This window comes from Secundilactobacillus pentosiphilus, assembly GCF_002217985.1.
In the GTDB taxonomy this organism is placed as follows: domain Bacteria; phylum Bacillota; class Bacilli; order Lactobacillales; family Lactobacillaceae; genus Secundilactobacillus; species Secundilactobacillus pentosiphilus.
The window spans coordinates 1-57,671 of record NZ_BCMI01000017.1 but is presented as its reverse complement, the minus strand read 5'-3'; the positions used below and the strand labels follow the sequence as shown (position 1 = coordinate 57,671).

Sequence of the window (57,671 nt, the reverse complement as noted above, 5' to 3'; positions counted from 1 at the left end):
GGCGTGACCAGTACCGGACCGTGGCAGAGAATCTCAAATCAGTGGCCGAAGTTTGGCCGCCGATCATCGAGTACGCTAGAGATCGCGGTATTCGAATCGGCATCGAAAACTGTCCGATGCTGTTTACCGATGATGAGTGGCCGGGCGGTCAAAACATCATGACTTCGCCGGCAGTTTGGCGGCAGGTGTTTGACATCCTAGACTACGATAATTTTGGCCTGAATTATGACCCGTCGCACTTCGTCTGGCAGATGCTGGACTATCTGAAACCCATTTACGAGTTTCAAGATAAGTTATTCCTAGTGCACTTTAAGGATATTAAATTATTACCTGAACGCTTAGCTGATGTTGGCACGATGGCGACACCGCTGTCGTACATGGTCCCCAAGCTGCCCGGTTACGGCGATATTGACTGGGGCCGGTTTGTGTCAGCCCTGAGCGATGTTGGCTACGCGGGCAACACGAGCATTGAAATCGAAGACAAGGCCTTTGAGGCAGATGACACGCAGGTGGATGCAGCAATTCGGCATTCGGTAAGGTATATGCGCAACTTTGTGTAATGGTGATAATCTTTGTTGTCGCGGGTATATTAACTTTGAATAGACTGTAGATTAAAAAGGCGTTGCATGACGGAAATGTCATGCAACGCCTTTTATTTAAGAATGGAACTAATACGGATAATTAATGATAGTAAACAGTTTTAGCAGGGATGATTACTTTATCGAAGCCATTTTTTTGTCCTTGTAATAGTACGACTTCAACCCTAAACTTTTTGTTTTTATAATAATTCATGTCAGCCTTAAAACTATAAGTACTGTGTTTTGCGTGAAATTCAGCACTTTGATAGTCATATTTATTAAAGTAAATATTTATGGCATTAGCTTTTTTATATAATTTCATTTTGCCAGTTACTCTTACATTGTTTTTGGAGGTTCTCTTAGCTTTCAACCAAACAAAATGGCTTTTCTTAACTACCTTTTTCTTATGGCTCGTCTTTTTCTTATTAGTCTTTTTATGGCTGGTTTTCTTGTGACTCGTTTTCTTCTTATTGCTCTTTTTGTGACTGGTCTTTTTCTTAGTCACTTTCTTAGTTGTTTTTGACGACTTTGAATTCGAGTTAGCACCATTTGCGGGCACAACTGGAATGGTAGTCCCTGACTTCTTTGGCGAAGTCGTAGAACTGGTAACTTTCGTCAAGGTATTACCATAATTTGCAATTGCATCTGACAAATCATCAGAAAAATCTTCTGCTGCATTAGCTTTGTCAAACACGTTTTTAGTTGTATAACTTGAACTATTGAGCTTACTAATATCATTTGATAATGTCGCACGATCTGAACTTGAAAAACGACCACTAAAGTCATTATAGATACTCATTAAAACACTAACGTTCTCTTTGGTGTTTGCAAGAGCAGCATTGCGATTATCACTGAATTCCACTGGATTAGTATAGTTTAATACCGAACCAATATCATTAACAATTCCGGGAAATCCATCTTCATGACTACTATAAGCATCTAATGGATCAGCTTTACAATTTTGAATTTGATCTGAACCAAAATTATCAGCAACAAATCCGCCAACCGTATTACTAGCTTGAATCATCACATCCAAGTCATGGTTGAACGTGTCTTTAGAGACGGTTGCCGCCTGAGCAACCGTTGAAGGTGTTGCCGTTTGGGTGATGACAAATCCGGTTGAACCGGCTAAACATACCGATAACACTGATTTTAAAATCGTTTTGGTTATTTTTCGCATGAGATCCTCCCTAATGAGTAAAAAATAGATGGTGGTTATCAGTCACCGCGAACTACTTAATTGACACCTGTTTTGCGATGTTGTACTTATTTCAAGCAGTTGAATTAAATTCATACATACCCCAAATCCCCCTTCGTGTGTACCAAACTACTGAATTAAGTTTCCTAAACCTAAATCTAAAGGTATTATAACATCTAATGTATAAGAGGGGAATGACCTGTTAAAGTTAAGATGCGCTGCAAAATGCGACGGTATTCATGAATGGAAAAACATTGATGAATTTCGTTTGGAAGTAAAATGAGCTATAATTTCACTAATTTAAGGAAGGATGAAGGTTATGAACGAGATTCAAACAATGCAAGCCGCCTATTTTACAAATACAGGTGGTGCTGATCAAATTCAAGTGGGACAGCTGCACGTGCCGTCAATCGAACCGACTGACGTTCTAGTAAAAATCCGGGAAGCAGCGGTGGACCGCGTAGACGCTTATGTCCGCTCCGGTGCGTTTCAGACACCAATCAACCCGCAGCAAATTATTGGGCGGGACGCTTGGGGCACCGTTGTGAAAGTGGGTGCCGCAGTTCACGGCTTTCACGTGGGTGACCGCGTGTGGACCAACAGTATGGGTTACGATGGCCGGCAAGGGATTACGGCTCAGTTTGCAGCCATTCCCGAAGCGCGGCTATTTTCAATGCCAGCAGGCGACCCAAGCGGCTGGCTGGCACTGGTTCATCCTGGTGCGACCGCGGCCATCATCGTGACGCAACTTTTGAAACTGAAAGCTGATCAGACACTTCTGGTCGAAGGCGGTGCAGGCCACGTTGGCCGCTTGCTGATTCAGTGTGCAAAAATTGCTGGGCTCCACGTAATTACAACGGCTAACCCGCGTGATTTTTCAGCTTTGTCTGCTTTAGGTGCCGAAGTGATCGATTACGCTGAAGGCTGGGAGCAGCAGCTGTCCCAACCGGTTGATGCCATCATCGATACCTCAGGACGAGTGCCGCTTCAACTAAACCTTGACCAGCTGGCAGTGGGCGGTCGCACGATCCTAATTGCAGCCTCAAAAAATTTTGAAGCTACGTTTAATTTGCCCAAATTTTACATGAATGAACAGCAGCTTCGCGGCTTTGTCATCAGTCATGCGAGTTTAGAGAGCTTAACGCAGGCTGACGAATGGTTGCTGACCCACGCGGATGTCCTGCAGGCGCCGGCATTTGAACGTCTGCCTTTAGAGAAAGCAGCATCTGCTCACGAAATGGTGATGGATTCACGGGTGAAGAAGCGTTTGCTGATGTCTTTGCCATGAAAATGTCGCTGTGATAGCCGATTACCAATTGGAAGTTCCTAACCAGGAATTTGTTAAACGAAAAAAAGCCGATGGTCTGCCTTCCTAACAAGGAGGGATATACCTTCGGCTTACAAGAGTATCTCATTATTAAAATTATAACCATTATCCAACTGGTAAATTACGCTTGGTATCGGTCGCAAATTGCAGAAAGTGATTAAAACAGTCGTCCAAAAATGTTGCTGTCTGAGTGTCAATGAGGTTGTTTTGGTCATCAAACTTCTGCTGAGCGTTGTTTAATAAGAACTCACAACCGGGTAGTACAAATGCATTGACTCCAGGTGAATTTAGAATTTGATGTAAATTATCCTGGGCCCTGGCAGTTCCTTGAACACCTAGACTGGCGCCAACAATCATGACCGGCTTTTCATTAAACGGATGAGTAGCACTAGACAACCATTCAATGGCACTTTTTAAAACGGCTGGAATCGCATGATCATATTCCGGAGTTGCGATGATGACGCCATCAGATTGTTGAATTGCAGTAGTGAGATCTGTGACACATTGAGGCGCCGGTCCTCCAAGCAAATTTTCGCTAAAAAGGGGGAAGGCAGCTATTTCCTCAAGTTGGATGTTAACTTTATTTTTGTAGTGAACGGCCATATATTGTAACAGTTGTCGATTATATGAATGTTGAGCGTTATTACCAACAATACCGATAAAAGTTTGTCCCATGTAAAATCCTCCTATCACCTTAAGTCAAAAAATACGGAAACTTAGAGTGTACTTACTGATGTTAGAGTGTCCTTACTGATGATGGTTAAGCCTTTTTTGAGTGAGTGACCAAGTTTTTTTGGAACCGAGTAACTAAGGCCAATAGCCCTAAAATTAAGGCAAAAACACCGCTTACTGAAAAAACGTTCAGCCCCATGCCTTTAAGAACACTGGTTAGTGGATTGACAATGAATGGGCTAACAACACCGCCGATGGAATAGATGGCAACATAGATACCTAAAGCCATGGAGACGCTGCTTTTACCTACCGCGATGGAAATCAAGTATGGAAATTGGCCCATGGCAATACTCATGGCGGCACCCACGAAGAAGCTGCCTAGAAATGCAAGGATCAAGGAATGCCCGAAACCTACAATCAAGTAGGAAACACCATATAGAATAAAAGCTAAGGCGATAGTAGAAAACTTTAATCGTTTGCCGATGATGCCAACGACTAAGCCACAAAGCATACCACCAATCAAGGAAACGGTTGATGTCAAAGCTGCCTGAGAAGTTGCACCAAGTTTTTGTTCAGTGATAAAAATTGAAATATTGTTATTCAAGACGTTGTTTAACATCATAATGAAGAAAGCCCAAAAAGCACAATAGAAAACGTATTTATTGAGGTGAATTTTTCTCTTGTCGGCAGATTCTGAAGTTTCACCTAAATCTAATGGCCGCATGGGGACTAAGAGTAAGACGACAATGAGTGCCAAGACTGCGAAGATGTAGATCCAGTAGTTGTTTACCCAAGTGCTAGTAGCCGCTAACTGACCACCACCCATAATAAAGATGATCCCGCCAATATTGGTGAAAGTCGTGGTCAAACCCATGGTACCTTGGCGTTCTTTTTCGGGTAAAATGGTGGAGATCAGCACCTGCGCTAAGTTGGTGCAGGCCCCCTGACCCAGCCCGACCACGCAGGAACAAAGCAGCAAGAAAGCAAAACTCGTGTGTAGAACTAATGGTGCAAAACCACCGATGACAATCAGTACGATTGATCCAATGGTCAATGTTTTAAGTTTGATTTTGGTGGTAGTCAAGCGACCAATAATGAGACCAGCTAACATCATAAATAGATTGGGCAAAGACGTTAACATTTGAACACTAGTATTGCTTAACGAAAAGTTCTGCGCAATGGCTGCATAGGATGGGGTGATGGCTAATGCGGCCATTCCCATGCTGCTAACAAATAAGATGCCTAGTCGCGTTTTAGAAATATATGATTTGTTGGGTTTACTAAGTGGTGTATCCATAAAAAGTTCCCCCTTTAAAATGATTTTGACAGTGAGGCTGAAAATCAGTTGTTTGAATTGCCAGTAAGTTTTCGGTTAGGTCGCGTTTCTCTAAACAGCCAATTGGTTACGCTTACACAAAACTGCAAGCTTTAGTATTCCAGCAGTTTCATTAATCATTATTTTTCTTAACGTATTCAGCCGCAGACGTTCCAGCAATTCTGCCAGAGGTCCATGAAAAACCAGAAGCTAAGCCTTCGTAAGCGGGATAACTATGGCCCTCATAATAGCCGCCAGCATTTGCGCCGCCTGTATATAAACCTGGGATTGGCTTCATGTGACCATCTAAGACCTGCAAATGATCGTTTACCCGAACGCCACCAATGGTTCCCAGATAGTTAATTTGAGTTGTAAAGGCGTAATAAGGACCTTGTTTAACCGGATAAATTAATGACTTAGCGGATTTGCCAAATTCAGGGTCATTTTTGGCTTCAATAATTTGATTATATTGACTAATGGTTTGTTTGAAATCATTGGTATCGAAGTTGGTATTTTGAGCTAATTCAGCTAGCGTATTTCCCTTAAAGGCGCGGCCTTCTTGAACGGCTTTGTTTGCTAAATCAACAAAGTCAGCGGAGACATTGTCCGCACCCGGACCGGCTTTGGATACCTCAACGTGGCCACCGTTTGTACTGTAATCCTCCAGTGTAGCGGTATCGACAATGAAGTAATATTTGGCACCAACTGACCAGCCGGAATTTGCCCATTCAACGGTGTCATACACAACGTCTTCGTTAGTAAAACGTTTCCCAGACATTGTGACCCAAAGTAAGGGTGATAGCATTAACTGTGTGAGGGGATCTTGCTGAAAGCCGACAAGGTGTTTTTTAGCAATTTTATTGGTAACATTAACCTTAGGTAACGTTGCAGCGTGGATGAGTGGGGTAGCATCAATATTTTTACCGCCAACTTTGACCATCGCGTCAAGACCTTCTCCCATGTTGGGGGTACCAATCGTTCTCAAGTATGGGGTCTTCATGACGTCCGCAACTCGCTGCTTGTTGCCGCCAAATCCGCCAGTTGCCACGATGGTGGCGTCCGCTTGGATGGTAAGGTCTTCACCATGACTATTAACAGCTTTGATGCCCTTAACAACGCCATTTTCAAAAATTAAATCCTGCATCGTGACGTTGTAAATAAAATTAACGCCGATTTTTTTTAAATTGGCTAAAATACGTTCGTAAGATGCCGGCTTGTTCTGATACATATGGTAAGAACCACCTTGATAGTCATCATGACGATGAGCAAACTGGGTTGTCTCAAGCGTTGGATTAAGGTGAATTTCCATACCGATGCTTTCCAACCAGTCAAGTGTATCTGCGGCACTGTTAACGATTCGTTTGATTAGAGGACCATTTGCTAAGAAATGGTGATATTTCATTAATCGCTGTACGGCTTCATCTTTGGAGAGGTGTATACCGGCTGCTTGTTGTTCCTTTGAATCCACTGCGAAAAAGCCAGTCGAAATTTTAGTGTTACCGCCGATCTGGGCTTGTTTTTCTATGACGGTCACTTTAAGCCCCTGTGAGGCAGCTGCATAAGCTGCTGCCAAACCGGTTCCGCCAGAGCCGGCCACAACCACGTCAGTTTTAATCAAGTTATTTGTCATAATCATTGAATCTCCTTTACATGTCAGATTGTTTTACGAATAAAGTATAATGGAATTAACTAATTACAAACATCACATGAATAGCCCTTATTTTTCATAAAATCTATCTTTTTAAGAGGGGAAACTGCTGCTATGTTCAAACAAATCACTTTAAAATCGCCACAGAAAGAAAGCATCATCAATTTTGAAAAGCTGATTGATAGTACTCAAAATATTGGCGAATCACTTCACATATCGATTGTTGAATGTTTGGTAAATTGTATTTTGACAGTGGATGGTGATAGGATTTCTTTAGAGAAAGAAGACATCGTCTTAATTAAATCTGCAAGTCAGCTGATTTTATCTGGTTTTGAGGAACCGGTTACCATTCGTATCTTTTCGGAAGATATTTCAAAATCTTATTCCTATAATTTTGCAATAATGGGGAGTTCACCTATTTTACATGACCTTTTAGCGACCAAGCAAAACGAAAAGCCGTTGTATATTACTTTCCGGCATCTATCAAAAAGCATCACTAGGCACTATTGTGATCTACTTGAAATTTTCAATTCAGACCAACTTCAAAACGATGTGACGATCAATTTTGAAAAACAGACCATTTTTGGTTTGTTATTTTCGGAGTTGATTCGCAATTATCAGCAAACGGTTGCTTTAACCACCTCCCAATTTCCGACAAAGAAATTCAAACATGCATCCAATGAAACAATTGCAGGGGCAATTTTTCAGTATATAGTTGCCAATATTCGTGATATTTCACTGGAAAGAACAGCAGCATATTTTGGGTATTCACCGAACTATTTCTCCCGACTGTGCAAAAAAATCTTTAAGGCGACTTTTTCGCAGAAAGTTAATGAAGTTAGAATTGAGTTAGCCAAGCAAATGCTGTGTTTAAGTCCTAATAGCATTGCTGAAATAGCGTATGATATTGGTTATGAAAACGTGACCAGCTTTTATAAAATTTTTAAAGATTCAGAGGGAATGACACCCAAAGATTTTCGGGATAAATTTCTGGCAGACAATCATCTTAAAGAAATTCTAAAAAAATAAGGTTTACGACTGAAAAGAAGTTAGCCCCCAGTAATCACTAGGATTTACTGGGAGCTATCTTTTTTGGTTTATTTTCATTCAGACTTTTCCGCGAATTTCAGGCCTAATAAAAGTGATACCGTATTGATGACAACAAAGATGATCATGATTAAAAAAACATTTTGTGCGCCAGTTGCGGTTGAACTGGCGTAATAAGCTTTATTTTGGGCAATCGCCATGACCAAAGAAGCAATTGATGTTCCAAAAGCGCCCGCAAACTGTTGTAGGGTGTTAAAAACGGCATTGCCATCAGCGTTTTCCTTTTGCGAAATTTGCGCCAGGCCGTTAGTCATGGTGTTGCCCATGGTAAAACCGGGTCCCAGCATGACTAGCACATATCCGAGTAGGATCATCCAGATATTGGCGGTAGCTGCCAAAGCGAAGAGTAAGACAACACCGAGAAATTGGCAGCTTAAGCCAATGTATGCGGGCTTTCTAATCCCAAATGCATCGTACATCCGTCCGCCAAATGGTGCCAGGATGGCGCCGACAGCAGCACCTGGCAGAAGCAGCAGACCAGCATTGACGGGTGAAACATGATTGACGATTTGAAGGTAGCTGGGCAGTACAAAGGCGGCACCAACGTTGATGACCTGAAAGAGTAAAAAACTGATCAAGTGCAAGGTGAAGGCTTTGTTTTTGAATACCGAAATGTTGATCAGTGGGTGAGTAATTTTTAATGAGCGTGAGATGAAGATGATTAAACTGATTACCGCAATGACCAGGTATACCAAGGAGAGTGAAAGCGAAGTTGATAAACTGTTGAGTCCTAAAATCAAGCCCACAAAAACCAGCGCAATTGAGAACCACGATGGAAAATCTAGGTGATCTTTTTTTGTTGGTGTGACTTGTTTAATGGCATAGATACCCAGAGTAAAAGCAACGGCCATGACCACCAGCAATAGCCCAAAAATCAAGTGCCAGTTGGTTTCTACCAGAAGGCCACCGTAAGTCGGCCCTAAGGCTGGTGCAACGGCGGTTACCAGGGTACCAATTCCCATAAAGAAACCTAATTTTTCAATTGGCGCTTGTTCAAGAATGATATTGAACATGAGCGGTAAAGCGATCCCCGTACCGAACCCTTGGATGATACGGCCAAGCAGTAAGGTTGCAAAATGATTGGTGAAAGTGCAGATTAACAATCCCACAATGAACAGCAAGGCGGCGGATACGAACAGTTGCTTAATGGTAAAGCGACGTTTTAAGAAACTGGATAATGGGACAAAGATTGCCACTACTAAGAGATACGCGGTAGTGAGCCATTGAATGGTGGCTGTGTTGACATTAAATTGGGCCATTAACGTCGGGTAGGTCACGTTCATCGCAGTTTCAATCAAGACACCGCAAAACGCGGTCAGTCCAGTGGCAATAATTGATAAATATAGTTTTAAGGATAATTTTCGTTGCATGAATAACCTCCAAAAGATAATAGTTCTATATAGCACTAATTGATAACCTATCACTAATTCATCTTGAATACAACTATTGCTTGGGTTTACTTTAGTAAATTTTTTCGTTAGTATGGAGTAATTAAAATTAGTTTTGTTTGGAAGTGTTTAAAAATGGAACAGATTATCTTTGGGGCTTTGATTAAAAAACTGAATAATAGTTTTCAGCGTTTCTCGGAACGAGAAGCGCATAAAATTGGGATTACGCAGGCGCAAATGAGTATTATTGATTTTTTGTATCGCAATGAACGACAACGAGAAATTTACCAGACTAACGTTGAACGGGAATTTAATATTCAAAAGTCTTCGGCAACAGCGTTATTAAAACTGATGGAAAAAAAGGGGTTGATCGTTAGGGCACCCTCGAAAAAAGATAGCCGGTATAAGTTCATTTTGCTGACCACCAAGTCGCGTCAGTTGGCTGATCACATTAGTGTTTTCTACCAAGCCAATAACGAAGAGTTACAGCAAGTACTGGGCGATCATGCTAAACGCTTTGCCGAGGATTTAAGTAAACTGCAGACATATATGGATGAGCAGTTAAAACCATAGAATAATTCGTTTGTCATCAGCTATGTTTTTTGTGCTCAAAACCGTTTCAACAGGTATAATCATATTTGAACATTTAATTATTTTGGAGGAGATGTGAGCATGAATCTGTTTGGGAAAAAGGGTTTATTATATGCCACTGCTACTGTGGCCTCAGCTGCGCTATTCTTTGGCGTTGGTCAAACTAAAGCGAGTGCTGCCACTAATCTAAGCGCTGTACCGCATACCTTTAGGGGGACTTGGTACGAGAATGATGGTTATAACAAGGAAAAGTATAAGATCAGCTCTAAGCACATGACCTTTTATCAATATAGTCACGGTAAGTACAGGAAGTATGGCACATATGCGATTTCTAAGAAGTTTAAAAATGGCAAGTGGTTTGCCTTTAAGAAACACAAGAATGGCTGGTATAGCTATTCGCTGATGGATGCCAACGGTGATTCGCCGATGAAGAAGACCACGGTTAAAATTGGCAGCAAGAAGTACGTTGCCATTCTAACTAATGGGGGCGGACAAGTAGGCCTCATGCCAAAGCATCAAAAATATGATTTGATGCTGCATCACGCGACGAAGCATCATTATCAGAAGACGGCATCGACGAGTGGGTCAAGAAGCTGACGGGAAAGTTTTGCGGAGAGGACTGAGTGAAAACTCAGTCCTCTTTTCTTGCTTTAGTTGCTATTTCAATACGTAATCTTTTTCAAACTTGATTTATTAACTTGTTAAAGGTAAATAAAAAGCCCATGCCGAAGCAGTGAGCTTGTTGTTAATCTTTATCTATAGAAATTAATTAAGATTTTTAATTATTCGTCCTTTTTCCAAGTGTTTGTTGCTGCTTGGTAAGTCCAGTAAACTTTATTAAAGTACTTTGCGTCCTTAGTATATTGTGTCCAAGTGGCACCATCTACTAGTGGATTTGAAATTTTAACTTCTGTTGGTGCGATGTTCCCATAGCCAGCGTTATCAGGTAAATTTTCTAGGTGATAAAAGCGTTCATTTACAGGTACAAGTGTCATGCTGGTCCGATAGATATAACCTGTTTGACCATTATACTTAACCGGAAGCATACCTTTTCCCCAAGACCAACCATAGGTATTAGTTGCATCAGTATGGGCATATATTTGCAGTGTCTTCGTAAACTTATTTTGTTTTGAGCCATCACTAAGAATGGTTGGATATCCTTCTTTTTCATTTGGATACAAATAAAATTTTCCGGTGTCCTGTACGTAATATTCTGTAGGAGTGCCATTAAATGGGTTATCATTATCTGAGCTATTATTTGCTTTAGTTGTTATAGAAACGTCTGTATTAGAGACAGGAGTAGTGTGGTTATCAGTGCTTACACTGATTGTTTTGGGGGACATGGGGCTAACGAATTGATTCTTTAAATAATTTAATTCTTGCCGTAAACTGGAAATTTGAGCTGTTACATCCACTAAGTTAGTAGTTGGTACTGTCTTTGATGAATTTGAGTTTTGATTCTTCAAATCATTTAGCTGCTGTTGCAAACTAGTAACTTTCTGTTGTAGATCCGTATTCTGCGCTGTTGCAGTCTTTTTAACAGATATCCTAGTTAAATAGCCGTGCCAGAGCCAGCCTGAAACCTTACTGTTTTTAACATGATAATATACAGCCTTTTTACCATTATGATGCCTTACGATAGCTTCTTTAGACACAATAAACCTTGCTTTTGAATAATTTTTGACGCTATGCAACTTGTGCTTCAAAGTTGCGTCTTTGTACAAATAACCTTTAGAGCCACTAACGACAGTATACTTGTTAGTTTTTAAGGCCTTGTACTGCGTTACTTTTACATTTGAAGCATGGGCTGTTCGAAAGTTTCCAGCAGTCCCTAAACACGTAGCTGATAATCCTAAAATGACTGTTTTTCCTAAAATATTCAAGTTCTCTTCCCCTTACGGTTTATGTTGAAGCTTTAATTATACCTGAAAACATATCGGTTAAATACTAATTTTTGAAAATGATTTCACAAAGCAAAATTCATCTAACTAAATTTGTTTGAAGTTAGCGGTTAAGAAATTTAACTAAAATGGAACTGAAAAACGGCTTTAGAATTCCTGGACTTTTGCTGACGTTTAAAAGATGTGATGTCGAGCTGATCTGAGAGGATTAGCTTTTTATGGTAAGAAAATCAAACACTGTTTTAATTAGTTCAAAGTACTTAAGGCGTAAGCATAAATATGGCTATAATTGTATTGAAGCCAAAGGAGTGGTTAAGGATGAGCAAACAGATCGTTACTGTTGACGGTGTTAAATATGTGGTAACGCAGCCAGCAAAAGCTGAAATCATTGAAAGTACGGTAATGGGCGTGAGTGAAACGATCAAAACCGTGCGGGGTAAGGGTTATAAATTAGACGATGATCCCAGCAAGCTGTATGAAATTGAGTGGATGGTAGATGGTGATGTTAGCAGCAAAGATGTCTCAGACTGGGTAAAGGACTGGGCAACGGCGGATGCGGCGTTCTTATTGGATTAAATAAATGTCATTTTTCACGCTATATCATGCCGATACTTAATATCTTAATATTATTAGTTAGTCATAAAGCTTCGCGAACAGAATATTTTGATGCCACTAACATACCCCCGAAGTTAATATCAGCTTCGGGGGTTTGGGTTAATATAACGTTTTTAATTTAATGTGTGGGGGGCCTTCTTAACGAACCATCGCTGGTTTTTTAGGATCAAACTGCCAGTTAGGAATCAAGTATTGCATTGCTTCGGCATCATTTCGAGCACCGAGACCCTTATCGTTATAGAGTTTGTTTGCGGCTAATACGGCATCCATGTCGAGTTCGACACCCAGGCCTTCATTAGTTTTTGGCACCTTGATTTCCCCATTTTCAATCTTATAAGGGTTCTTCGTCAAATTTTGGCCGTCTTGCCAGATCCAGTGAGTATCAATATCATAGACGTTTCCCGGAGCGGCAGCCGCGGTGTTGACGGCCATGGCCAGTGAAATATCAAAGTGATTATTAGAGTGAATGCCCCAATTCAAGCCAAACTCTGAGCATAGCTGAGCAACCCGAACGGCACCTTCCATGGTCCAGAAGTGCGGATCAGCCAGCGGAATTGAAACGGCGTTAAGGGCGATTGCGTGAGACATTTGACGCCAATCAGTGTCGACCATATTTGTCGCAGTCGGCATATGCGTCTTTTTGAGGAATTCTGAAAGAATCTCTCGCCCAGAAAATCCGTCTTCTGCGCCACATGGATCTTCAATGTAGTGGAGGACACCCTTTAATTCATCAGCATAGTGCAGGGCTTCTTTCAATGACCAAGCGCCGTTAGGATCCAAGTCAAGTTTGGCTTCTGGAAACGCCTCGTGCAAGGCCTTCATGACTTGAACTTCCTTTTCGCCGTCTAGGACACCGCCTTTAAGCTTAAAGGTTTTAAATCCGTAACGGTCGTAGGCGGCCTTGGCTAATTTAACGATGGAATCAGCGTCCATTGCGGGCTGTCGCCGTAGCTTTCCCCAGTCATCGGAATTATCATCGTCTTTAAGGTAGGGCAACTTTGTTTTAGAACTATCACCCACAAAGAATAAGTAGCCTAAAATGCCGACATTTTCACGTTGCTGACCATCGCCTAAGAGCGCAGCTACAGGCACGTGCAAGTACTTGCCCAAAATATCCAAGAAGGCGGTTTCAATTGCTGTGACAACGTGAATCGTTGTTCTTAGATCAAAGGTTTGCTTACCACGGCCGCCTGCATCGCGGTAACCGTATTTAGTGTGGACGCGTTTTAACACGTTTTTGTAATCGCCAATGGTACTGCCTAACACCAAGTCCTTAGAATCGTTGAGTGTGTCGGTGATTGCTTTACCACCAGGAATTTCGCCTACACCAGTCAAACCATTATCAGTGGTTAGAATGACCAGGTTTCTGGTGAAATACGGGCCGTGGGCGCCGCTAAGATTCATTAACATACTGTCATAACCGGCTACAGGGTAAACTTCCATTTTTGTAATTTTAGGGACTGTCATTTTAATTCGCTCCTTTGTGATTTATTTAACTTTTGTATACCTTTATTTTAACGAGTATTGCGAGATTTAAACAGTTACGAAAGGGACCTTACGTGAACCAATAGTTCTTATAGTCGGTAATGTGTTATACAATAAGAGTAAATTAATGGCGCCATATTATGTCATTAGGGGTGAAAAATGTGGATATCAATAAGTTACGTACTTTTTTAACAATTGCCAAGTATGGCAGTTTTAGGTCAGCTGCAGAAAAACTGTTTTTATCGCCTAGAGCAGTTTCTAAACAAATGGACCAAATCGAAAATGAACTCGGCGTTAAGCTGTTTAACCGTCAGAAAAACAATACTAGTTTGACCAAGCTGGGAACCGAATTTATCGTGACGGCAGAAGACATTGTGAACAGCTATACGGATGCCTATAACAAAATTCAAATGGAAAGTGCCAGTGATTCTAACAAAATTATTTTGGGCTTTTCGTCTCAAAATCAGGCAACCTTTGTCCAACAAGTCTTTGAAAAATTTTTAACGGAAAATCCGGATGTGCAAATCGAATTAAGGGAGGAAAGCGGGAAGCGGCTGCAAGCGATGGTGGCGGCCAATCGCCTTCATTTGGCGGTAACGCCAGAGTATGAACCTGATACAAATCATGATGCCGCCATTGGCGTTAAAAAGCTGGTTGAAGATGAAATGGTCGTGGGTGTTAGCAAACTAAATCCGTTAAGTAAAACGGAAAGCATCGATTTAGAACTGTTAAGAAACCGGCCAGTTCTTTATTACAATAATTCGGAATCAACTTATCTCCAAGATGTGTTTTACAAGAAATACGACGGTATTTTTTCTAAGAGGCAGATTCAGCGGGTGTCGTCGATTGAACAACGTGATTTGCTGATTGCTATTGATAGGGGGATCGGCTTTTTCCCCCGGCCGCTTGCATCGGTTGAAAGCACGCTCAACCCAATGATCAAATTCTTGAACATTGATAATGAGCTGAATACCTACTATTCCTCAGTCCTCATCTATAATAAAAAAGAGGATAATCCAGTGGTGAGACAATTCATTGCTAGTTTTAAATAAGAAAATCGTTAAATGAACGCAATAATGCCTGTTCCGACAGCTTTGTCAGGACAGGCATTATTGCGTTTCAGCTGTGATGTTAGCTTAGAAAGTCCGTTGCCTCTAACACACGTACACACGCATCGTGTTTGATGTGCCTTTGAGCAACACTCAGAAAGCCACTGGCTTTATCACGATTAAATAAAATGAGTTCGTTACTATTTTGATTGGCACAAAGTAAAAAGTCGTCATTCTTACTTAAACTGAAATCTCTTGGGAAAACACCTTCAGTTTTAATTTGCTGAATTTTTTCCAAGCGTCTGCCATCGTCTAAAACCTGGTGGACGGCCAAGGAATTATGTCCCCGGTTGGATACATACAGGTACTTTTCGTCAGCTGAAAGACGAATGGCTGCCGAGCCATTATGACCAGCATAACCTTCAGGGATATTTGAATAATCGTCCACCCAAGCTAATTTACCAGTTTGAGGGTCATATTCAATCACGGCCACCCGGCTAGCTAATTCGCCAAGAACATATAAATAGTTACTCTTGTGAGCCATTGCAATTTGGCGTGGCCCAAATCCAGGATGCATTTTTAATTCAAAAACCGGCGTTAATGTGGCATCTTCGTGATTAACATCATAAACGAACAGTTTGTCACAACCCAAACCGCAGACAATTAAGCGGCCATCTGGCAGAAGCCTAGCAAAATGAATATGGGCGTGGTCTTGCTCAACGAGTGGACCATGGCCCTCGATGGGGTAGGTGTGAGTGTCAGTGATGTTGAAATCATCATCCATCTTATACGTATGAATGGCGTTGGTATTGTAGTTGGCGGCAAAGAGAATTTTATGCTGGGTATCAATCGACACGTAGGAAGGAACCGTGTAGGGGAGTTCGTTCCAGAAATACAGATTGTCAGCAGCGTTGTAGGCTTCGTATGAGCCGTGCTTTTGGGGCAGGTAACTTTCTGAAATCGTTTTGCCGGAGACGGCGTCGATCATTGCAACGCCACCTTCACGATCGTCCCTGGTTAAGACAGTGGCAATCTTTTTGCCCGTTGTGGAGGGGTTGAAAAAGGCTGGGTTTTCAACCTGAGCAAGTAATGAGATATTGGTGATCTCCTTCTTGTCGGTATCTAGTTCTGCAACGTAGATGCCATCAGATTGGTTGTTCTTAGTGTAACTATCGCTGGTGTAGCCACCTAATAAAAATTTATCGATCATGATTTATCGCTCCTTTAATCTAAAGTCACTATTTTACTGTTAGCAATGGTTTGTTCCGTCAGTTCTTGGCCGATCCCTGGGCGGTCCGGAATGTCGATATGGCCATTGACGGCCTGAAAGTCGTCGTACTTGCAAGTGGCCCGGTCTTTAGCATTGCGTGCCCGTTGGTAAACTTCGTGAATTAAAAAGTTAGGAATAACGGCTTCTACTTGAACGGCTGCCGCAACGGCAATCGGGCTGCCGCACACGTGAACCTGCGCGTTAATGTCGTAGGTGTATGCCATATCGCAGATTTTTTTGGCTTCGGTGATGCCGCCGCAAAGGCATAGATCAGGTTGGGCCACTTTAATGGAGCGATCCTCAAAGAACTTTCGGAAACCAAACCGCGTGAAGACCCGTTCGCCGGCCGCAATCGGAATATTCACTTTTTCAGCAACTTCCTTAGTGTTATCCGAATTCAGGGTATTGACCGGTTCTTCGTAGTACAGAATGTTCAAATCTTCGAGCGCCTGCCCAATTTTAATGGCGGAAGTAGTGTCCGAATTTGCGTGCATATCAATAATGATATCCAGGTCATCACCACCAGCTTCGCGGACGGCCTTTACCCGGTTGTAAGCAACGTCAATGACGTGTTTTGAAATGGTTCCGCGGGTGTGCCATTCGTCGCTGCCGTCGGGTTTTTCACTAAGTAAGATGGGATCGAATTTCATAGCATCATACCCCTCAGCCATGATCCGCTTGGTTACTTCGGCGTACTCAGCTGGCGTATACAACTTTAACTTTTTAATATCTTCGCCCCAGTTATATTGAAGCTGACTGGCATATGACCTCAGGTGGTCGTTGGTTTTACCGCCCAGCAGCTGATAAACGGGGGTCTTATAATATTTCCCCTTAATGTCCCACAACGCGATATCTATCGCGCTGATTGCTGCGTTGACCACCACACCGCCAGCAATGCCCCAATAAGTGGTCGTTAGCAGCTGGTTCCAAATCTTCTCAATGTTCAGCGGGTCTTCACCGATAATGACACGGCCGAAATCCTGTAACATCCCGTAGCCGCCACGCCATCCTTTGCCATAGGCTAAACCAGCTTCACCAAAACCAGAGATGCCTTCGTCGGTATTAATTCTGATGACTAAGGGACTCCACGCTTCTTGGCTACCTGAGCCATTGCCGCTGAAGCTAGGATCTTCACTGGGAACCTGCATCACGTCAATACTAGTAATTTGCATAAAATAACCTCCTAAACGATGAAAGAATGATGTTTACAATTCGAGAATAGTTAAAATAATCACAAATGAATAGTCACCTTAAGTTCCTCAGGGGGACTTTTGGTTACTGTGACAAGTTTGAAGTAAAAAGGCGCTTTTCGTGAAAATGCCGTTTTGAAAGCGGTTGCAGACACTCTTGAAATATTTAATGGTGGCTTTTACCGCCAAATATTTTGTTGCAGCTACTTTTTGTTCACCTCGGCAAATCATAGTCACTTTAATCACGTGAATTTAATCACTTATAATCGAACTGTAAACAAAGCAACGAGTTCAGTGTTAAATCATTAAACGATAAATCTATTGGAGGTCACAGTGATGAGAAAAGTATTAATGAGTGAAAAGATTGATGATGCGGGTATTAAGCTGCTGCAGGAAAACCATTTTTCCGTTGTTACTTCCCCAGCGACGGATGTTGCAACTATGAAAAAGGAGATTAAAGATGCCTACGCGGTGATCATGCGTTCATCCGAATTACCAGATGAAGTCATCGATGCTGGTAAGGAGCTACAGATCATTTCGAGAAACGGAACAGGGATTAATAACGTTGATGTTGACAGTGCCACTAAGCATCACGTGTTAGTAGCTAAGGTAAATGGTGCCAACGCCTTTTCCGTTGCGGAGTATGCGTTGACCTGTATGTTGATGTTAAGCCGCAAAATTGTTGATGATGATCGCTTAGTTCGCGAAAAGAAGGACAGTCTTGCTCAATATGGTTCAATGCCTAACTTTTCAAGCAAAATGGGGATTAACGGTAACGAACTCAGAGGCAAGACCCTCGCCATTTTAGGGGTAGGTAAGATTGGCCGGCAGTTAGCCAAGTTTGCTAATGCGTTTGAAATGAACGTGATCGGCTATGATCCATACGTTAAGGATGATCCAGTTAAAATGTATGATTCATTAGAAGAAATTTATCCAATTGCGGACTTTATTTCGATTCATATGCCATTGACGCCTGAAACCGAAAAGATGATCGGTAAAAAAGAACTTGCGATGATGAAATCCAACGCGATTTTGATCAATTCTGCGCGTGGCGGCATCGTTGATGAAGAGGCTTTGGCGGATGCGCTAAATCAGCACGTCATCGCCGGCGCAGCCTTAGACTCATTCAAGCCAGAACCACCAGCTCCTGATAACCCGCTGTTTAGTGCTGACCATGTCATTATGACGTCGCATATTGCCGGGACAACGGCGGAAGCTAATCAGGCTTTAGGAACGGGGGCTGCACAAGCCATTATTGATTTTTCAAACGGTAAAATGCCTGAATTTCCGGTTAATCCGGAAGTCTTTGGAACTAAATAATTTGAAAGGGGGCCATGACCATGAAAAACGGTAAGTTAATTGCTGGTATTATTGGCTTAATTCTCGGTATTGTGATTGCCTTTTTCCTGCCGATTCCGCACGGCTTGACTCACGCTGCGATGGTCGTGCTCGCAACGTTAGTCACCGCCAACATTTTCTGGATTTTCAACGTCATTCCTAGTTTTGCAACTGGACTGCTGATGTTATCGACATGGGTAGTACTTCAAGCAGTTCCGTTTGAAACTTCGTTTGCTATTTTTTCAACCACGACCATGTGGATTATTATTGGGGGCCTTGCCTTGGGTGCTGCCGCAACCAAGACGGGACTGATTACCCGAATTGCCTACAAAATTATGTCGTATTTCCCCGCTAATTTTAAGGGTCAATCGTTAGCCCTGTTTATTTCCGGGACGATCATTGCACCGATGATTCCCAGTGCTCACCCGAAAGCAGCGATGAGTACACCCATTGCCAAAGGAATCAGTGATGCTTTGGGCTATAAGCCTAAAAGCGCGGCTAGTTCGGGCCTGTTTTTAGCGGCCATGTGGGGGTTCTTTGTTACCGAGGGTAGTTTTTTAAGTGCCACTGCGCAAAACTATGCTTTTAAAGGATTATTACCGGCAAAATATCAATCAGTGCTTTCTTGGGGAAACTGGTTTGTGATGATGATTCCGTGGACCATTATCATTTTAGTTGCGGGCTATTTCCTACTCAGCTTTCTATTTAAGCCTAAGGATGATACGCCAGTTTCAAGAGAGTTTATCAACGAACAGTTAAAAGCTTTAGGGCCAATGTCTAAGAATGAAAAGATTACCGCGATTTCAATTATTGCCGCCATTATCATGTGGATTCTGGAATCAACGATCAATATTCCATCAGCAGTAACGGCGTTAGTTTGGGTTAGTATTTTAGTGGCTGCCAAAGTACTGACTGCCGAAGACTTCAAGACGAGAATGAGTTGGTCAACCATTATCTTTATTGGGACAGTGATGGCTTTAGGCAACGTGATGCAAACGGTTGGCTTGACTAACTGGTTACGGGATGTTTTAAAGCCAGTTATCGGACCGATCATCGGCAACATTTGGGTTGCTGTGATTGTCTTGCCAATCATTATTTACTTAATCAAGTTTGTCGTTGTTTCTTTGATCTCAACAGGTACCCTGGTAACGTTAGCACTATTGCCATTCGTTACCCAGATGGGCTTTAGTCCCGCATTGATCGTGATTATCGTTACCACAAGTGTCAACGTTTGGCTGCTGAGTTACATGAACGCGCCTTTCCTGACTGGTTCCGCTGCGGTTCAGGATGGAATGGCATCGCGGGCATCCCTGGCGAAGTCGTCAATTGGTTATATGGCAATCAACATTATCGGTTTGCTGGTCTGCGTTCCTGTCTGGCATTTGATGGGCATTGCATAGAGCAGAGAAAAACTTCGAAACGGGTTATTTCTAAATAAGATGATAAAAGCCAATGCACTGAGCATTGGTTTTTATCTAAAGACTTTAGTGAATATATTCACAAATGTGGAGGTGCTGATCTTGCCAATTTTGATCATTATACTTGGTGTTTTATTGTTAGTTTTCATGATTGTGAAACTTAAGCTGAATACTTTTGTTTCCCTGATTATCGTGTCCATCACCGTTGGCATGATGCTAGGAATTTCATGGACCAAGATTGCTGATGTCGTGGAAAAGGGAATTGGTGATCAGGTTGGACATCTAGCGGTGATTTTTGGACTAGGCTCAATGCTGGGCAAGTTGATTTCTGACTCTGGCGCCGGTCAGCGAATCGCCACCACGCTCACTAAAAAATTTGGCAAGCGTTACATCGAGTGGGCAATCGTCATCGCGTCTTTTATCATTGGACTGGCACTCTTTTTCGAAGTGGGGTTGGTCGTGTTATTGCCGATCATATACGTGGTGGCACAGGAAATGGATATGGCCTTACTCTATTTAGCGATTCCCATGGCAGCCGCCTTAAACGTTGCCCATGCTTTTCTGCCGCCGCATCCCGCACCAACAGCCATTGCTGGGATTATGGGTGCACCCTTAGGCCAAGTCTTACTGTTAGGAATCATTGCGGCTGTTCCCACCGTTATGATTATGGGTCCCGGGTATAATCACCTGCTGTATCACTTCGCACCGCAAATTTATCATAAAAATGTAAAGATTTCAGCATTAGGTAAATTAAAGACGTTTAAAAACAGTGAGTTACCAAATTTTGAGGTAAGTGTTTTAACCGCAATTATGCCAGTTTTATTGATTACAGTAGCGACACTAGCTAAGTATTTTCTACCAAGTAAGTGGCTGATTTCAGCGTTCCTGCAATTCATTGGCATTCCAGACATCGCGATGATTTTGGCCTTAATCTTTGCCGTTTATTCGGTAGGCTTGTCCAGAGGAATGAAGATGAAGCAAATTGGGCAATGCTTTGAAACTGCTATTAAGCAGATTGCGATGATGCTCTTGATTATCGGTGGTGGCGGGGCATTTAAAGAAGTTTTGGTACAAGGTGGCGTTGCCAACTATATTTCTCACCTATTTACTAACCTGAATTTATCGCCGATCATTGCGGCGTGGCTCATCACGGCCGTCCTTAGAATTTGCCTTGGCTCAACAACGGTTGCTGCTCTAACGGGTGCCGGCTTAACTGCGCCCATGATTGCCACATCGGGAATTGACCCCGCGCTGATGGTTTTAGCGGTTGGCGCCGGTTCGGTTTTTTGCGACCACGTTAATGGTGCTGGTTTCTGGATGGTCAAACAGTACTTTGGCTTAAGTCTAAAAGAGGCGTTATTATCCTGGACAACGTTGACCATGGCGATGTCGGTCGTTGGGTTGCTGGCGGTTTGGGGAATTTCGTTGTTTGTTTGAGTAAAATTTAGAAGACATAATGCAGAGCTGGTCTGAGAGGGTCGACTTTTTTTGTTTAGAATTAAAAAGATACGGAAATTATCGCTGAATGCCAAAGAGCGTTTTTGCAAGAAGCTTTTATATTAACTATTAAATGAGTTATCATGACAGTATTAATATTTGTACGGGTGGTGAGAAAATGAAATCGGATGATCAAAATAATATTGTCAGTTTGGAAATTATGATGACTGAATTTCAACGATCTTATTTATTTCAACGAAAGTTTTTAAGAGCATATGCTGAAGCACCAAAGAAGAAATTTGGCATTACATTTGACGAATATTTAATAATTCATGATATTGCTTCATCACCAGTTTCCTTAAACAGTACTAATCTAGCTACAAGGCACCAGGTTAGTAAACCGGCAATGACTAGGCTGATCAAGGGATTGATTCAAAAGAGATTAATCGTTGCTGGTAGCGATGAAGATAAACGAAATAAGATTTGGCAATTAACTGCGAAGGGTACTGAAATTGATAAAAGTTTTACTGAACAGGAATTGCGAAATGTAAAGTTCTGGCGTGATCAAGTTGGCTCCAGAAAAATTCAGGAATTTTTTAGTTTTTTGGATGAATTTCAAAATGCGGTTAAAGATACACATGGGTATTTCCCAGTTGAGGGTGGCAAAATAACAAATGGTAAAGAAGAATAGGCGAGAGCCCTATTTTTTTATATCTATTTTTAGTTAACAAGTGGAACTAATTGTTAAGCGTTTACATATAAATATAATAGATTTTATTATTTTAATTGTAATTTTTTGAATTACTGATTTTACCGTTATATTAGGAATCATAAGCGAAAATAAAATAGATTTAATAATAATGTGAAAAAAGTTCTTGATTTTAGAAAATATGGTGCTATGCTATGTTTGTTAATAAGCTTAACTAAATTGGAGGTCAGAACAATGAAGGCTGTTACGATTAATGACCCAGCAAATGGTTATTTTAGCGTTAAGGATGTTTCAATCAGACCGATTAAAGCTGGTGAAGCATTAGTTGATATGGAATATTGTGGTGTTTGCCACACAGATTTACTGATTGCTAGCGGCGCTCAAGGTGAGCATCCAGGAAGAATTACTGGACATGAGGGCGTTGGCGTTGTACGTGAGGTTGCACCTGATGTTACTTCAGTTAAGCCAGGAGACCGAGTATCAATTGCTTGGCTCTATGCTGGTTGCGGGCACTGTGAGTACTGCGAGCAAGGATTGGAAAACTTATGCCGTAATCGTCACGAATCGGGCTTTGACGTTGATGGTGCAATGGCACAACAGGCAATTGTCAAAGCTGATTGGGCTGTGAAAGTTCCCGCTGGACTTGATTCTGTTAAAGCAACTTCAATTACCTGTGCCGGTGTGACATCGTATAAGGCACTTAAAGAAGCGGGTACTAAGCCTGGCGATTGGATTGTAGTATACGGTGCCGGCGGACTTGGTAATTTAGCGATTCAGTATGCTAAAAATGTATTTAATTTAAAAGTTATCTCAGTAGATATTGTTGATGAAAAATTAGCTTTAGCTAAAGACGCAGGAGCAGATTTGGTATTCAACGCAAGTAATAATGATTCTCCAAAATTCATTCGTGAACATATTCCTAATGGTGTAAGTGCAGCAATTGTTACGGCGCCTGCCGCAACAGTATTTGATCAAGCAGCAAACGTTATTAAGGCGCATGGAATTGTCGTTGCAGTTGGTATGGCTGCCGGTAATATGGAAATGAATATTGCTAAAATGATTGTTGACGGTATTCGGGTTAAAGGGACCTTAACTGGTACTCGTAATGATCTTGCTGAGGCCTTTCATTATGCCTCCGAAGGACTAGTTTCACCTATTACTCAGCTTCGCCGGATGAGTGATATTAATAAAATTGTTGATCAGATGCATCGCGGTGAAATTCAAGGCCGTGCGGTAATTGATATCAAAGCTGAAGCATAATAAGGAGGGTAATTAAAATGACATATAAATTTTTAGAATCATATCGCTTTCGTAATGGTGCAGTTGCTAAAAATCGTATCGTGATGGCACCTATGACTGAAATGAGTGCACATGAAAATGGGGCAGTTACTAAAGATCAAATTGATTATTATGGTCTTCGCTCTGGTGGAGTTGGCATGCAGATTTCGGCATGTGCTAATGTCACACCACTTGGAAAAGGATTTGAAGGCGGTTTAGGTGTTGATAACGATCGGATGATTCCTGGTTTAGCAAGAATGGCTCAAGCTATGAAGACTAATGGTACTAAAGCGATTCTACAAATTTTTGATGCCGGCCGTATGACAACTTCAAAGATCTTACGTGGTGAACAACCAGTTAGCGCATCTGCCATCAGAGCAGAACGTCCGGGTCTTGAAATACCTCGTGAAATGACAGGCGCCGAAGTGCTTGACGAAATTAAAGCGTTCGGTGAAGCAACTCGGCGTGCCATTCTAGCTGGATTCGATGGTGTTGAAATTCATGGTGCCAACACATACTTGATACAACAATTCTATTCACCAAACTCCAACCAACGAACTGATAAGTGGGGCGGAAACTTAGTTAACCGAATGCGTTTCCCATTGGCAGTTATTGATCAGGTTAAAGTTGTTGCAGATCAATATGCCGCACATGACTTTATTATTGGCTATCGGATTAGTCCAGAAGAAATTGAAACCCCAGGTATTCGACTAGAAGATACCTTAACATTTGTGGATCGTTTGGCTGATTCGCCATTAGATTACTTACACGTGTCAATGGGGAATGTTTGGCGGACGTCATTAAACGATAAAGAATCGAATGAGCCAATTTTGCCACAAATTCAAAAGGTACTTGATAACCGAATTCCATTGATTGGTGTTGGCAATATCACTAAGCCAGAAGATGCTGAAAAAGTCATTAACTCTGGCATTGAATTTGCCGCTATCGGACGTGAGTTGATCCGCGAACCACAGTGGGTTCAAAAAGTTATTGCAAATGACGAAAAAACAATTCGTTATCAATTATCACCAACTGACGTTGAAGATTTGAACATCCCTTCGCCGTTATGGGATTTTCTGAATTTTGTATTCAAGCCAATTGCTGGAATTTCGACTGAAACCACACCAGAGGAAACGTTTGCGAATGCAGCGGCTCCTTGGGAAAAATTCTAGTTTATAATTTGTGTTAAGAATAAGAATTATATCTATGGTAAGCAATAATAGGTAGGAAAAGATCAATAAAGATTTTAAGAACATAAATTAATATGCTTTGTTCATACCATTTGACGAACACCCTAAAGCTGGGAATAGCTTTGGGGTGTTCGTCTTTTTTAATATGGCATTTTAAATGTCGATTCATCATCAAGAAAGCCAATAATTACTTATCGCTAATTAATCAATAACGATAATCCCGCAAACAGGAACTCAAAATTTAAGCATTTTAAATGTTTATATACACAAATAAAACGCAAATGGCTTCATATAAGTGGATAAACCGGGGTTTAATCCCTTTAACTAAAAAGAGGGTATCTATTTATAGTTTCAATTTTTCGAAAAATCCCAAAAATAACAGAATTATTTTTATGTACAAATATAGATATGTGTTTATTACTTTCTTAATATTAGAGTTAGATGTAGATCATTCTTATAAACGTTGAATTAATGGGGGGAGAATGCTTTGAAAAGATATCGTTATGATCAGCTAACGTCGGATTCGATCATTAAAAGTCATTTAATCACGATAAAAGCACGGTGGACTATTCGGGGACTTTCAACCGTTGCCGTTTTATTTGGTCTTTATGAAGCGGACATGGCAAGCGGTGTGAATTTCTTTGATGGCACGCCAACGGTTGCTAAAGCCGCTACGGTAAATAGCAGTTCTGCAACTGATAATGTAAACGCTTCTACTACTAATAAGGAGGACAATTCGGCAGCCACGAAGACACCAACGGCGACTACCGCGTCGTCGACTGACAGTAGTGTAAACACCAGCACCAAGGCGACCAGTGCGGCAAATGATTCAGCTCAGCAAGTAACAGCCGCCGATACTGCTGCCAAATCAAGCGATGCCAGTGAGGCACCTACCAAAGAAGTCACTAATAACGCGGCAGCCACAACCCAACCGTCGAACAAAGCGACCGCACCTGATCCAGCTACGGTTACCACGGATCCAGTGACAGGGGCAGTTACGAAGACTTTTGTCAGTCCGACCGCAGCTCCGGTCATCAAGGCAGCCGTTCAGTCGGTCGAGAAAACCTATGATGGTACAACCAACTTTAATGGTGGTTACCCAGGGGTCAAATTCTCAATTTTAGGTTCTGAAAACTTTGGTCAGCCAACGCTTACGGCAGCGGATTTCGATTGGTCTAACGTTAAGGCAGATGCAAGCACCACGCCTTACTCAGTAACGTTAAATGATAACGGCATTCAAGCAGTATTAGCGGCTAATCCTAATGCTTCATTTACAAAGGATGATATTACCGCTGGTACGGCCTTGATCAACAAAGCCGATGTTGTCTTAACTGCCGATAATAAAACCAAATCGGTTGGTCAGCCTGACCCAGAATTAACAGCGAGTCCGGATAAACTTTTCCCTAACGGCGCTAAGTTAAATTATACGGTTAGCCGTGAACCAGGTGAGACTGCTGGCGATTACGCCATTAACATCAAGTTAGGGGACAACCCGAATTACAATGTGACGACTAAGGCCGGGACATTCACGATTGAACCAGTGACAATTAGTGCGGTCGTAGGAAATGCGAAGAAGACTTACGATGGGACAAATGATTTCCATGGTGGTCATCCGGGTGTTAATTTTAGCATTTCTGGTGCTGACAAGTTTGGTCAGCCAACGTTGACTGCTGCAGATTTCGACTGGAGCAAAGTCGGCACTGCCGTTGGCACTTATTCGGTTACCTTAAATAGCGATGGGATTGCGGCTGTCTTAGCTGCCAATCCGAACGCAACGTTCACTAGCGATGATATTAAAGCGGGAACAGCTGAAATTGATAAAGCAGACGTGATCTTAACTGCTGATAATCAAACGAAGACACTTGGTCAGCCGGACCCAGCACTTACAGCGACGCCAGATAAAGTCTATCCTGATGGTGCGAAGTTAAACTACACCGTTAGTCGTGCGGCTGGTGAAACCGTTGGTGTCTATCCAATCAAGGTTACCTTAGGCGATAACCCTAATTACAATGTCACAACTAAGCCAGGTGAATTCACCATCACAGCATCATCAACGAATACTGATAAAGCAGTGATTACTGCGGTTGTCGGCACGGTTTCCAAGACCTATGACGGCACCAGCAGTTTCAACGATGGGCATCCAGGCGTCAGCTTCAAGATCGTGGGGTCAGCTACTTTGAATCAGGCTGACTTAACGGCGACTGATTTTGACTGGAGCAACGTTAAACCAGATGTTGGGACCTACTCAGTTACCCTGAACGACAAGGGAATCGCAGCTGTTTTGGCTGCCAATCCAGGTGCGACATTCCTGGCTAAGGACGTTACTGCAGGGACTGCTGAAGTTAAAAAAGCTGACGTGACGTTAACGGCTGATTCTCAATCCAAATCAGTGGGTCAGCCGGATCCCAAGCTCACGGCTACACCGGATAAAGTTTATCCTGATGGTGCAACGCTCAATTACACGGTTAGTCGCGCTGCTGGTGAAACGGCTGGTGATTACCCAATTAAGATTACTTTAGGGAGTAACCCGAACTACAACGTCACGACCAAGGACGGTACCTTTACCATCAAAGCAAATTCGACTGGTACTGATGCCTCAGATCAAACGGCCATTATTTCGCTAGTTGACGAAAATGGCCAACCAGTCTCCAATACTTCAGGAGCCATTGGCTATTCAGTTTCGGGGAAGTCGGGTACACCTATCGACTTCAGCAGTGTGAATAAGACCGTTGACGGCTATAAATTAGTCACTGATGAAACCGCTGCTCCGGTTAAATATGATTCGGATTCCGCTAAGAACCAAACCTTTAAGCTGATTTACACCAAGGCAACCGATACCAATAACACTACTGGTACGACAACAGATACTGGGACTGGTGAAGGTACAGGTACTACAACTGGCAATTCAACTGGTGAGGGTACTGGTACTGCAACCGGCACTGGCGAAGGCACAGGAACAACAACTGGTACAGGCACTTCAACAGGTGAAGGTACCGGGACCGCAACTGGCACTGGTACTTCTACAGGTGAAGGTACAGGAACCGCAACAGGTACCAGTTCGGCAACCAATACGGGTAACCCTACAGATACTGGTAACGCAACAACCACCGGTACTGGTACTGAAACAGCCAACACTAGCGCCAATGCAGGCACTGCGGTAGTCTCTGACACCTCTGCAGGGTCAGCCAATGAATCAGTAACAGCAGCTAACGATACTCAGCCAGCAGTCGCAAGCAACGCTAACGCTGGCAGCGAGGCCAATGAGGCTAACTCGAATACCGAAGAAAAGAGTAATCCGGCTAACGTGGTTTATGAAACGGCTAAATCCCAAATGAAGCTCGCAAGCACGAGTTCAAATGGCGCCGCCACTACCCGGACAGCACGGTACCATGCCGGCAACCAACTGCCGCAAACGGATGAAAAAGTCAGCCATAAAGGTGGCTTCTTAGGTATGCTGTTCGCCATGATCTTAGGTTGGTTTGGAATCAGCCTTAAGCTACGGAAAAAACGCAATTAATGCTTCAAAGATGTAAAAAATATTAATCCTTATATACTGAGCCGGGAGAACTTGGGTTTATTTGAGATTTAGATCAAGAATCGAAGTTAAAACCGGATGAGTTTAAGCAGCAATTTTGACGTCATCAATCACTTAACGTATGGCTGGGAAAATGTGGTTTGATGATTTTGCGAAATCGCTGAGTTAACGGTATGTAGGAACGATTCCCTTAAAAATTTAAAATTGATGAATATTCAAAAATAATGAACAACGTTAATAAAACAGTTCATTATTTTTGCTTTATTGGGAAAAAATGAGAACAAAACTAAATATATACGCATGGATATAACTATTTATTTTTAATAGAATTATAGGTAATGAAAGTGATATATCAAGATCGTTTAGAAGGGGGAGAGAGAATGTCGGAAGCTGAGGAGACGGCGCACAAGACACAGAACTACGCAGAGGTTCACTTCGAGACCAAGTCTGGCGAAGCAATTATGGAACCGCTTAAAATCTTTCGAGCGATTGATGCCACGTACCAGGTTGCAACACCAATCTTAAAGGGTTACGTCTTGGTTAAGAAGCCGGATGAGCTGACAAGAAAGATGACGGATACACCAGCAGTCATCCGACTTGTTTACGATCGGATTGGGGCTTTGCAAGTGTACCACGGGTTAACAGATGTTGCTGGCGAGCTCATCACGCTTAAGAATGGTGATAAGCCTGATCAGGTCGCACCAGTTGAACTGCAAGACATTGACGGGCACCACTACTACGTGATGACTGATGATGGTCTTGGCGAACAGATTGCTGATCCAGCACATTATCAACCCGGCAAGCCAAACGCCAAAACCAATTTGGTCAGTCTGACACCTGCTGAGAAAGACAAGGTTGACAAGATGGAAACTGAGTTAACGATTGATCCGGATGGGAAGTTACCAGATATGGATGACTTACAGGAATCGGCTGAGGAACCTGAAAAAGCATTGGATGCCAGTTCAGAGTCAGCTGATGAAGAGGATTCATCAAGACTTGAACGCGCAAATGATGACGATCATGAGGCTGAGGCGTCAGAGCAGTCAGATTCACAAGCCGCTTCTGAGCAAGCCACACCAGTTGCTTTGTTGGCAAAGGCCTTAACACTTATCTGCGACAGTATGCAGGAAGTGGATGATCCTAAGAAGGTCGATGCACTCGTTGATTCATCACAAAAGATGTTAGAAGCAATCAAATCATTGACGGTTTTAGATGGGGTTAAGGAGGAATAAACCATGCAAGAAAATGCGAACTCAAATATCGAAGATTTAGTCGGGTTAACACCCGTTAAGGTGCTTAGCCAAAACATGAACAAGGTCGCTCAAGGAATTGAAAGCGCTGCTGATGCCGGTGAAAAGCACCAGGTGCTTCAATTAGTCGATAGTGCTGAGTCACTTCTTGATGCCATTTCAAAACTTAATAGCTAACTTCCAAAGAACGAAACGTTTTGAAGGAAAGGAGTGATTCAGATGGAAGAATCGAAGTCAGCGGATATCGTTGATCCAGAACATCAGGACTCAGAAAGCGGCGGTGGATCGATCATGCCATTTCGAGTGACTGGATTTAATCACTACCTTCAGCAGTACATGAGCCACCCGATGGACTCAACGCTGGAAAGTCAATTTGCTGCAGCGTTGTTGACCATGCGCTTTCTGGTACCTGTTCAAACGGGCAAGCGAAGCGCAACAGCTAAACAGCCTAAGCCGAGCTTGACGATGTCAGTGGCGGTGACCACCTATTTAGCCGACGGGCAGCAATACATTCCGGTGTTTACCGACCAAGTTAAAATGAAGCAGTTTTTAGATGGGGCGCCGCACCTAGACGCGTTTCGGTCATTTGAGTTTACTAGCAACGAATTGATGGAAGAAGCCGATCGCTTAGAGATTGCGGGTGTTCTGATCAATCCTGGCTATCAAAGTTTTCCGCTTAGCCACGATTACTGGAATTACATTCATCAAGTCGTTCCGGTTGGGCTTCCGGAAACGGATAATGAATCACCCTTTAAAATTCGCATGATCGATCCCGCCCCTAAGAAACTGCAAGCAGCCATTGCGCGAGAGTTAAAGCACGTGCATAAAGTTAAGCGCGCATGGTTAGTTGAGTCGAAGGTAAAGGGTGAAAGTCAGTTCGATTACACCGTTGTGGTTGATTACAATGACCAGTCCAATGATTTTCAGTCAAAGGTGGCGCGACGAATTGCGAAGGCTGCCCACCGCTACTTGCCGCATGGCGCCGACATTTTAGTTGGCACACTGAGTGATCCAATTGGTCAAGCAGTGCAGCAGGAAGTTGATCCGTTTTATACGCAAAAACATTGGTTTTCATAGTTTCTCACACTATTAAGGGGGTGATGTTTTGGAACGATACGGTCGAAACGTGCCAAGTCGTAGCCAAATGAAACATCAAAGAGAGCAGCTCGCCACGTCAATAGACCTGGCAAAAATGAACAGTCAGGTTCGTTTCCACGAACTATCAACCGTATTAGAGGTGTCTGACACGGTTGATGTGGGAACTTACCCACGGTTAGTAAAAGTTACACCAATTGGGGATCACGAGAAAAAATAGGAGGTGCATTTTTTTGAGGAGATATGGATACAATTCAAGGTTATTCAGGGATAGCCTAGATGAAAAGCGCCATTACAAGATGTATAAGAAAGGGAAAATGTGGCTCGTTGCTGGCATTTCTTTATTCAGCTCAAGCCTGGCATATAGCTCGTTAAACGGTGTTTCCGTTAAAGCGGACACTGTTAACACGACCGCTACTGCTGATACACCAGATGCTTCCGTTGATTCAAATGCTGCGCAGAGTGCCTCAGATCAGTCAGATGATCAAGCTGCAACGCCTGTAGCAACACAAGCTAACACAGCAAGTGCTGATTCAGCTGCGACTAGTGCGACACCAGACAGCAGTTCAAAGGCTGCAACGCCTGCTGCACCAGTAGCATCAACTAGTACACCAAAGGCTGCCAGTGACCAAACAGCAACTGATCGAGCATCAGCACCGAAAGCAGCAAGCGATGCAACCGCTACTGCTAATACCGCTGCTAAGTCAGTTACCCAAACACCAGCCGCTGCGCCAAAAGCCACGGTTGATAGCGCAACTAAAGCAGCTGTTGATGCCACGAGCACTAAGAGCCCAAAGATTACTGAATACACGAAAGAAGCTGGGCAAAACTTAATTAAGCAAGCTACCCAAGCGCAAACTCAGGTACAAGACGACTTAAATCAAGCGAATGCTTTAGCTGATGCCAACGCCAATGACAGTATTCCGCGTGACGATGCATTAGCCGCATTAGCTTCTCACCAAGGTGCTGAAAAAGCTTCAGTTAACGATGCTGTGACATCCGCTGATGCGATTGCAGCAACTGATAAGCAAACTGCGTTGGACAACTTGAACAAAGCCCTCACCGTCGTGGACAACATGACGAATGAAGTTGAACAAGCTGGCGTCTTGCTTGCCGCTGATAAGAAGGGTGTTCAAGCAAACGTTGTTACTAATGCGCAGAATGCTTATGAAAAAGTCAGTTTGCCAAGTGGTGTTAACACTAAGTTGGATGCTTATGGTGATTTGATTGTTACTGCAAGCAATGATCAAACATTTCAGTCGGTTGTTGCCAACTTAAGTGATAACGGATTGATTGGTAGTTTCCGTCAGGTTGTGGATCCTTCTGAAAATGCAACTTTGACGATCAGCCCAAGTTCTAACACAACTATTAATTCGGATGGGACTGCTACAGTTCATGTGGATAAGATTGGCAATGACTGGACGACCGTAACTCTTACCTTTTCGTACACAGGGATGAAGAATGATAAATTCTGGGTAATTGTTCCTAAATCAGATGCAAAAGATTTTAACGTTTATAACGGAGCAAGTGGAGCAAAAAATGAGCAGTATCTTACGGCAACTGGAAAGTTTACGGCAGATGCTAGCGACGCTAATTCTGTTAAATACACTTGGACTGTGGATACCGATGGGAGCACTGTTAATCAGCAAATTAACATGCTAGGAATTGGGAGTTCCCATTATTTGTACGTACCAGCCGATGGTCGGCTAGCTACGTATGTATCCAATAAAAATGGGGCTACGCCTGATGGTTCAATTATTCCAATAATCTACGGTGGGACGAACTTAACTCCTAAAACAACAAAAATTACATTGACCAACCCAACAAGAGTGACAAGTGCTGTTATCGAAAACGAAGGAAGTGGCGTTGGGCAAACGGCAACCGATGAAAAAGCGGCTGGCGAAAATTATGTCTATGGTTTGCGATTAGGTGTTAATGGTCGGCAAACAATCGATAAAATTAATACGACGGTTGATGTGCCTAGTACCTTTACCTTAAATCAGTCATTAACTAATCAGCTTATTGCCCATTTGGCTGAAAATGGTACAAATAACGTTAAAGTAACTCAAGCAGGTGGTGCTGGGAAACCAATTACGATAACCGCTGATACTTTTGCAACTGGCGAAGGTGCGGTAATCGATGGTCATTTAGCATTTTTGCCGTTTGTTGGGTCATATGGAGCAGGTACTACAGGTAGCCAAACATTTACGATTGGAAATCTGACTTATACACTAGATGGATATGGCGATGGTAGTGGGCAGGCGCCTGTTCTGAAGACTTCTGCAGTTGGGCCGACATATTCACCGAATACCTCTGATGGTAATAAAACTATCTCTTATACGGGGACTAAAACACCACTCAAGGAATTTGTTGGTAATACTAATAATCCCAAGTTAGATTATGTTATCTATGGTCTTAACGCTGGAAACCAACGTTTAATCGGTGATAGTAGTGCTAATGTTCTTGGCAGGTTTGGTTTGACAAACGATGGGTCAACATCATTAAATGGTACGTTGACAATTGGCATTCCGACTCAAATCACCTCTACAGGGGTTTATTTGCCACTAACAAGTCAATCAGCGGGTACACTGAACTCTGGCATTAATGGTTACTCAGTAAATGTCAAATTTAGTAACGGAACTTCACAGAACTTTACAAATCTAAAGGAAGGCACAACTGTATCTACGCTCCCACAAAGTGGATCTTATAATACCACTCAAATGATTACAGTCCCAAGTGGTGCAACGATTACCGGATATGAAATTACCCCTAATAAGATAGTTACACCTGCAGATGTTAATTTGGTAAGTAATCTTGCTGAGTCTATTCCAGGATTGCAAACTGATAATGATTTAACGCCTGGAATGTTTGGTGTCTTAGGCTTTGTGAATGACAAGGCAACTGATAAGCAAAACATTAATATGCCACTTTCATTTACGAACCTCAAAACTGCAAGTGGTACCGCTGTTCCAAACAAAGTTACTAAAAATTTAACGGTTACAGCTGTTAAAGATGCCCCGATAAAGTTGGGCGAGAATATTTTACCGAATGGTGCTGGCGCGTACAACCAAAAAAATCCTGGAGACGTATTTGGAATAATTTTAGGAAATGGTAATACCGTTAACGAAGATTATCCTAATTTGAATGCTGATGGTTTTTACGTCAATCAAACTGTGAATGGTGGTAAGTATAACGGTACAACTGGAAACGACGGAGGTCTTGGAAGTTCTGGTATCAATGCGGTCACCGATCGAGATAAGAACGATGGTGCACCATTTGCTGGGGCAGCTAAGGTTAAAGTGGATCCAGTAATTTATGTTACTGTTCCTAAAACAACTAAGTTAATTAACCGTCAAACTGGTCAGCCCTATAAAATAAGTGATGGGCTTCCATTTAGAAAAGTTGGTACACTTTGGAGCAGTGTTACTCAGACGCCAAAGATAACTCAATATACCAATGCAGATAAACAAACGGTATACAAGATTGACTATAGCGGAACCGGATTTGTATGGAATGCTACAACGGAGCAGATGGAATTTGACTTTAAAGTTGATGAAGATGCCATGTCATCTGTATTGCCATTTAGTAACACTACAGATATGGATGCAAACATGGCTGATCAAGATCCACTTCATAAAGCAACTACAACTCCAGCTACTATTAACGGGAAGACCTATAACGTACCTTCTGCAACTAAAGGCGGAGTTGGCGGTGAATCAACTGCAGCAATAATGGTTCAGGGTGATGACCAATACATTGGCTCTGCTACACTAAACAGTCAAAAGGACGCTAACGGTTTATTTACAACGTTAACGGATGCCAGTGGCACCACCACGAAGGTTAGCGGATTAAGTAGCTTTAGTTATTATAACCCTAATGCATCAGGTGTTGATCCAGGTACTGTTGATAATAACCCAGGCCAATCTAATACACTGATTATTACTGCACCAGAATCATTGATTTTGGCGGGCACTATTCTCAGCAATCAAAATCAAGGCACTACGAATTATGAAACTAACGGTGTTAATAGTCCGATTGTTAATGATCAGGAGTCAATTAGGATGCGCCTTGCCAATAACACGTCTAAATCTTATGACAAAGTGGCTGGCATACTAAACTTGCGCAAACTAATACAGCTAATGACACTACAACTAACACTTCGGGGACATTTAAGCTAGAGTTAACGGGAGCTGTTAAAGAGGGCCAAGACTCAACTGGTACGACAACTACAACGTATTACGCAAATCAAGGAATGAAGCTCACTGATGGTGGCAAGTCTGTAACGTTGGATAATGGGGACAAGTATTACTTCAATACTACAGATGGCACGAGTACGACTAATTCGAATGAACTAATGACTGCAGATAAGGTCACAGATTGGTCAAAAGTAGCTTCGTTAGTTAGTGTTCTACCTCAGCTAGCATCAGCTGATATGGCTGATGTTATTGTTCCAGTTAAGGATCCAACAAGTAAAGATGACCAAGGCAAAGTTGACACAATTCCAACAGCATTTAGAGCTGATAGTTTCACGAGTGTTAACGGCGCAATTGGCGATTCATTTGCTACTACTGCAACTATCAAGAATGTTGACCAAGATGGTCATGAAATCAACGGATTCCCTGCTGAAACAGGGCAATTTGACGCAACTACTGGTAAGCCTAGTGGACCTACAGGAGCGGTTGGAGACGTTATTCCAAACCAACCGCAAACTATTCCAGGATACACTTTCGTGAAAACAGATGGTGCTACTAAGTTTGGACTAGATCCGAAGACCTCTGTTGTAACCAACCATTATCAGGTTAATATCGCAAACTTAACTACAACGAATAAACCAGGTGGAACTCAAATTGCAGAGGTTGCAACTGGGGACCCAACTGCTAATACTACGACTGGGAATGGGTCGGCTGACGCATCTGGAGTAACAAAGATTGCCTTCACAAATACGGATGCTACACTTAAAGTTGCTGGTTACGCTTATACAGTTTCTGTAAATGGCGGCACGCCGTATGCAACCCTTGCTGATGCGCTAGCTGCCAACCCAACGTATGATACTAAGGCTGATACGGGTAATGCTAAGACAGGTGTTGGTACCCAAAAGTTTGTTGTCACCTACAAAGTTGCCGACAAGGCTATTCAAATTGGTACAGCAACCAAGGTTTATGACGGTGATGCAACTACAGATCCGTTCAGTTACACAGTTACGTTACCAACTGGCTTAAAGCAACCAACTTGGACTTTAGCTGACTTCACTGCACCAACTAGTCAAAATGTAAGCACAACACCTTACTCAATTACGTTGAGCGCACAAGGTCTTACTGATTTGAAGACTGCTAACCCTGGCCTTGACTTCACAAGTTCAATGGTTACTCCAGGTTCACTGACAATCACGCAAGCACCAGTTACCATCACTGCGCCAAGTGACACTAAGCCTTATGATGGGACCCCATTTACTCAAGCAGCTCTTGAAGCAAAGGTAGGGGTAACTGGCAAGCCAACTAAAGGTGACGCACTAGTTTATACTCTTGATTCCGTTGCTGGAGATATTGCAGTTAATACCGATCCTGGTTATGTCACTAATGTATCATTTGACCCAGCTAAGAACCCTAATTACAAGATTACAGCTGTAAAGGGTAAGTTAACCATTACACCAGTTGGTACATTGACTGCTCAAATTGGCGCTCACAGTAAAGTTTATGATGGTACCACCACTGATACTGATAACGCTGGTGTTTATGATGTCACGTTAACTGGTGCAACTGGTTTAGCACCAATTACTTGGGTAGCAGGTGACTTCACTATTCAAAACGTCCAGCCAGATGTTGGTACTTACCAAGTCGTCTTGAGTAAGACTGGTCAAGATAAGTTAACCGCAGCTGCTAAGAATTACACCTTTGATTTGACTAAAGATGTCAAAGCAGGCAGTTTCGAGATTACGCCAGCTCCAATTACGATAACTGGCCCTACTGATACTAAGACTTTCGATGGCACTCCATTTGATGCAGCAACTCTTAAGAGTCAGACCGCTGTGGATGGTGTCAGTGGCAGCATGAAAGCACCGGTATTCTCACTTAACGATGTTAGTGCTGATTTCAATGTTGGTAGTTACGATTCGATTGTGACTGCGAAGGCTTCTGATAATTCAGATTACACAGTTAAGACTGTTAATGGGAAGCTGACCATTAACCCATTAGGTTTAGAACAGACGCCACCAAATGAACCAGGCAAGCCAACTAATCCTGACGAACCTAATAACAACCCAGCCTTAGATGCTTCGGTTGTTGTTCAAGGTGCCACTAAGGTTTATGACGGTGATGAAACCACTGATCCAACAACCTATAATGTTTTGAAGCCAACTGGAGATAAGTATGCTAGCTTTGTTGTTCCAACCTTTGAAGCTACTGACTTTACCATTACTGATTTAACCCAAAATGTTGGTAAATATAAGGTTACGTTAGCTCAATCTGGGATTGACAAGTTAGTTGCTGCCAACAAGAACTTCACAATCAAGCCAGAAGATATTCAAAATGGTTTGTTTGTTATTACTCCAGCACCATTAACCATTACGGCGCCAAGTGACACTAAAGTTTATGATGGTCACCCATTTGATCAAGCGGCTTTAGATGCAAAGGTAGCTGTAACTGGCAAACCTGCTAAAGGTGATGCTCCAGTCTATACTCTTGGGAGTGTCGCTGGTGACATAGCTGTTGGTAATAACTATCCAACTACTGTAACGGCAGATCCTACAAAGAACACTAACTACACCATTAAGACAGTACCAGGCAATTTGACTATCACACCAGCTGGTAAAGTAGCTATCATTATGGTTGCTCAAACTAAAGTTTATGATAACGATTCAACTACTGACCCAACAACGTATGATGTCACATTGCCAGATGGGGTTACTGCTCCTACTTGGACTGCAGATGACTTTGATCTGAGCGGTATTACCAGTCAAGATGTTGGCTCATACAATGTCACTTTGAGTGATAAAGGAATTTCGGATCTTCAAGCGAAGAACCCTAACTACACGATTACCAAGGCTGACGTAACAGGCACTACCTTCACCATTACTAAGGCACCAATAGTAGTTAATGGTCCAACCTTGACTAAGGTATATGATGGTCAGCCATACACTGGAACTGATTTAAAGGCTAGTGTAACTGGTACACCTGCTAAAGGTACTAAGCCGGTTGTTAGTTTAGGTGATATTAGTGCAGATGTTAACGTCTCAACTACACCATATGTTGTACCGGTAACAGCTGATGAGACTAATCCAGCTAATAAGAACTACAGCTTTACGCTTAACAATGGTCAGTTAACCATTACGCCATTAGGTCTGGAACAGACGCCGCCGAATGACCCAGGTAAGCCGATTAATCCGAACGATCCGCCAAAGAACCCAGCCATGGATGCTTCAGTTGTTGTTCAAGGAGCTACTAAGGTTTATGACGGTGATGCAACCACTGATCCAACAACCTTTAATGTTTTGAAGCCAACTGGTGCGAAGTATGCAACCTTCGTAATGCCTACTTTCGATGCCGATGACTTTAAGATTGATGATCTCACTCAAAATGTAAATCAATACAAGGTTGAGTTGACTCAAGCTGGGATCGACAAGTTAGTTGCTGCCAACAAGAACTTTACGATCAACCCAGAAGACATTCAAAATGGTTTGTTCACTATCACGAAGGCACCAGTAACCATTACCGCGCCAAGTGGTTCCAAGGTATTTGATGGTCAACCATACACGGGTGATTTGACTGCTAAAGAAGATGGCGTACCTGCAAAGGGTGATAAGTTGCAGTACACGCTGACGGATGTAAGCGGTGATACCAATATTGGCACTTATGACATTAATGTTGTCACTGACAATACTAAGAACACTAACTACACCATCACGACCGTTCCAGGAAAGCTGACAATCACACCATTAGGTTTGGAACAGACGCCACCGAATGAACCAGGAAAGCCAACGAATCCTAATGAACCAAATAACAACCCAGCACTAGATGCTTCAGTTGTCGTTCAAGGAGCACGCAAGGTTTACGATAATGATCCAAGCAATACACCAAAGACGTTTAATGTCTTAAAACCAACGGGTGCTAAGTATGCCAGCTTCGTGGTTCCAACCTTTGATGCTAGTGACTTTAAGATTGATGATCTCACCCAAGATGTAAATCAGTACAAAGTTGAGTTGACTCAAGCTGGAATCGACAAGTTGGTTGCTGCCAACAAGAACTTCACGATCAAACCAGAAGATATTCAAAACGGCTTGTATGTGATTGATCCAGCACCAGTCATGGTTAAGGGTCAAAGCGGTAGCAAGATTTATGATGGATCAGCCTTCACAGATGCCCAATTAGCAGGCAAGGGTGAAGTTATTGGTAAGCCAGCCTTAGGTAAAGATGTTCAATTTACGTTAACTGATATTAGTGGTATGAAGAATGTCGGTACCTACAAGACGATTCCAACGGTAGCTGCTACAGATAACCCAGATTACCTGGTAACACCAATTGATGGTCAATTGAGCATTACGCCATTAGGTCTGGAACAGACGCCACCGAACGAACCAGGCAAGCCAACTAACCCTAATGAACCGAATAACAACCCAGCACTAGATGCTTCAGTTGTCGTTCAAGGTGCACGCAAGGTTTACGATAACGATCCAAGCAACACACCGAAGACGTTTACGGTATTGGCACCAACCGGTGACAAGTACGCAACGTTTGTAATGCCAACCTTTGATGCCAGTGACTTCAAGATTGATAGTCTCACTCAAGAAGCCGGACAGTACAAGGTTGAGTTGACCCAAGCCGGAATTGATAAATTAGTTACCGCTAACAAGAACTTCACAATCAAGCCAGAAGATATTCAAAACGGTTTGTATGTGATTGATCCAGCACCAGTGATGGTTAAGGGTCAAAGCGGTTCTAAGGTATATGATGGTTCAGCCTTTACGGATGCCCAATTAGCAGGTAAAGGTGAAGTTATTGGTAAGCCAGCCTTAGGTAAAGATGTTCAGTTTACGCTGACTGACATTAGCGGTATGAAGAATGTCGGCACGTATAAGACAATTCCAACGGTAGCTGACGGTGCTAACCCAGATTACCTGGTAACGCCAATTGATGGTCAATTGAGCATTACGCCACAAGGTCTGGAACAGACGCCACCGAACGAACCTGGCAAGCCAACGAACCCTAATGAACCGAATAACAACCCAGCACTAGATGCTTCAGTTGTCGTTCAAGGTGCACGTAAGGTATACGATAACGATCCAAGTAACACACCGAAGACCTTTATGGTATTGGCACCGACAGGTGATAAGTACGCAACCTTCGTAATGCCAACGTTTGATGCCAGTGACTTTAAGATTGACAGTCTGACTCAAGAAGCTGGACAGTACAAGGTTGAGTTGACTCAAGCCGGAATTGATAAATTAACTGCTGCTAACAAGAACTTCACAATCAAGCCAGAAGATATTCAAAATGGCTTGTATGTAATTGATCCAGCACCAGTAATGGTTAAGGGTCAAAGCGGTTCTAAGGTATACGATGGTTCCGCCTTCACGGATGCCCAATTAGCAGGTAAGGGTGAAGTCATTGGTAAGCCAGCCCTAGGTAAAGATGTTCAATTTACGCTGACTGACATTAGCGGTATGAAGAATGTCGGCACGTATAAGACGATTCCAACAGTCGCTGACGGTGCTAACCCAGATTACCTGGTAACGCCAATTGATGGTCAATTGAGCATTACGCCACAAGGCCTGGAACAGACGCCACCGAACGAACCAGGTCAGCCAACGAATCCAAACGATCCGCCAAAGAACCCAGCTCTAGAAGCTTCAGTAGTTGTTCAAGGTGCTACTAAGGTTTATGACGGTGATGCAACCACTGATCCAACAACCTTTAACGTTTTGAAGCCAACTGGTGCGAAGTACGCAACCTTCGTAATGCCAGCCTTTGATGCAAGTGACTTTACCATTACTGATTTGACCCAAAACGTTGGTCAGTACAAGGTTGAGTTGACTCAATCCGGGATCGACAAGTTAGTTGCCGCTAACAAGGACTTTACGATCAAGCCAGAAGATATTCAAAACGGCCTGTTCACTATCACAAAGGCACCGGTAACCATTACCGCGCCAAGTGGTTCCAAAGTATTTGATGGTCAACCATACACGGGTGATTTGACTGCTAAAGAAACTGGCGTACCTGCAAAGGGTGATAAGCTGCAGTACACGCTGACGGATGTAAGCGGTGATACCAATATTGGCACTTATGACATTAATGTTGTCACTGACAATACTAAGAACACTAACTACACCATCACAACAGTTCCTGGCAAGTTGACAATCACGCCATTAGGTCTGGAACAAACGCCGCCGAATGACCCAGGCAAGCCAACGAATCCAAACGATCCGCCAAAGAACCCAGCCTTAGCAGCATCAGTTGTTGTTCAAGGTGGCCGAAAGGTTTACGACAACGATCCAAGCACTACTCCAGCAACCTTCAAGGTCTTAGGACCAACAGGTGAGAAGTACGCAAGCTTCGTTGTACCAACCTTTGAAGCTAGTGATTTCGATACTTCTAACATTACTCAGAACGCTGGTACTTACAAAGTTACCTTGAGTCAATCCGGGATCGACAAGTTAGTTGCGGCTAACAAGAACTTCACGATTAACCCAGAAGATATTCAAAACGGTTTGTATATCATCGACAAGGCACCAGTTATGGTCAAAGGCCAGAGTGGTACTAAGGTCTATGATGGTTCAGCCTTTACTGACAGTCAGTTAACCAGCACTGGTGAAGTTATTGGCAAGCCAGCCTTGGGTGTCGATGTTAACTATAAAGACGCTAAGATCGACAACATCAAGAATGTTGGGACTTACCTGACAAAGCCAAGCTTAGAGGGTGTTTCTAATGAAAACTACCTGGTAACGCCAATTGATGGTCAATTGAGCATTACGCCACAAGGGTTAACGACGCCGCCTGACAACACGCCAAAGAATCCTTCGAACCCTAAGACGCCAAACGACAATCAACCATTAGCAACTAGTGTGGTTGTTGAAGGTGCAACTAAGGTTTACGACGGTGATGCAACTACTGATCCAACGACCTTCAAGGTCGCTGGTCCAACGCAGTACACAGACTTTATAGTACCAACATTGACCGCTGATGATTTCGATACTTCAGGAATTACCAGTCAAAACGTTGACAACTACGTGGTTAAGTTGAGTGCTGCTGGATTAGCTAAGATTCAAGCTGCAAATCCAAATTACAAGCTTGATGCAAGTGATGTTCAAAACGGTTTGTTCGTCATCACACCAGCGCCATTGACCATTACTGGACCAACGGTTGAGAAGTACTACGATGGTCAACCATATCCAGCAAGTCAGTTGAGTGGTAAAGTTGCTGGTCAACCAACGAAGGGTGTCGCTCCAGTTTACAGTCTGGGAGACATTAGCGGTGACGTTAACGTCGGCACTTATGGCATTCCAGTTGTTGCAGATGCATCAGCCAACGGAAACTACAAGATTACACCGGTCGATGGTCAGTTAACCATCACGCCAATTCACTTGGCTATGACGCCGCCTAACGATCCTAATAACCCGGTTAACCCGAATGATCCAAAGAATAATCCTAAGCAGGATGCTTCGATCACGGTTCAAGGGAATACCAAGGTTTACGATGGTGATGTTTCAACGGATCCTGCAGCAACCAGCTACAAGGTCTTGGGTCCAGCTAAGTATCCAGACTTCGTTATCCCAACGTTGACTGCTGACGATTACGATTTGAGTGGTATTACCAGTCAAAACGTTGACAGTTACAAGGTAACGTTGAGTGCAGCAGGTATTGCCAAGATTCAAAGTGCTAACAAGAACTACGTCTTTGATGCGAGTGATATTCAAAACGGCTTGTTCGTTATCACCCCAGCACCAGTGACGATTACCGCACCAACCTTGGCTAAGACTTACGATGGTTTACCATATGCTGGTACTGACGATGTTGCGAAGGTTTCAGGTCAACCTAAGTTAGGTGTCGACTTGAAGTACACGTTGACGGACATCAGTAAAGACATTGAGTTAGGTAACTACCCAATCACCGTGACAGCTAATGATAATCCAAACTACAAAGTCACCGTAGTTCCTGGACAATTAAGCATTAATGATACGGCTCATAAAGTAGTTGCTAACTACGTTGATCAAAATGGTACTGCGGTAGCTGAACCTCAGACGTTTGGTGATTTGAAGTTCGGGGATGCTTATACGACTAAAGCACAAGTTGTCACCGGCTATTACCTGACTGCTGAACCAGCTAACGCCAATGGTAAAGTTGGTCACGATGATATCACCGTTACCTACGTTTACAACAAGATTGGTCAATATCAGATTACGCCTCCAGATGGTGGCAATAACACGGATATTACCTATCCAAACGATCCACAAGATCCGCATAAAGTTGTCACGCCAAAGACGGGCATTGTACCAAACGTACCAGGTTACACACCAGTTGGTCCAAACGGTGATCCTTTGAAGCCGTTTGATCCAAACAATGTAACTAAGGGATACTTGCCACCAGAAGTACCAAATGATCCAGGTACCAACACGCCGATCAAGTACGTACCGAATACGCCAACTGGTACGACACCAGGCGGTGGTACAACTAATACGCCAGGTGGTAACCCGCCAACTACGCCGAATACGCCAGAAACTGACACTACGACGCCAGGTGGCAACACACCGAAGACGCCAACAACGCCAAATGGCACCACGCCTTCTACTCCGCAAGGAGACACTGCAAATCCAAAGAAGCCTGGAACTGAACCAAATGGCCCTGCTTCAGGAAACAATGGTGGTAACGGTGATAACGGTTATGGTAGTACAACCAGTTATGGTGAAGCTGCTGGAACTGTTAACAAGGGTACTGGAACCAATGCTGCTGGCACCAAAGGTGAAGTAACAAAGGGTGTATCAAATGCTCAAGCAAACAATGCTGCTGGCAATAAGTCAGCAACCACCCTGCCTCAAACGAATGAAAATCAAAGTGCTGATGGCGTTCTGGGTCTTCTCGGAATGATTGGTACTTTGGGCTTAGCCGGAGCGCTTAAGAAACGTCGTCGTGATAACGATGCTTCATCACGTAAGGACTAAGGCATCACAGTTAAGGCTACATGAGCAAATCGAATTCCGATTTAACCGAGTTCGGGAACAAGCAGACTTCGGTCTGCTTGTTTCATACATAAGCATTTATAGGTTTCACCGCTTTAAAAATAAAGCACACATATATGAGCGACATGCAGCATGTAGGGGCGTCAGAAAACCGGAAACTCCGGTGCGGCGTGACAATTTAGGGAAATAGAGGGTGAAGTAAAAAATGAAACGTTACCGATACGATCAAATTGAAAAAGCTGAACCGAATGTGACCCGGTATAAGCTGTACAAAGCAAAAACAAAGTGGGTCATTCGGGGAGTCTCCAGTGTTGCGATTCTGTTTGGCATTCACGAAATGGGGGTCAATGGGGTCCCGCAAATTGTGAATCCACTCACCACAACAGTGCACGCTGACACGGTGGCTGACAATTCGACCAGTGATTTAAATGCTTTAACAGATGCAGGTACAACAGCAACTGATAGTAATACTGCGCAAGCAACAAATTCACCAGTAGCAACTACGGTGGCAACGCCGGTTAATCCTTTATTGGGTGTTCAAAATGAAGGCGTTAACGGGGTGTCACAAATTGCCAATCCATTGCCTGAAGCGGGCCTTAATCCTGCAGCAAGCAAATCGAACGACGGTGCAGTTGCAACGAGTGATCAGTCTACTGGAGTAGCAAACACACCAGCAAATAATGGTGCAGCAGCATCTTCTGATAACCAAGCAGCAGGTGCCAATGAAAATGCAGCTTCGACTGACAGCCAACAAGCAAGCGATGCTAACGGAAGTCAGAACACAACGTCGGCTAAGCAAGTCACCGATGCTGAAGAATTTGCAGCAAATCAGAAGCTTGATGCTAAAAACGAAAAATTGAATAAGGCTAATGTTAGTCAGAATGCAACGCAAGAAGCAAAGAAAGTTGCCGATGCACCATATGATGCAGAAAAAGCTAGCGTTCAACAGTCAGCTCAGAGCGTTTTAAACGATCTGCAAAAAGTTGCCGATGAAGCTAACAAGCAAGCGGCGGCTAATAATCAAGATCGTGATGTTAACGATGCAGCTTATGGTGCCCTGCAAGAACATATGGCACAAGAAGTGAACCAGATTAACGTTGCACTAACAGCACAATCAGATACGCTGCCGAAGGACATAACGACTGAATCATTAGGCCTGACACAAGCCAATAAGATTTTGACGAATATGCGTCAGGAATTAGACGTCGCTAAACAGATGATGGCTGCTGACCGAGCAGGTTTTGACTCTGAATTAGTTGAAACGGCTCAAAATGCATTGAAACAGGTAGTATTGCCACTAGGTACGAGTGCTGAGTTAGATGCATATGGTGATTTAATTGTTTCAGCGTCGAATGCCAATGATTACCAGTCTGTTGTCAATCAGTTGCAACAAAGTGGTTTGATTAGTAATTTCCGGTATGTAGTTGATCCAACTACTTTGAATTATGGATTAGCGGGATATTCACCAGAGGGTATCATATCAACTGCTAAATCAGCAGCTATGAGTGTCCTTACAAATATGAGCAATGATTTGAATATGACCACGGATCCCACCACGGTAACTTCAAGTCCACTTTATGATGCAAGCAACATCACAAACTATAATTTATTTGCTCCTTATATTAAAAATTTGCAGAACGTATACAATAATCCCAATAGTACAGCAACTCAAATTATTCAAGCAGCAGTCCTTGTTGGAGGAGCGTACTCCGCTTATATGAATTTTAATGGCGGTGGAATAATGAAGGGTGACGATCAGCAACAGGATTCTAAGGATCTATCAATCGCCCTTGTTTTGAACGTTGATGAAAATGGGAATCCCATCCTTGTCTCAGACTATGGAACTACTGCTGCTAAAGCAGGCAATGTAGTTAATGCTGCAGGAAAAGTGGTAGATCCAACAACCGGTGAGGTTACTCATGACTTTTTGTCACCAGTTGGAGATCCTAGTGGAAAAGGCGATGGTACTTATTACCTTGGTACCATTGGAAATACAATTCCTAATACAAGTAAGGATATAAAAGTTCCCAACTTTACCTATGTAAGTACGGAGGGACCTACTAAACTGGAAAGTATTGCGGGTGGTAAGACAATGCAAGTAGTTATTAACCACTGGACTAGCGGTTCTAAACCAACTACACCAACGACCACAGCCTTAAAAGCCACGGTAGGTGATGTCTCAAAGACATTTGATGGTAATACAACGTTTACCACTGTACCAACTGTTCAACTAAGTGGACTAACGGGAGTCAAGACGCCAACGTTTGCAACGAGTGATTTTGATTGGTCAAAGGTTCAAGCAGCTGCTGGTACTTATGCAGTTACCTTGAATGCAGCTGGTATTAAGAAAGTCACGGATGCCAACGCTAATACAACGTTAACAGCTGCCGACATTACAGCGGGCAAAGCAACAATCAAATCAGCAGCACCGAAGATTACTGCTTTGAAAGCCATAGTCGGTGACGTCTCAAAGACTTACGATGGTAGTGCAACATTTACTACTGTACCCACTGTTCAGTTGAGTGGACTAACGGGAGTCAAGACGCCAACGTTTGCAACGACTGATTTTGATTGGTCGAAAGTTCAAGCAGCTGCAGGAACTTATGCAGTTACGTTAAATGCAACTGGTATCAAGAAAGTCACGGATGCCAATGCTAATACAACGTTAACAGCTACCGACATTACAGCAGGTAAGGCCACGATCAAACCAGCAGCACCAAAGATTACCGCTTTGAAAGCCATAGTCGGTGACGTCTCAAAGACTTACGATGGTAATACAACCTTTACTACTGTACCAACTGTTCAGTTAAGTGGACTAACAGGAGTTAAGACACCAACCTTTGTGGCTAGTGATTTTGATTGGTCAAAGGTTCAGGCGGCCGCAGGTACTTATGCAATTACATTGAATGCAGCCGGTATCAAGAAAGTCACTGATGCTAATGCAAATACAACGTTGGCGGCTGCCGATGTTACAGCTGGTAAGGCAACAATTAAACCGGCAGCTCCTACGACTAAAGCACTGACTGCTACTGTTGGACCGGTTACTAAGACTTACGATGGTACAACAACATTTAGTAATTTACCATCGGTTACTTTAAGCGATAACGCAACTGTCCCAACATTGACAGCGACTGATTTTGATTGGAGCAAGGTAAGTAAAAACGCCGGTACGTATTCAGTAACACTGAATGCAGCCGGGATTAAAAAGATTACGGATGCTAACGCTAATACATCTTTAGCAACGAGTGCTATTACTGCTGGCAAAGCGGTGATTAACAAAGCTCCGATTACAATCACCGTTACAAGTCAGACTAAAAAGCAAGGGAATCCAGATCCAGAACTGAGTATTCTCTTTACTAACACACCATCAAATGGCGACAAATTAGTTTACACCGCAAGTCGAGAGCCTGGTGAAGAACCAGGTACCTATGCAATTAAAGTCGTCGCTTCGGCAACTGATAATCCAAATTATGACATTAAAATCAATAATGGTACGTTAACCATTACGGCTAAAGTAACGGCTTTGAAGGCTGCGGTCGGGAACGTTTCGAAGACTTACGATGGCACAACAACCTTTACAACTCTGCCAAAAGTGACGTTAAGTGGGCTTACTAATGCTGTTGTTCCAACCTTTACAGTTAGTGATTTTGATTGGTCGAATGTTCAACCAGCAGCTGGGACTTATTCAGTTACTTTGAACGCAGCCGGTATTAAGAAGATCACGGATGCTAACGCCAATACCACTTTAACCGCAGCTGATGTAACAGCTGGTAATGCTACAATTAACCCAGCAGCACCAACGATCACGGCATTGAAAGCTAAGGTTGGGGATGTTTCTAAGAATTACGATGGTAATACAACGTTTACTACTGTACCAAGTGTTCAGTTGAGCGGATTAACAGGAGTTAAGACGCCGACCTTTGTGACAACTGACTTCGATTGGTCACAGGTTCAAGCAACTGCAGGCACTTATGCGGTTACGTTGAATGCAGCCGGGATCAAGAAGGTCACGGATGCTAATGCTAATACGACCTTAGCAGCCACTGATGTAACGGCAGGTAAAGCTACCATTAACCCAGCAGCACCAACGACTATAGCATTGAAAGCTAAGGTTGGGGATGTCTCGAAGACTTACGATGGCACAAAGAACTTTACTAGTGTTCCAACAGTATCGTTGAGCGGCCTCACGAATGCAGTTACTCCAACCTTTACGGCTAGTGATTTTGATTGGTCGAACGTTCAAGCAGCGCCTGGTACTTATTCAGTGACCTTGAACGCAGCCGGGATTAAGAAGGTCACGGATGCTAATGCCAATACGACTTTAGCTGCAGCTGATGTAACAGCTGGTAAAGCTACAATCAATCCAGCAGCACCAACGATCACGGCACTGAAAGCTACGGTTGGCAACGTCTCAAAGATTTACGACGGTAATGCAACCTTTACCACTTTGCCAACAGTTAATTTGAGCGGGCTCACAAATGCTGTTGTCCCAACCTTCACGACCAGTGACTTTGATTGGTCGAACGTTCAAGCAGCGCCTGGTACTTATTCAGTGACCTTGAACGCAGCCGGAATCAAGAAGGTCACCGATGCTAACGCTAATACCACTTTAGCTGGAGCAGATGTAACGGCAGGTAAAGCCACGATCAATCCAGTAACTACGACTAAGACGGCCTTAACGGCTAAAGTTGGTGATGTTTCTAAAGATTATGACGGCACGGCAACCTTTACTACCGTACCAAACGTTACATTAGGTGGTCTGGCGAATGCAGTCGTACCGACCTTTACGACCAGTGATTTTGATTGGTCGAACGTTCAGCCAACGGCAGGTAGTTATTCAGTAACCTTGAATGCAGCTGGGATCAAGAAAGTCACAGATGCTAATGCCAATACCTCTTTGGCCGCAACTGATGTGACAGCAGGTAAAGCTACAATTAATCCGGCTTCACCGACAATCACAGCGTTGAAAGCTAAGGTTGGGGATGTCTCAAAGACTTACGACGGCACAAAGACCTTTACTAGTGTGCCAACAGTAACGTTGAGTGGTCTCACGAATGCCACAAAGCCAACCTTTACGGCCACTGATTTCGATTGGTCCAACGTCCAACCAGCAGTTGGTAACTATTCAGTAACACTGAATGCAGCCGGCATCAAGAAGATCACGGATGCCAATGCTAATACGAGTTTAGCAGCCGCTGATGTGACAGCAGGTAAAGCTACGATTAATCCAGTGGCCTTAACTGCGAAGGTTGCAAATATTTCAAAGGCTTACGATGGCACGAAGACCTTTACGACGATGCCAACAGTTACTTTGAATGGTCTCACGAATGCTGTTGTTCCAACCTTTACGGCCACTGACTTTGATTGGTCCAACGTCCAGCCAGCAGTCGGCAACTATTCAGTAACCTTGAATGCAGCTGGTATCAAGAAAGTCACGGATGCCAACGCTAATACGGCTTTAGCAGCCGCTGATGTGACAGCAGGTAAAGCTACGATTACGCCAGCGTCCTTAACGGCTAAAGTAGATGATGTCTCAAAGAATTACGATGGTACAGCGACATTTACGACGGTGCCAACGGTTACTTTGAGCGGTCTCACGACTACCACGGTACCAACCTTTACGGCCACTGACTTTGACTGGTCAAACGTCAAGCCGGATGCAGGCAGCTATTCAGTAACCTTGAATGCAGCTGGGATCAAGAAGATCACGGATGCTAACGCTAATACAACGTTGGCCGCTACCGGCGTAACAACAGGTAAGGCAGTGATTAATAAAGTAGCGGTCACGGTGACTGCTAACAATGCCAGCAAGCTAGCTGGTAATGCAGATCCAGCTTTGACTGCAACTGTTAGTGGCAATCCGGCTAACGGCGATCAGGTCAAGTACACGGTGAGTCGGGATGCTGGTGAAGCCGTTGGTACCTACACGATTCACGTGACGGCTAACGCTGCGGATAACCCGAACTATACGATTACTGCTGTAACGGGTCAATTTACAATTAATAAAGTTGCTGCAAAGGCAACGGTTGATAACGTGTCTAAGACTTACGATGGCACGACAACCTTTAATAAAGGGCCAGTTGTCAGCTTAGATCATGGCTTTACGGCCAGCGATTTAACCAATGCTGATTTTGACTGGAGCCAAGTTCAAGCAAATGCAGGCACGTACAGCGTGACACTTAACGCAACTGGGATTCAAAAGTTACTGAGTGATAATCCTGATATGACCTTGACAGCAGCGGATGTTACTGCCGGTCAAGTAACCATTAAGAAGGCAACGGTCACCGTAACTGCTAATGATGCTCACAAGGTAGCTGGCGATGCGGATCCAGCATTGACGGCAACGGTCGGTTCTAAGCCTGCTAAGGGTGCTGACGTGAACTACAAAGTTAGCCGGGCAGCCGGCGAAAACGTAGGGACTTATGCCATTACGGTAACGCCAACCACTAACTTGAATTACAACGTTGAAGTTAAGCCAGGTCAATTTACAATTACGCCGCAACCAGCCGATGTTGCAGTTGGTAACGTGACTAAGGCTTACGATGGGACGACAGGCTTCACCGATGTACCAGCTATCACGGTTACGGGCGCTAAAGAGGTTAAGCTGCCAACCTTAACCGCTAGTGATTTTGACTGGAGCAACGTTCAAGAAAACGTCGGCAGCTACCAAGTTTCACTGAATGATGCTGGTAAGGCTAAGTTGCAGCAACTGAACCCGAACATCAATATCAGTAAGGTGACAGCAGGAACGGCTACGATCACTCCAGCAAAAGTCACGTTACAAGCCAAGAATGCAACGAAGGTCTTTGGGACTAATGATCCAGCCTTTGATGCAACGGTAACGGGTCAACCTGCTAAGGGCGTCAAGGTCGCTTACAAGATCACCCGTGCTGCTGGTGAAAACGTTGGCAGTTATGATCTAACGGTAACGCCAACTGCTGAAAGCAACGGTAACTATCAGGTCACGGTAACCAAGGGCGGCCAGCTGACCATTAAGCCAGCAGCAACCACGGCTGTGATCAGTACGGTTCACAAGACTTACGACGGCACCACGGCAAAGCCGAGTGAAGCATTGACCGTCACCTTAGCAAACGGCACGGTGATTGATAACTTGCCAACCAGTGACTTTGACTGGTCTGCAGTGGGTGCCAATGCCGGTGACTACGCCGTTTCGTTGAACGCGCAGGGTCTGCAAGCAATTGAGCAGCAACAGCCAAACTACACGTTGACGGCTAAAGACGTTCAGGCTGGGCACGTCATTGTTGATCCAGCACCGGTATCGATTACTGCACCGACGATTACGAAAGACTATGACAAACAGGGCTACACTGGTGATTTGAAAGCAACTGTCACTGGACAGCCAGCAGATGGTGTTGACCTGAAGTACAGCCTGACGGACTTGAGCGCTGACGCTAACATTGGGGTATACCCAATCAACGTCATCTTAGGGACGAACAGCAACTATGACGTGAAGGTCACGACTGGTAAGTTAACCGTCAAAGCAAATAACTTTGCACTGACAACCAATTACGTAGATGCCAAGAATAATCAGTTAGCAGCGCCAACGAGTACTAAGAACCATAACTTGGGTGATGCTTACAAGACTGAAGCAAAGGCGATCACAGGGTATTACTTGACGGCTGAACCGGCTAACGCAGCTGGGACATTTGCTGGTAATACCACGGTTAACTACGTTTATGCACCGGTTGGAAGTGCAATCATCACGATGCCAAATGGTGAACAAACCAAGATTGCTTACAAAGTTGATGGCACTGATTTGACTAAAGTGAGTGTTCAAACTGGTCAAGTTGTGCCTTATGTAAATGGCTACACGGCATTTGCCGTTAACGGCGGGGCCAAGACCGCACTGACACCGGTAAACGTTAAGGATGTAACTGCCGGGTATCAACTGCCAGCACTGCCAAAGGATCCGTCACAAGATACGGTTATCACCTACGTTGCGGAGACGTCAACGAACGGCGGTAATGTCACTGGCGGGACGACTTCTGGTGAACCAACCGGTAATGGTGCAACGACCAATACTGGCACAACACCAACGGGGAGTTCAGCAAACCAGAACGGCACTTTACCAACGGTGAAAACCGATAACCAGTCTGGCGAAACTGAGACGATGCCAAACAGCACCAATCATGCTAACAGTTCTAGTTCAGAGCCAGGCAGCCAGTCAACGGGAACCGCAGAAACGATGAGCGCTAGTCAAAACGCTGGTCAAGCCACGAATGGTGCTGCAGCAAACGAAGCACAAGGAACAACCGAAAATGCCAATGTTGCTGCTAACAACCAGCAGGCACCATCTGTCAGCGGCAATGCTTCAGCTAACAGCCAGCAGGCAGCTCCTGAAGCTGTGAACACGACTAACAAGGGTGAGGCAACGCAGCAGAAGCAGACGATTGCTAAGAAGACGCTGCCGCAAACTGGTGAGACTGCTAAGCCATCATTTGCAAGTGAAGTTGGTGTCATGCTGCTAGGTCTGTTTGGCCTGTTTGGCACTAGCAAGAAGAAACGGCATGAATAATGAAACGATGATTAACTCGTGCCCGTGCGCTTTCGAGTAGTTAGCGCACAGCGGTCAAGGGGCGACTACCTCCTCTGATATTCTTCCCTTGATCGTCTCGATTGGAAACTGCCTATTTCCAATCGAACATATTTGCAGCACCTGTGCACTTTCGAGAAGTTAGTGCACAGTGATCCTAGGGGAGAGGACTGACCCCCTCACATCCCCTTCGACCAAGCGACTAGAAACCTTGTACTTCCAGTCGCCAGTATCATCAATATCCGTGTGCCTGCAAGCGTAAGCACACATCGACCCTGGACTTCTATCCCCCCTCGGTCGACCAGCCGGGAACCCCCATTCGTCCCGGCTGCTACATAATGAGCACCATTTGGTCTTAAAACCACGTATGAAAGAGGCGAATCATCAATGTTTGTTGACTTACTATTGACAAGTCCAGAACAGCGGCAACTCAAACTCTTGTCAGCGATTCGAATTCGACAGCGCATCGAGTTTACTGAGCTTTCCAAGTTATTGGGATGGCCGTATGTGTCGACGCAGCAGGTGTATCGCCGGGTCGTTGCTAACTACCAGATTATTTCGGGGGAGAAACTCTCGAAAGACAAGCTGGTCAAGAAGTGCGACTGGGTCAACCTGCAGCTCACGCAGTATTTGATTCGGCACTCTGTCGGCTACTTGTGCCTCACCGCGGCAGTGCGCAAAGAACCCAAGACTGTCCTGAACATGGGGGCACAAACGGTTTCTAATCGGCTGAAACCGATTGTCAACTGGCTTAAGCAGCGCCATTTGGACTATAACCGTCAAACAAACGAGATCACCGGCGACGAACGCCTCATTCGCCTCTTTGGGTGGCAGCTTTTCAGATTGGGCGGTAGTAAGATTGAGCTTACGAGCGAAGAAGTCCCGTACTACGAATCCTTGAAAAAATTGCTGCCAGAACAGCAGACGGTGACCGTGGCACTCAGCGACTACTTGAAAGTAACGGCTATTCGTTTAGCTCAGTACAACTATGTCAGCAAAAAAAGCGATCATTTCAAGATGGTGGAAAAAGACGAAATTTTAAACAACGTTAATCTGCCAGAGCAAAATAGTGAAATTAAGTATAATTTGGTTGAAGTTTATTGGCTGCAGTACATGGTAACTTATAGCCCGTACTTCGTGGACACCAGTCATACCAAGCTGGTGAAGCCCAAGGAACGCGCCGTATTGCCGTACTTGATTCAACTGATCGTTAAAACCGTGATTACGCGGCTGCGGATCTACCGTTCACCGCTGTACTTTGAGCAGTTAGATGAGTTTTTAATGGAGAGCGTTCAGTTTGCGCTCCTCTTGCATCAGCCCGTGATGTTCTTAGATCAAGAACCCATGCACAAACCCATTGCTAAATTGAGCAAAATCATTCATCATCTGTCAAAAGACATTCCGGAGTTGGCACCCGAAGCAGACCTAATCGTGTCCGTGCTGTCCGATGCCTTAAACCGGTTCATCCCGCGGCAGCAAGTCGACGTGGGCTACCCGGCATTCTTCGACGACTATGTGGTGGGGATTCTTCAGCAGCGGCTGATGACGCAGTTTATGTCGATTGATTGGCATTTGAACAGCTTACCCGTCACGACTGAAGTCACGACACCGACATTTAGAATTATTATTCAACCGGAACAGCCTTCCGACAATCAGTACTACTGGTTACCGTGGCTGAGTGTCAGCCAAAATATTCAGTTTTTGATACAGAAAATGAAGTGCTGGATCAACCAGAATATTTTGGCGGATAATGCGCTGATGCCGATCCCGATGGGGTAGCGCAGCGCTTATAATGACGATATGAATCACTAAATTTTAATTTAACAAATGAAGTACTTTTTGTTAATATTGTGCCAGAGATTAGCAAATTCTGATAGACTGATAGTGTTTTAGAGTAGACACTTTTGGTCTGTCTGAAGCGTTGAAAAAAAGAGGCATGAAATTTGGTTCGCCTTTTTGTATAATTTAGAAAAAAGACGGGATACTTTTTATATCTATAAATAGATATTCGCGCATCAGTTCAGTAGAATGAATATTGTAGAAGAAAAGAACCTCCTTGCCTACTACTCTTGGTTTGAATTTTAGGAGATGCGAAATGCCTGGTACAAAGCCGATGTTTCAAAACAGTCAAAACTTTGCGGAAGTTTATTTTCAAACTGCAGCTGGGGTTGAATTAAGGAATCCGTTAAAAATAGTGAGGCCAGTAGGTGAGTCTTATCAAGTTTCGGCGCCTGTTATCGAAGGTTATCTTTTGATTAGTCAGCCGGGGCCGAAAACCCGGATCATGGGCACCTCGCCTGCGTGGCTGAGGTTGATCTATGACCGGATCGGTTCCTTGCGAATCTATCAGGGTCTTGACGATATTATCGGTGAAGGCATCAAGTTGAAAAACGGCGCTCAGCCAGAACAGGTGGCGCCGGTGACCTTACCCGCAGCACCCAGTAAATTCTACTTTCAAGTTGACGAAACGGGGATCGGCGAGCAGGTTAAAAACCTCAGCGCTTTCGTACCGCAAGAACCGACGAAACAGACGTCATTGCTGTGTTTATCGGCAGACGATATTCACGAGCTGAAAGCGACGGATCTGGATCTGGCGAACGTTTTCAAGCTGGACGGGATCGAAGCCGCGTCTGATAAGTGTGCAGCGGCTACTGGGCAAGCTTCGGATAAGGAACGCCAAGATAAAACAAATGCGTTACAAAACCAGTCTCTTTGTTTGCTGGAACACGCGTTGATCGAAGTTTCAAAAGCGATCGTTTGTTTAAGCGAGGATCAGGATCGTAATCGAGAACTGATCGACGGGTTAGTCATGAACGAACGGCAAATGTTAGAGGCCATTAAAACATTGATCAAATAGGGGGAGTATGATTATGGAACTTAATTTAATTGATTTAGGCGGTTTTGTTAAACAAGGGCAAAAGGTCTTAGCGGATACGGACGAGAAGTACATCAGCAGGACCGAGTTTGATCACAAACTGATTCTTGTCGTTAACGTGCAAAAGCAAAATCAACAGGTTAAAATTCAGTCAAACTTTGAATGGGAAAAAGTCGGTGACAAGTGGCGGCCAAACGTTGATAAACCAAACGAAAATTTTGTGGATCCCTTAGCAAAGAAGTGATGATACACCAAAAAAGCGTTGCACTTTTGGATAAAAATGCAACGCTTTTTTATTGCGTTAAGCGGCAAATTTGTCGCCGTGAGAGAAACGCTTTAAAACAGTGACGGGGTTTTTCATCAGCTTACAGGACTGATACTTTCAATCCTAAGTTTTTAAGGAATCTTCAAAAACTCAGGAAAATTTATTCATAAGCTTCTAGTACCGCCTTCATAAATATTTAATAATTATGGTATAGCCAGTAGGTTTTAAAAAATTGAATCATCGGGAGAATGGTGCAATTTACTGGCTGATTTTATTTCTTTGGAGGTGGCGATGATGAGTCGTCTAAAAGATCTGACGGGTCAACGATTCGGCCGACTGACCGTACTTCAACGTGAGGGTCAGTCGAAAAATGGGAACGCGAAATGGCTATGCAAGTGTGATTGTGGTAATTTGAGGGTTGTTGACGGGTACGGTCTGCGGACGGGACAAACGGTCAGTTGCGGGTGTTACCGTCGTGAACAGGCTCGCAAAAACATTCTCAATAAGCCGGTGCTTACGCAAAACATTGGGAACTGGCACATTCTTGAGAAGACGTGGCACCCAACTAGCGAAGATCTGCGGGCGAATAACCGTAGTGGGATCACGGGTGTGAGCTACGACCGGAATCAAAAGCGCTGGGTAGCACGGTTGTTTTTCCACGGCAGATACGTCTTAAACACGATGTATGACCGTAAAGAAAGTGCGATTCAGGCAAGAAAAGATGCTGAAGAAAGATATTTAAAGGTTAAGTGAGACGGTTGCTGGCTTGATTTTAGCTGGTAACCCGCAAACAGCAATAGTGAGGGAACTTTGGTGGGGGAAACAATTCGTTTGAATTGGCCCCATTTTTTTGTTGGGCAATAAAAAAATGTTGATGATTTCTCATCAACATGGTGAAGTGCTGTTTGATTTACTCGAGTTCTTCGTTTTGTTTTTCAACCCTTAAGGCACGCACTTTCTGGTATTTAATCTGATTGATAGTGTCCGTAAGCGTTTCCCAATCATCGTGCGACGGCGGGTTATGCCAGATGACTTGCTGCTGTTTGACGGAAGAAGTTAAGAAGTCTGACAAGTAAATATCGGTTTGAGCGGATAAATTACGGGTCAGGACAAAATTCGCGTTGTGCGATTCCTGCAATGTTTTAATGATATAGTCCGTATAGAGCGGGCCAAGCGAGAAATCGACGCAGATGTAAATCTTGAACTTTTGCAATTTTTGGGGAATGCAATTAATAAAAGTAAACATATAATCAAGGTAAAGATTGGCCGACTCTTGCCGGCTGAGATTCAAATCGTTTCGTTGGTTTAAGGTCGTCATAAAGTCGTTAATAATGGTGTGAAAAACCGGGTATGATTCCTTGAAAAGCTTAATTTTACTGAACCGGATGAAAGTGGTGGGTTCAACGTAAAAAGTCGTAAATTTCAAGTGGACGGCGTTTAACGTCTGCCTTAATTTAGGGATGTCGAGCCGTTCAACCTCAATCAGCCGACTAGCCGCTTGAAGTGACTCGATCAACTGATCGGTTAATTCATAGGCCATTGAAAAGTGCTGATCATCTAATATTTCTTGAATTCCGGGCAGGTACTGCTGGGTGACTAAAAAGGTGTACAGGTAATTCAGTTCGTTGTCGGGCAGATCAAGGTTAAAAGCATTTTTGACGGATGCCGCAATACTTTTTAAGTGCTGCTTGATCTCCGGTGAGAGGTTCTCCTCCGGGATGATGGCTTCTTTCAGCGGGCACTTATTCATAACACGAAGGACCCAGATTTTGATAAAGATTTCTAATTTCACTTTTTGAACGGGTTTAATGATGAAGTTGAACTGTGATTGGATATTAACGATTAGATTATTAACTTTGACGTCCATTTTGGGGAAGGGACTCGCAATGCCATTAAAAATGGTATAAAAAAACTCAAATACTCTAAGTCGAGTAACGTACTCAGGGGATTTGACGAGACTTGGGGATCTGTAGAAATCAGATTGATTCAAGATATCACGCAATTCAAGCTGACCAGCGTAAAATTTGGTTTTGCTGACAAAATTTCGCTTACGAAATGACTCTTTTGATTCGTTATTGGACGTTAAAATGTCATATGAAAAAAGGGCAAAAAGAGACGACCGCTTTTGACGTGTACCCCCAAAGTTGGAAACAACTTTGGGGGTATTTCTATGACTAAAATTTCCTGGGATACTAAAATTATAGCTATTAAAGCATATTTAACAGGGA

General features: G+C 43.5%; 35 protein-coding genes (1 of these 35 running past the window's edge). 25 read left to right on the top strand and 10 right to left on the bottom strand.

Annotated elements, in window-relative coordinates:
- Nucleotides 1-560, top strand: the 3' portion of a protein-coding gene (locus CES81_RS08875; protein WP_089121479.1) for a sugar phosphate isomerase/epimerase family protein. It extends 352 nt beyond the left edge of the window; 560 of the gene's 912 nt are visible here — the last part of the coding sequence; its start codon lies off the left edge, out of view; it ends in the stop codon at nt 558-560.
- 121 nt (nt 561-681) lie between these two features.
- Here CES81_RS08875 and CES81_RS08870 read toward each other — a convergent pair whose 3' ends face one another.
- Entirely contained in the window at nt 682-1,758 is a 1,077-nt protein-coding gene (locus CES81_RS08870; RefSeq protein WP_089121471.1) for a hypothetical protein, read from the bottom strand.
- Nucleotides 1,759-2,095: 337 nt separating this feature from the next.
- Between CES81_RS08870 and CES81_RS08865 the strand changes: the two genes are divergently transcribed.
- Complete coding sequence (locus tag CES81_RS08865; protein ID WP_180949770.1) at nt 2,096-3,064, top strand: alcohol dehydrogenase catalytic domain-containing protein; 969 nt, start codon at nt 2,096-2,098, stop codon at nt 3,062-3,064.
- Between the two features lie 144 nt (nt 3,065-3,208).
- Here the strand turns inward: CES81_RS08865 and CES81_RS08860 are convergent, their stop codons facing one another.
- From CES81_RS08860 to CES81_RS08850, 3 genes are all read right to left on the bottom strand, one after another.
- The gene (locus tag CES81_RS08860; protein ID WP_089121469.1) at nt 3,209-3,778 is read right to left on the bottom strand and encodes an NADPH-dependent FMN reductase; all 570 of its coding nucleotides are present in this window, start codon (nt 3,776-3,778) and stop codon (nt 3,209-3,211) included.
- Between the two features lie 85 nt (nt 3,779-3,863).
- The gene (locus CES81_RS08855) at nt 3,864-5,072 is read right to left on the bottom strand and encodes an MFS transporter (protein WP_089121468.1); all 1,209 of its coding nucleotides are present in this window, start codon (nt 5,070-5,072) and stop codon (nt 3,864-3,866) included.
- 151 nt (nt 5,073-5,223) lie between these two features.
- Entirely contained in the window at nt 5,224-6,720 is a 1,497-nt protein-coding gene (locus CES81_RS08850; protein WP_089121467.1) for an FAD-dependent oxidoreductase, read from the bottom strand.
- Between the two features lie 132 nt (nt 6,721-6,852).
- On the opposite strand from CES81_RS08850, the gene CES81_RS08845 reads away from it, so the two are divergent.
- Nucleotides 6,853-7,767 (top strand): helix-turn-helix transcriptional regulator, encoded by a 915-nt coding sequence (locus tag CES81_RS08845; protein WP_089121466.1) that lies wholly within the window; start codon nt 6,853-6,855, stop codon nt 7,765-7,767.
- Nucleotides 7,768-7,841: 74 nt separating this feature from the next.
- Here CES81_RS08845 and CES81_RS08840 read toward each other — a convergent pair whose 3' ends face one another.
- Nucleotides 7,842-9,215, bottom strand: coding sequence for a DHA2 family efflux MFS transporter permease subunit (locus CES81_RS08840; RefSeq protein ID WP_089121465.1), 1,374 nt, complete (start codon nt 9,213-9,215; stop codon nt 7,842-7,844).
- 153 nt (nt 9,216-9,368) lie between these two features.
- Between CES81_RS08840 and CES81_RS08835 the strand changes: the two genes are divergently transcribed.
- Both CES81_RS08835 and CES81_RS08830 read left to right on the top strand, forming a co-directional pair.
- Nucleotides 9,369-9,806: a MarR family winged helix-turn-helix transcriptional regulator gene (locus CES81_RS08835; protein ID WP_089121464.1), complete on the top strand. Its 438-nt coding sequence runs from the start codon at nt 9,369-9,371 to the stop codon at nt 9,804-9,806.
- A gap of 99 nt (nt 9,807-9,905) precedes the next feature.
- Entirely contained in the window at nt 9,906-10,421 is a 516-nt protein-coding gene (locus CES81_RS08830; protein WP_089121463.1) for a hypothetical protein, read from the top strand.
- 185 nt (nt 10,422-10,606) lie between these two features.
- Here CES81_RS08830 and CES81_RS08825 read toward each other — a convergent pair whose 3' ends face one another.
- A complete protein-coding gene (locus CES81_RS08825) occupies nt 10,607-11,707 on the bottom strand; it encodes a hypothetical protein (protein ID WP_089121462.1) in 1,101 nt (366 codons plus the stop codon).
- A 336-nt stretch (nt 11,708-12,043) separates the two neighbouring features.
- On the opposite strand from CES81_RS08825, the gene CES81_RS08820 reads away from it, so the two are divergent.
- Nucleotides 12,044-12,301, top strand: coding sequence for a hypothetical protein (locus CES81_RS08820; RefSeq protein ID WP_089121461.1), 258 nt, complete (start codon nt 12,044-12,046; stop codon nt 12,299-12,301).
- A gap of 177 nt (nt 12,302-12,478) precedes the next feature.
- Here the strand turns inward: CES81_RS08820 and CES81_RS08815 are convergent, their stop codons facing one another.
- On the bottom strand, nt 12,479-13,807 hold the full coding sequence (locus CES81_RS08815) for an enolase C-terminal domain-like protein (protein WP_089121460.1): 1,329 nt from the start codon (nt 13,805-13,807) through the stop codon (nt 12,479-12,481).
- A 179-nt stretch (nt 13,808-13,986) separates the two neighbouring features.
- Here CES81_RS08815 and CES81_RS08810 point away from each other — a divergent pair, with 179 nt between their 5' ends.
- Nucleotides 13,987-14,877, top strand: a complete 891-nt coding sequence (locus CES81_RS08810; RefSeq protein WP_180949769.1) for a LysR family transcriptional regulator — start codon at nt 13,987-13,989, stop codon at nt 14,875-14,877.
- 79 nt (nt 14,878-14,956) lie between these two features.
- Here CES81_RS08810 and CES81_RS08805 read toward each other — a convergent pair whose 3' ends face one another.
- Nucleotides 14,957-16,084, bottom strand: coding sequence for a lactonase family protein (locus CES81_RS08805; protein WP_089121458.1), 1,128 nt, complete (start codon nt 16,082-16,084; stop codon nt 14,957-14,959).
- A 14-nt stretch (nt 16,085-16,098) separates the two neighbouring features.
- On the bottom strand, nt 16,099-17,316 hold the full coding sequence (locus CES81_RS08800; RefSeq protein WP_089121457.1) for a mandelate racemase/muconate lactonizing enzyme family protein: 1,218 nt from the start codon (nt 17,314-17,316) through the stop codon (nt 16,099-16,101).
- Nucleotides 17,317-17,670: 354 nt separating this feature from the next.
- On the opposite strand from CES81_RS08800, the gene CES81_RS08795 reads away from it, so the two are divergent.
- From CES81_RS08795 to CES81_RS08710, 18 genes are all read left to right on the top strand, one after another.
- Entirely contained in the window at nt 17,671-18,654 is a 984-nt protein-coding gene (locus CES81_RS08795) for a hydroxyacid dehydrogenase (protein ID WP_180949768.1), read from the top strand.
- Nucleotides 18,655-18,674: 20 nt separating this feature from the next.
- The gene (locus CES81_RS08790; protein ID WP_180949767.1) at nt 18,675-20,072 is read left to right on the top strand and encodes an SLC13 family permease; all 1,398 of its coding nucleotides are present in this window, start codon (nt 18,675-18,677) and stop codon (nt 20,070-20,072) included.
- Between the two features lie 120 nt (nt 20,073-20,192).
- On the top strand, nt 20,193-21,527 hold the full coding sequence (locus CES81_RS08785; protein ID WP_089121454.1) for a gluconate:H+ symporter: 1,335 nt from the start codon (nt 20,193-20,195) through the stop codon (nt 21,525-21,527).
- Nucleotides 21,528-21,705: 178 nt separating this feature from the next.
- The gene (locus CES81_RS08780) at nt 21,706-22,218 is read left to right on the top strand and encodes a MarR family transcriptional regulator (RefSeq protein ID WP_089121453.1); all 513 of its coding nucleotides are present in this window, start codon (nt 21,706-21,708) and stop codon (nt 22,216-22,218) included.
- Between the two features lie 252 nt (nt 22,219-22,470).
- Entirely contained in the window at nt 22,471-23,496 is a 1,026-nt protein-coding gene (gene adhP, locus CES81_RS08775) for an alcohol dehydrogenase AdhP (protein WP_089121452.1), read from the top strand.
- Between the two features lie 17 nt (nt 23,497-23,513).
- Nucleotides 23,514-24,686, top strand: a complete 1,173-nt coding sequence (locus CES81_RS08770; RefSeq protein WP_180949766.1) for an NADH-dependent flavin oxidoreductase — start codon at nt 23,514-23,516, stop codon at nt 24,684-24,686.
- Nucleotides 24,687-25,191: 505 nt separating this feature from the next.
- Entirely contained in the window at nt 25,192-28,221 is a 3,030-nt protein-coding gene (locus CES81_RS13520) for an MBG domain-containing protein (protein WP_180949765.1), read from the top strand.
- A 398-nt stretch (nt 28,222-28,619) separates the two neighbouring features.
- Nucleotides 28,620-29,471: a MucBP domain-containing protein gene (locus CES81_RS08760; RefSeq protein WP_089121450.1), complete on the top strand. Its 852-nt coding sequence runs from the start codon at nt 28,620-28,622 to the stop codon at nt 29,469-29,471.
- A gap of 3 nt (nt 29,472-29,474) precedes the next feature.
- Complete coding sequence (locus tag CES81_RS08755) at nt 29,475-29,666, top strand: hypothetical protein (protein ID WP_089087494.1); 192 nt, start codon at nt 29,475-29,477, stop codon at nt 29,664-29,666.
- A gap of 42 nt (nt 29,667-29,708) precedes the next feature.
- Nucleotides 29,709-30,566, top strand: coding sequence for an enhanced serine sensitivity protein SseB C-terminal domain-containing protein (locus CES81_RS08750; RefSeq protein WP_089121449.1), 858 nt, complete (start codon nt 29,709-29,711; stop codon nt 30,564-30,566).
- A 28-nt stretch (nt 30,567-30,594) separates the two neighbouring features.
- Nucleotides 30,595-30,804 carry a hypothetical protein gene (locus CES81_RS08745; protein WP_089121448.1) on the top strand — a complete coding sequence of 70 codons (210 nt, stop codon included), beginning with the start codon at nt 30,595-30,597 and terminating at the stop codon, nt 30,802-30,804.
- Between the two features lie 13 nt (nt 30,805-30,817).
- Nucleotides 30,818-34,762 (top strand): KxYKxGKxW signal peptide domain-containing protein, encoded by a 3,945-nt coding sequence (locus CES81_RS08740; RefSeq protein ID WP_145993336.1) that lies wholly within the window; start codon nt 30,818-30,820, stop codon nt 34,760-34,762.
- 74 nt (nt 34,763-34,836) lie between these two features.
- A complete protein-coding gene (locus CES81_RS08735) occupies nt 34,837-43,731 on the top strand; it encodes an MBG domain-containing protein (RefSeq protein WP_089121446.1) in 8,895 nt (2,964 codons plus the stop codon).
- Between the two features lie 223 nt (nt 43,732-43,954).
- On the top strand, nt 43,955-52,285 hold the full coding sequence (locus CES81_RS08730) for an MBG domain-containing protein (protein ID WP_089121478.1): 8,331 nt from the start codon (nt 43,955-43,957) through the stop codon (nt 52,283-52,285).
- A gap of 405 nt (nt 52,286-52,690) precedes the next feature.
- Nucleotides 52,691-54,082: a helix-turn-helix domain-containing protein gene (locus CES81_RS08725; RefSeq protein ID WP_089121445.1), complete on the top strand. Its 1,392-nt coding sequence runs from the start codon at nt 52,691-52,693 to the stop codon at nt 54,080-54,082.
- A gap of 316 nt (nt 54,083-54,398) precedes the next feature.
- Nucleotides 54,399-55,160, top strand: coding sequence for a MucBP domain-containing protein (locus tag CES81_RS08720; protein WP_089121444.1), 762 nt, complete (start codon nt 54,399-54,401; stop codon nt 55,158-55,160).
- A 13-nt stretch (nt 55,161-55,173) separates the two neighbouring features.
- Nucleotides 55,174-55,422, top strand: coding sequence for a hypothetical protein (locus CES81_RS08715; protein ID WP_089121443.1), 249 nt, complete (start codon nt 55,174-55,176; stop codon nt 55,420-55,422).
- 315 nt (nt 55,423-55,737) lie between these two features.
- The gene (locus CES81_RS08710) at nt 55,738-56,196 is read left to right on the top strand and encodes an alcohol dehydrogenase (RefSeq protein ID WP_089087502.1); all 459 of its coding nucleotides are present in this window, start codon (nt 55,738-55,740) and stop codon (nt 56,194-56,196) included.
- A gap of 157 nt (nt 56,197-56,353) precedes the next feature.
- Here CES81_RS08710 and CES81_RS08705 read toward each other — a convergent pair whose 3' ends face one another.
- Complete coding sequence (locus CES81_RS08705; protein ID WP_089121442.1) at nt 56,354-57,310, bottom strand: hypothetical protein; 957 nt, start codon at nt 57,308-57,310, stop codon at nt 56,354-56,356.
- Nucleotides 57,311-57,671: the final 361 nt, after the last annotated feature.

Coding starts and splice junctions, on each gene's coding strand:
- CES81_RS08720 (WP_089121444.1), top strand. CDS start 54,399: ATGCCTGGTACAAAGCCGATGTTTCAAAACAGTCAAAACTTTGCGGAA.
- CES81_RS08730 (WP_089121478.1), top strand. CDS start 43,955: ATGAAACGTTACCGATACGATCAAATTGAAAAAGCTGAACCGAATGTG.
- CES81_RS08735 (WP_089121446.1), top strand. CDS start 34,837: ATGAAGCTCACTGATGGTGGCAAGTCTGTAACGTTGGATAATGGGGAC.
- CES81_RS08845 (WP_089121466.1), top strand. CDS start 6,853: ATGTTCAAACAAATCACTTTAAAATCGCCACAGAAAGAAAGCATCATC.
- CES81_RS08860 (WP_089121469.1), bottom strand. CDS start 3,778: ATGGGACAAACTTTTATCGGTATTGTTGGTAATAACGCTCAACATTCA.
- CES81_RS08870 (WP_089121471.1), bottom strand. CDS start 1,758: ATGCGAAAAATAACCAAAACGATTTTAAAATCAGTGTTATCGGTATGT.
- CES81_RS08790 (WP_180949767.1), top strand. CDS start 18,675: ATGAAAAACGGTAAGTTAATTGCTGGTATTATTGGCTTAATTCTCGGT.
- CES81_RS08855 (WP_089121468.1), bottom strand. CDS start 5,072: ATGGATACACCACTTAGTAAACCCAACAAATCATATATTTCTAAAACG.
- adhP (WP_089121452.1), top strand. CDS start 22,471: ATGAAGGCTGTTACGATTAATGACCCAGCAAATGGTTATTTTAGCGTT.
- CES81_RS08815 (WP_089121460.1), bottom strand. CDS start 13,807: ATGACAGTCCCTAAAATTACAAAAATGGAAGTTTACCCTGTAGCCGGT.
- CES81_RS08830 (WP_089121463.1), top strand. CDS start 9,906: ATGAATCTGTTTGGGAAAAAGGGTTTATTATATGCCACTGCTACTGTG.
- CES81_RS08725 (WP_089121445.1), top strand. CDS start 52,691: ATGTTTGTTGACTTACTATTGACAAGTCCAGAACAGCGGCAACTCAAA.
- CES81_RS08795 (WP_180949768.1), top strand. CDS start 17,671: ATGAGAAAAGTATTAATGAGTGAAAAGATTGATGATGCGGGTATTAAG.
- CES81_RS08800 (WP_089121457.1), bottom strand. CDS start 17,316: ATGCAAATTACTAGTATTGACGTGATGCAGGTTCCCAGTGAAGATCCT.
- CES81_RS08750 (WP_089121449.1), top strand. CDS start 29,709: ATGGAAGAATCGAAGTCAGCGGATATCGTTGATCCAGAACATCAGGAC.
- CES81_RS08820 (WP_089121461.1), top strand. CDS start 12,044: ATGAGCAAACAGATCGTTACTGTTGACGGTGTTAAATATGTGGTAACG.
- CES81_RS08835 (WP_089121464.1), top strand. CDS start 9,369: ATGGAACAGATTATCTTTGGGGCTTTGATTAAAAAACTGAATAATAGT.
- CES81_RS08780 (WP_089121453.1), top strand. CDS start 21,706: ATGAAATCGGATGATCAAAATAATATTGTCAGTTTGGAAATTATGATG.
- CES81_RS08865 (WP_180949770.1), top strand. CDS start 2,096: ATGAACGAGATTCAAACAATGCAAGCCGCCTATTTTACAAATACAGGT.
- CES81_RS08840 (WP_089121465.1), bottom strand. CDS start 9,215: ATGCAACGAAAATTATCCTTAAAACTATATTTATCAATTATTGCCACT.
- CES81_RS08710 (WP_089087502.1), top strand. CDS start 55,738: ATGAGTCGTCTAAAAGATCTGACGGGTCAACGATTCGGCCGACTGACC.
- CES81_RS08850 (WP_089121467.1), bottom strand. CDS start 6,720: ATGACAAATAACTTGATTAAAACTGACGTGGTTGTGGCCGGCTCTGGC.
- CES81_RS08770 (WP_180949766.1), top strand. CDS start 23,514: ATGACATATAAATTTTTAGAATCATATCGCTTTCGTAATGGTGCAGTT.
- CES81_RS08755 (WP_089087494.1), top strand. CDS start 29,475: ATGCAAGAAAATGCGAACTCAAATATCGAAGATTTAGTCGGGTTAACA.
- CES81_RS08760 (WP_089121450.1), top strand. CDS start 28,620: ATGTCGGAAGCTGAGGAGACGGCGCACAAGACACAGAACTACGCAGAG.
- CES81_RS08805 (WP_089121458.1), bottom strand. CDS start 16,084: ATGATCGATAAATTTTTATTAGGTGGCTACACCAGCGATAGTTACACT.
- CES81_RS08715 (WP_089121443.1), top strand. CDS start 55,174: ATGGAACTTAATTTAATTGATTTAGGCGGTTTTGTTAAACAAGGGCAA.
- CES81_RS08705 (WP_089121442.1), bottom strand. CDS start 57,310: ATGGACGTCAAAGTTAATAATCTAATCGTTAATATCCAATCACAGTTC.